A 56,403-nucleotide genomic window follows, 5' to 3' on the forward strand; every position below is an offset into this window, starting at 1 on the left:
GACCCGCTCGGTTTCACCGCTCCACGACAGCAGACGGGGTGGACGGCCCGGGCGGCGGGCGTCCCGGACGAATCCGCGCCGGAGCAACTGTGGACCGGGGTCGTGCTCTTCGCCGCCCTGGTGACCGGCGCGGCGTTGATGGTGCGCCGGTTCCGCCAGCGCCCCCGCTGAGCGCGCGGCGGCCACTACGGCCCGCGCCGCAGCGCACACCTCCGGCGGCAGGCCTGATTGCCCGGTGGGTGGGGTAGAACCGTTCGCATGAGCACGCCGGCCGCACGTACCGTCGACACCACCCGGCACCCGTCCTGGCGGCGCCGCCGCCTCGACCCGGACCACTCGTTGGGTCTGCGGCTGACCCTGGCGGCGACGGCCGCGTTCCTGGTGCTGGTGCCGTTCGCCCTGCTCGCGCTGCTGGTGCTCGGGGCGTGGGCGCCGCTGCACCGGCTGGACACGGCGATCACCGACGCGCTGCACGGCCACGCGGTGGACCACCCGGCGTGGGTCACGCTGATGCAGGTCTGGAGTGCGGTGTTCGCGCCCATGCCGCTGCGGGTCGTGGCCCTGCTCGTGGTGATCTGGTTGCTGCGCCGTCAGGCCCGCCGGCTGGCCCTCTGGGTGACCACCACCATGGTGGTCGGCGGGTTGATGGGTCCACTGCTCAAGTTGCTCGTCGGCCGGGACCGGCCGGAACTGCTCGACCCGGTGGCGCGGGCCGCCGGCTATTCGTTCCCGTCCGGGCACGCGCTGAACGCCACCCTGGCCGCCGGGGTGCTGCTGCTGGTGTTCCTGCCCTACGTCGGGAGCTGGGCCGCGCGGGTCACCCTCTGGGTCGCCGCGCTGCTGCTCACTGTGGTGACCGGGCTGAGCAGAGTCGCGCTCGGTGTGCACTTCGCCAGCGACGTGCTCGGCGGGTGGCTGCTCGGCGTGGCGGTGGTCGCGGCGACCACCGCCGCGTTCACCAGTTGGCGTGCGCACACCGGCCTGCGACCGGTCCGGCCGGCCCGCGACGGAGTCGCGCCCGAGGTCGAGCGGCACCCCGACGCGACCTGAGGCGTGCCGACGACGCCGAACGGGTACTGGCCCGCTCATGCCCGACACCCTGGTCCAGATCGTCCGGCGGGTGCTCCTGCCGGTGTCCCTCCTGTTCGGCGTCATGGTGCTGCTCGGAGTGCTGGTCACCCGGGTGCTCGCCCGAACCTGGCCGTTCACCGTCGAGGACGCGGTGAACCGGGAGTTCGCCGGTGACCGCACCGGCGGCTGGAACAACGTCTCGCTCGTGTTCAGCACGCTGGCCAGCACCCAGATGATCGTCGTGGTCACCGTGCTGGTGGCGCTGGCGCTGCGGCTCTGGCTGAAGCGCTGGCGGGAGCCCCTGTTCCTGTGCGCGGCGGTCACCGCCCAGGCCCTCGTGTTCCTGCTGACCACGATGGTGATCGACAGGCAGCGGCCGGCGGTGGAGCACATGGACGTCTCGCCGCCCACGTCGAGCTTCCCCTCGGGGCACACCTCGGCGGCGGTGGCGCTCTACGTCGGCATCGCCGTGCTGATGGCTCTGCGGGCGCGCAGCACCGCAGCGAAGGTGGCCTGGTGGACGCTGCTGGTGATGGTGCCGGTTGGTGTGGCGCTGACCCGCATGTACCGGGGGATGCACCACCCGAGCGACGTGGCGGCGTCCTTCCTCAACGGTGGCACCTGCGTCGCGATCATGGCTCGGGCGGTCCTGGACCGGGGGCTGCGCTGGGGCCGGGCGAAGCTGCCGGTCGCCGCGCCGGCCCGCACCTGATCCGGCGCGACGCTCAGGTGCACTCGCCGGTGGCGACGGCCCGGTTGCGCTCGGCGCCGGCCAGCGCCACCGGCCGGGCCTCGGCGGCGGTCACCGCGAACCCGGTGTTGGGATCGTCCACCGCCGCCGCGAAGATCACGCCGAGCACCAGACCGTTGGCGGAGAGCAGCGGCCCACCGGAGTTGCCGCTGCGCACCAGAGCCCGGATCGTGTAGATCTCCCGGGTCACCTTCGAGGAGGAGTAGATGTCCGGGCCGTTGATCCGGTCGACGTCGCGGACCCGCGCCGACTGCGCGTTGTACGGGCCGTCGAGCGGGAACCCGAGCACGATGGCGTCGGAGCCGCTGCCCGCGTTGCCGGCGGCGAACCGCAGCGACGGGCCGGGCAGCCCCGGCACCAGCAGCACGGCAAGGTCCCGGTCCGGGTCGTAGACCACTACCTGACCGTCGTACCGCTCGCCGTCCAGTTCCACCGACACCGAGCGGGTGCCGGCGACCACGTGCGCGTTGGTCATGACCCGGTCGTCGGCGTACACGAAGCCGGAGCCCTCGATGCGGCGCGAGCAGCTGGGCGCGGAGCCGAGCACCTTGACCACCGACCGCTTGCCGTTGACGACCACCTGCGAGCCGGCCAACGCCGGGTCGGGCGGCTCGACCTGGCGCGACCGGGTGGGCGCGAGACCACCGAAGACGTCCGGGAAACCGTCGGTGTCGACGGTGTCCTCCAGAGCGGTGGAGAGCCGGTGGGCCTCCTCCGGCAGCACCCCGTTCACCACGGTGATCAGCGCGCTGCTGCGCACCGAGGCGGCGAGCCACGGCACCGACGACGACCCGAGCGGCACGGCGACCAGCCAGGCCAGCAGGAGCACCGCGAACAGGGAGACGAACGCCCCGCCGATGTCGTCGATCCGCCGACCCACGTCGCTGGTGATCGTCTTGCGAAGGTGCGAGCCGAGCCAGCCGGCGAGCGCCTGCCCGATCACGGCCAGCCCGAAGATCGCCACCAGTGAGATCAGCACCCGGGTGCCGGCGTCGACGAACTGCCTGGCGAACAGCGGCCCTAGTTGCAGGCCGAGCAGCAGCCCCAGGAAGAAGCCGGTCAGTGACGTGATGCCGATGACGAAACCCTGGCGGTATCCGCTGATCGCGAACACGAGCATGAGCAGCAACAGGACGAGATCCACGACGGACACGGGGTCCAGCGTACGGGCAGCGCGCCCGCTGGATGACCACCGCTTGCGGAAGGTGACCGCGGGGTCAGCGTAGGGCGGTCTCGTCGACCTCTTCGGTGCCGGCCGACGGCGCGGGAGTCGCCCCCGTGGGCGGCAGGTCGACCAGCCGACCGGGCGACCACGGGCGGGCCCAGCCACCCATCTCGAGCAGGGTCGCCAGCACCCCGGCGGTGAAGCCCCAGACGAGCATGCCGCGTGCCGAGAAGGCCGGCCCCACCCAGCCGCTGGGGTGGCGGACCCGCAGCCGGTTGGCCGGGTCGACCAGCTCGCGGACCGGCAGTCGCGCCACGTGCGCCACCTCGGCGGGCTCCCGGGGATGCACCGGGTGCGGGTCGTGCCACCAGGCCAGCACCGGGGTGACCACGAAGTCGCTGACCGGGATCCACAGCTTCGGCAGCTCGGCCAGCACGGTGACGCTGGCCGGGTCGAGGCCGACCTCCTCGTTCGCCTCGCGGAGCGCGGTGGCGCGGACGTCGGCGTCCTCCGGGTCGGCCGCGCCGCCGGGGAAGGCCGGCTGACCGGCGTGGTTGCGCAGGGTGGCGGCCCGTTGCAGGACCAGCACGTCGGGGCCGACGTCGGGCTGCTCGCCGAGCAGCACCAGCACGGCGCTCTCCCGGCCGCCCTGGGCGGGGGTGGTCAGCCGGGTGAAGTCCTCGGCGCGGGCGGTGCCCAGCCGGGTCAGCAGCGGGTCGATCCACTCGGGCGGTCGGCGGGTCATGCCGGCACCGTCAGGCCGAGGTGCTGGCGGACCAGCTTGGCGAGCTTGGCGTCGTCGAGAGCCCCGGTGGCGTCGATGTGCCGGACCTGACCGTCGGCGGCGACGAAGAGGGTCAGCGGAATGGCGTTGCGCTTCAGTTCACGCTGCAGCGCCTCGCCCTGGTCCACAAGCATCGGGAACCGGACGCCGAAGTCCTCACCGATGGACTGGGCGCCGCTGCGGCTGTCCCGGCTGTTGACTCCGACCACCTGGAGTTGGCCTTCGGCTCGCTCGCTGAGGCGTTGGAAGGCGGGCAGCTCCTTGCGGCACGGCGGGCACCACGAGGCCCACACGTTGATCACCGCGGGCCCGGCCACGTCCCGCAGCGCGATGGGGGCGCCGCCGGTGAAGCAGGACAGTGTCAGCTCCGGCAGCGTCTGCCCGTCGGCGGCGGGGCCGGGCGTGCCGGGGGCGGTCGACGTGGGGGTCGCCGCGCCGGAGTCGGGCGACGCGGTCGTGGGCGCGGCGCTCAGTGTGGCGCAGTCCCGGAACGGGGACGGACGCTCGGCGGCGGCGGGACGGGGGGCCGGGTCGTCGTCGGCCGTGCTGCTGGTGCAGCCGGCGAGGGCCAGCAGCAGCGGCAGGATCACGAGGGCGGGCCGCCGGTTCACGGCACCTCCGCGGCGACCGCCTGCGCGGGCACCAGCTCCGGATCGACCCCGGCGGCCACCGCGAGGTCACGCGCCCGGGGGCCCTTGAGCAGCTTGGCGGCGGCGGCCGGCTCGGTCGGGCCGGTGCCGTACGAGGGGCAGAGCTTCGCGAGCGTGCACGCCCCACAGGCGGGCTTGCGGGCGTGGCAGACCCGTCGCCCGTGGAAGATGATCCGGTGCGAAAGCATGGTCCAGTCGCGCTTCGGGTACAGCGCGCCGATCGCGTGCTCGATCTTGACCGGGTCGGTCTCGGTGGTCAGCCGCCACCGGTGCACCAGCCGCTGGAAGTGCGTGTCGACAGTGATGCCCGGGACGTCGAAGGCGTTGCCGAGGATGACGTTGGCGGTCTTGCGGCCGATCCCGGGGAGCGTCACCAGGTCGACGAGCCGGCCGGGAACCCGACCGTCGTACCGGTCGAGGAGGGCCTGCCCGAGCTTGAGCAGTGAGTCGGTCTTGTTGCGGTAGAAGCCGGTGGGCCGGATCAGCTCCTCCATCTCGCCCCGGTCGGCCCCGGCGTACGCGGCGGCGGTCGGGTAGCGGGCGAAGAGCTTCGGGGTGACCTCGTTGACCTTCTTGTCGGTGCACTGCGCCGAGAGGATGGTGGCGACGGCCAGCTCCAGGGCGCTGGAGTGGTCCAGCTCACAGTGCGCGTCGGGGTGCGTCTCGGCCAGCACCCGGCCGATCCTGCGGGCACGACGTGTGCGCCCGAGATCGGTCTCGCTGGCACCGGGAGGGCTACTGGTCACGACGGTCAGCCTACGTCGCGCCCCGGACGTTCCTCCGCGGGTCAACCGCCCGTCGGCGCGGTGATCTTTCCCTGCCCGTCGAGCCGGGCGCCGCTCTTCGGGAAGTCGCCGCGGCTCAGTTCGGTGACCAGGCCCAGGCCGCGGTCGTCCGGGTCCATCGTCGGCTTTCCGGCGGCGTTCATGTACGTCGAGGTGAACGAGCCGCCGGCCCAGCTGCCGTCGGGCTTGAGCGACACCTTCAGCACTCCGCCCCAGCCCAGCCGCCCGGTGTTGCTCAGCGAGTTGCCGCCACCGGCGAAGTTGCCCAGGCTGTACGCGATCAGGCGACCCTGGTAGAACTCCATCCCCCGCAGCACGTGCGGGCCGTGCCCGACGATCAGGTCGGCCCCGGCGTCGATCATGGCGTGCGAGAACTTCACCGGGTCGCCCCGGTTCTCGCCCAGGAACATCTCGGTGCCCGGCTTCACCCGGGTCTTGTCCGCTCCCTCGCCGCCCATGTGCACCTGCACGACGACCAGGTCGGCCATGGTGGCGGCCTTGGCGACCACCGTCTTCGCCTTGGCGATGTCGACAAGGCTGTTGGACCAGACGTACGACGAGAAGCCCACCACGGCGACCTTGACGCCCTTGACGTCGACCACGGTGATCTCGTCGGGGGCGCCGGTGTGCTCCAGGTCGTACTTCTCCAGCGCCTTCTGCGTGTTGTCGTAGCCCTTCGGGCCGTAGTCGTACCCGTGGTTGTTGGCCTGGTTGAGCACCTTGAAGCCGGCGTCGCGCAGGTGCGCGGCGTACTCCGGTGGGGCCCGGAACTGGAAGCAGCGGGTGGAGTTGGCCCCGCACTTGCCGGCGCCGGTGTCCACCGTCAGCGGCTCCTCCAGGTTGCCCATCACCAGGTCGGCCTTGAGCGCCTGCGCGACCGAGTCGAAGAAGCCCTTGCCGCCACCGGCGGGGAGCCGGCTCGGCGCGTTGCCCATGATGATGTCGCCGGTGGCGGAGAGCGAGATGGCGCCACCCCCGCTGGACGCCGAGGCGCCGCCGCTCGCCTTCGGGCCGGACGTGGTCACCGGCGCTCCGGTGCCACCGCCACCGGCGCCGGGCTGCCACGTGGGGTCCTCCCCACTGTCGGCACAGCCGGCGACGAGCAGGGCGGCCAGCAGCGCCGCGAGGCCGAGGGCGACGCGGCGGAACGGGCGGGGCGCGAGGGGGGCGGAAGCGTACATCGTCCGCGACCCTACCGGCCCTTCAACGCGCCGACGAGGGCCGATCGGTCGGAAGTTCAGCCGGTCAGCCGGTCTGACCAGGGCACGACCGGCCGGTCGCCGCCCGCGCGCACCGCGGCATGGACGGCTCGGGCCAGCGGGGCGCCCCAGGTGGAGCGCGGCCCGCCGTACGCGGCCTCCGGCCCGTCCACCGGGCAGAGCACGGTGACCGCGTCGGTGGGGGTGCCGGTGCCCGGCAACCCCAGCTCGGCGATCGCCTGGGTCTTCGCCTCGGTGGCGGTGGCGACGGCGTTGATCAGCGCCGAGTCGGCGAGCCGGGCCGGCACGTACACCACGATGTTGACCGTGCCCACCCGCTGGGTGAGCGCCGCCGGTTCCGGCGCGGCGGCGGGCACCGGGGTGCCGAGCCCGACCGTCGCCCAGGCCCGCACCCCGGTGTCGGCCCGGGCGACGACCTCGGCCACGTCGACGCCGGTCAGCAGGCCCACCCCGGGCCCGTCGAGGGCCAGGCCCGCGGCGAGCGCGGTCAGGTGGGCGGCGGGGTCGTCCCGGTCGTACGACATCGACACGGTCGCGTTCAGCACCCAGTGCCGGACGCCTACGCCACCGCCGAGCGGGCCGCTGCTGACCGCCCGCAGGGGCCCGTCGGCCCGCCAGACGAGCAGCGGAATGTGCCGCCCGTTCTCGGCGCGGCTGGTCAGAGTCGGGTCCCTCAGCACGTCGGGCAGGTTACGCCCACCGATCAAGATTCCAGGGGCGACCTCTGATTCGTGCTCACGTGCGCCTAGACTTGGCGGCGCGCGAGGGGATCAGCGGACGGCGGCCCCGGCCGACGGACGGCACGCGCAACCGGAGGTGCGCGATGGATGAGGTACTGGCCCGCAGCGGGATCTTCCAGGGTGTCGACCCGGAAGCTGCCGAGGCGCTCGCCAAGGAGATGGAGACGATCGAGGTCCGCAAGGGCGAGATCGTCTTCAATGAGGGCGAGCCCGGCGACAGCCTCTATATCCTGCTGTCCGGGAAGATCAAGGTCGGCCGCCGGGCGGCGGACGGCCGGCAGAACCTGATCGCGGTGATGGGGCCGTCGGACATGGTCGGTGAGCTGTCGCTCTTCGACCCGGGTCCGCGTACGGCTACCGCCACCGCGGTGACCGACACCCGGCTGGTGCGGCTGCGCAAGCAGGCGCTGCGGCCGTGGCTCAACAACCGCCCGGAGATCGCCGAACAGCTGCTCCGGGTGCTCGCCCGGCGGCTGCGCCGGACCAACGACTCGCTCGCCGACCTGATCTTCACGGACGTGCCGGGCCGGGTCGCGAAGAACCTGCTCCAGATGGCCGGCCGGTTCGGCACGCGCGACGGCGGCGTGCTGCGCGTGACCCACGACCTCACCCAGGAGGAGATCGCCCAGCTCGTCGGCGCCTCCCGGGAGACGGTCAACAAGGCGCTTGCCGACTTCGCCTCGCGCGGTTGGCTGCGGCTGGACGGCAAGAGCATCATCATCCTGGACCCGGAGCGCCTCGCCCGCCGCGCCCGCGTCTGAGTGGTACGTCCCGTCCCCGCCTGCCGTCACCGACGGCAGGCGGGGACGTTTCGTCTGCCCGGCGTTTTCGTCTGCTCGGCGTTTTCGTCTGCTGCGCGCAGAATCGCTGGTGTTCGCGTCCCGCAGCGGTGAGGGTGGGGCAATGCCGAGCCGCGTGGCCGTCCTCTCCGACATCCATGGCGTACTGCCCGCGCTGGAGGCCGTCCTGGCCGAGCCGGACGTCGCCGCCGCCGATCTGATCGTGCTGACCGGTGACATCGCGGCGGGGCCGCAGCCGGTCGAGGTGCTGGATCTGCTCGCCGATCTGGGTGACCGCGTCTGCTGGGTGGGTGGCAACTGCGAACGGGAGCTGGTCGAGGCGCGGGCCGGCAAGCCAGCGTCGATCGAGGTGTCGAACTGGGCGGCCGGGCAACTCCGCGACGATCAGGTGGCCCGGCTCGCCGCGCTGCCGGCGACCGTGACATGGGAGATCGACGGCCTCGGCCCGACGTTGTTCTGCCACGCGACGCCCCGCGACGACGAGGAGGTGGTGCTCGTCGACTCCCGGGTGGCACGCTGGGCGGAGGTGTTCGCGGGCCTGCCGGCCGAGGTCACGACGGTGGTCTGCGGCCACACCCACATGCCGTTCGCCCGATTGGTCGACCGGCGCCTGGTGGTCAACCCGGGCAGCATCGGCATGCCGTACGGGGGCGCGGGCGCGTGGTGGGCGCTGCTCGGGCCGGGCGTCCAACTGCGCCGCACCGCCTTCGACGTGGACGCGGCCTGCGCCCGGGTGGCAGCGGAGTCGACCTACCCCGACGCCACCGCCTGGGCCGACGAATACCTGCGCTCCCAGCACAGCGACGCCGACGCCCTCGCCGTCTTCGGCCCCCGCGACGGCCGCTGAGCCCCACGTCCGGCAGCGGACCGGTCAGGGACGGCAGGATAGGGCCGTGCCGAAGAACCCGCCCGAGTCCGTGCAGCAACCTCACCCGCCGAGCGGTTCCGGCCCGATCCGAGTGTCAGCGGGACTCGTGCTCCTCGTCGGCCCGCCGGCCTCCGGCAAGACCAGCTTCCTGCGGGCACTGATCGCGCTCGGCCAGATCGACGAGGATGCCGTGGTCTCCAGCGACGAGATCCGTGCGGGGTTCTTCAGCACCTCACCCAGAGACGTGGACTCCGACGCGGCGGACGCTCGGATCTTCGAGGAACGCGACCGCAGGATCGTCGCCCGGCTAGCCGCCGGGCGCAGCGCGGTCGCGGAGTCAACGAACGTCACGCCGCAGGCGCGCGCTCGACTCATCGCGATCGCCAGACGCTTCGACGCCCCGGTGACCATGCTGCGATTCAATCCGGACGTCGCCGACCTTCTCCACCAGTACACCGAGCGAGGCCGCACCGACGTCACCGCCGCAGACGTCCGCGCTTACGCCACTGTCATGGCCCGGCACGCCGGCGCCGACCAACTGCATTTCGAGGGCGCGGACGCCGTCCACGACGTCCCCGGACGCCGGGAGGGCACCACGCCCGCCGAGGCCGCGGCCCACTTCTCATTCGCCTGGCACCTCACGCCTCCAGCCTCGCCTTCCCCCGGCCCCCACGAACGTCCGCAGAGCAGCACCAGCTGCCTGTAGACCAACGCCGCACCGTCCCGACGCCGCACCGCCCGCGCCTTCGGCGCGGAAAAAGTCAGTCTTGACTGTTTGTTTCTCAGGCCGCAGGCTGTTCCCGTGCCCACCGCATCGACGCGTGTCCCTCAGCAGGAACGCAGCCGCGCCACCCAGGCCCGGCTGCTGGAGGCGACCGTCGAGTGCCTGATCGAGCACGGCTGGTCCGGCACCACGACCACTGTCGTGGCCGCGCGAGCCGGTGTGTCGCGCGGGGCGCAGCTGCACCACTACCCCACGAAGGCGGCGCTGGTCACGGCCGCCGTCGCCCATCTGGCCGAGCGCCGGGCCGACGAGTTGCGCACCGAGGCCGAGGCGCTGCCGGCTGGCCCGCAGCGGTTGGACCGGGTCGTCGACCTGCTCGCCATGGCGTTCACCGGGCCGCTGTTCGTGGCCGCGCTGGAGCTCTGGGTCGCCGCCCGCACCGATCGGGAACTACGGAACGCCCTGGTGCCGCTGGAGGCGACTGTCGGGCGGGAGATGCACCGACTCACCGTCGCCCTGCTCGGTGTCGACGAGCGTCGACCCGGTGTCCGCGAAGCGGTGCAGGCCACGCTCGATCTGCTCCGTGGGCTCGGGGTGGCCAACCTGCTCAGCGACGACTCCGCCCGCCGGGCCGCCCTGTTGACCACCTGGAAGCGCCAGCTCGCCACCCTGCTCACGCCCTGACCGCCGGCCGCACCGGCCACCACCGACCGGAGGCACCATGGTCGACCTCAGCGACCTGCTCACGGACCTGGCCGACGAGTCCGCCCAGCTGGACGCCCTGGTGGCGCCCCTGCCCCTGACCGACTGGGCGAGGCCTACCCCCGCGCCGGGCTGGAGCATCGGGCATCAGATCGCCCACCTCGCCTGGACCGACCACGTCGCGCTGTTGGCCGCTACCGATCCCGAGGCGTTCTACGCAACCGTCACCGCCGCGCCGGACGTGACCCGACTCGTCGACGTCGGCGCCGAGGAATTCCTCGTCCCGCCGGCCGAGTTGCTCGCCCGCTGGCGGGCCGGGCGCACCGCGCTCGCCGACGCACTGGCGGCCGTTCCGGCCGGCGGCAAACTGCCCTGGTACGGCACCCGCATGTCGGCCACCTCGATGGCCACCGCCCGGATCATGGAGACCTGGGCACACGGCGCGGACGTGGCCGACGCACTCGACGTGGTCCGTCCCGACAGCGACCGACTCCGGCACGTGGCGCACCTGGGTGTGCGTACCCTCGGGCACGGCTTCGCCGCGCACGGCAGGGAGGCACCGACGGCGCCGGTCCGGGTCGAGTTGGTCGGGCCGGGCGGGCAGGCGTGGAGCTGGGGTCCGGCGGACGCCGCCGACCGGGTTACCGGCCCGGCTCGGGACTTCTGCCTGCTGGTCACCCAGCGCCGACACCGCGCGGACCTCGCGCTGGTCGCCACCGGGCCGGTCGCCGACGAGTGGCTCGACGTGGCGCAGGCCTTCGCCGGGCCGCCGGGTGACGGCCGGCAGCCGGCCGGCGGGATCGGGGTACGGGCATGATCCGCATCGGCAACGCCTCCGGCTTCTACGGCGACCGGTTCACCGCCTGGCGGGAGATGCTCGACGGCGGCGAGCTGGACGTGCTGACCGGTGACTACCTGGCCGAGCTGACCATGCTGATCCTCGGTCGGGACCGGCTGCGCGACCCCGATCTCGGCTACGCGAAGACGTTCCTGCGCCAGCTGGAGACGTGCCTGGGTACGGCCCTGGACCGCGGGGTGCGGATCGTGACGAACGCCGGCGGGCTGAACCCGGCCGGTCTGGCCGCCGCCATCGAGAAGCTCGCCAACCGTCTGGGCCTGTCGGCACAGGTGGGGTACGTCGAAGGCGACGCGATCCAGCGGCCCGACGCGCTCACCGCGAACGCCTACCTGGGCGCGTTCGGGATCGCCGCCTGTCTCGACGCCGGTGCCGACGTGGTGGTCACCGGCCGGGTCACCGACGCGTCGCTTGTGGTCGGCCCGGCCGTCGCCCGGTACGGGTGGGGCCGCGACGACCTCGACGAGCTGGCCGGGGCGACAGTCGCCGGGCACCTCCTGGAGTGCGGCGCCCAGGTCACCGGGGGCAACTTCAGCTTCTTCACCGAACTGCCCGACGGCGGGCACCGCCCCGGCTTCCCGATCGCCGAGGTGCACGCCGACGGTTCGTCCGTGGTCACCAAGCATCCGGGCACCGGCGGCGCGGTCACCGTGGAGACCGTCACCGCCCAACTGCTCTACGAGATCGGCGGGCCGGCCTACCTGGGGCCGGACGTGGTCACCCGGCTGGACTCGGTGACGTTGCGTCCCGACGGGCCGGACCGGGTCCGGGTCTCCCGGGTTCGGGGCACCCCGCCGCCGGCGACGCTGAAGGTGGGCGTCAACAACCTCGGCGGCTTCCGGAACTCGATGACGTTCGTCCTCTGCGGGCTGAACATCGAGGCGAAGGCGGCCCTGGTCCGGGGGCAGGTCGAGGAGGCGGTGGGCAAGGACGGGCTGGAGTTCACGCTGGCCCGGACCGACCACCCGGACGCCGCCGACACCGAGGTGGCCAGCGCCCTGCTGCACGTACACCTGCGCGACGGCGACAAGGCGCGGGCCGGGCGGGCGTTCTCGGCCGCCGCTGTGGAGCTGGCCCTGGCCTCGTACCCGGGCTGCACGTTGACCACCCTCCCGGGCGACGCGACACCGTACGGCGTCTTCACCGCCGACACCGTGCCGCAGGACGCGGTCGCGCACGTCGCGGTGCTGCCCGGTGGCCAGCGGGCGCCGATCGCTCCTCCTGTTCGCGTCGCCCCCGTCGCGGAGGACGAGCCCGCATCCGGCGGCGACGCGGCGGTCGACGGCCCGACCCGGCGCGGTCCGCTCGGCGAGGTGGTCGGCGCGCGCTCGGGCGACAAGGGCGGGGACGCCAACCTCGGTGTCTGGGCGCGGTCGGAGGCCGGGTACGCGTGGCTGCGCGCCTGGTTGACGGTCGAGCGGCTCGCCGAGCTGCTGCCGGAGACGGCGTCGCTGTCGGTGCGGCGCTACGAGCTGCCGAACCTGCGCGCGGTCAACTTCGTGATCGAGGGCCTGCTCGGGGCCGGGGTCGCCGCTTCCATCCGGTTCGATCCGCAGGCCAAGGCCCTCGGCGAACTGCTGCGCGCCCGGATCGTCGACCTTCCCGCCGGAGTGCACCCATGAGCATCGTGGACACTCCCGAACGGCGGCAACTGCGCGAGCTGACCCGCGCGTTCGTGACCCGGGAGGTGCTGCCGCACCTGGACGACTGGGAGCGGGCCGGCGAGGTGCCCCGCGCCCTGCACGCGACCGCCGCGAAGCTCGGCCTGCTCGGCATCGGCTTTCCCGAGTCGGTCGGTGGCAGCGGCGGCGACCTGCTCGACTCGATCATCGTGACCGAGGAGGTGATCCGCTCCGGCGGCTCGTCCGGCCTGGTCGCGGCCCTGTTCACGCACGGCATCGCGTTGCCGCACATGGTCGCCGCGGCCGGCGCCCGCACCGGCGGGTCGCTGGGCGGCCGGCTCGGCGGCGCACCGCCGCCCGCCGACGACGGCCTCATCGAGCGGTACGTCCGGCCCACCCTCGCCGGCACGATGATCGGCGCGCTGGCGATCACCGAGCCGGACGGCGGCTCCGACGTGGCCGGCATCCGCACGACAGCCCGGCGCGACGGCGACCACTACGTGGTGAACGGGTCGAAGACGTACATCACCAGTGGACATCGGGCCGACTTCGTGACCACTGCGGTGTGCACCGACTTCCCCGGCAGCGGGGAGCTGACCCTGCTCGTCATCGACAAGGGGTCGCCCGGGTTCACCGTGGGGCGCCGGCTGGAGAAGCTGGGCTGGCACTGCTCGGACACCGCCGAGCTGTCCTTCGCGGACGTGCGGGTGCCGGTGGCCAACCGGATCGGCGCGGAGAACACCGGCTTCCTGGCGATCATGCAGCACTTCGCCGCCGAGCGACTGTCGCTGGCGACCCAGGCGTACGCGACAGCGCAGCGCTGCGTCGAGCTGGCGGTGCGCTGGTGCCGGGACCGGGAGACCTTCGGGCGTCCGCTTGCCAGCCGGCAGTTGGTCCGGCACCGACTGGCCGAGATGCACACCCGCGCCGAGGCGGCCCGGTCGTACGTGCACGAGGTGGCCGTCCGGGTGGCCGCGGGCGAGCCGGTGGTGACCGAGGTGGCGATGGCGAAGAACGTCGCGGTGGCCGCCTGCGACCAGGTCGTCGACCAAGCGTTGCAACTGCACGGTGGCTTCGGCTACCTGCGTGACGCCGAGGTGGAGCGGCACTACCGCGATGCCCGGATCCTCGGCATCGGCGGCGGCACCACCGAGATCATGAACGAGATCATCGCGAAGGGTATGGGCCTGTGAGCACCCTGAACAGCGCGATCGACCCGGCGGCACCGGGGTACGTGGCGAACCGGGCGGCGTTGCGGGAGCGGCTGGCCGAGCTGGACGCCGCGCTGGACCAGGCCCGGGCGGGCGGCGGCGAGAAGTACGTGGCCCGGCACCACAAGCGCGGCAAGCTGCTCCCCCGGGAGCGGATCGAGCTGCTGGTGGACGCGGACAGCCCGTTCCTGGAGTTGTCGCCGGTCGCCGCGTACGGCACCGACTTCCCGGTCGGGGCCAGCGTGGTCACCGGCATCGGGGTGGTCGAGGGCGTGGAGTGCCTGATCGTCGCCAACGACCCGACGGTACGTGGCGGCGCGGTCAACCCGTGGTCCCTCGCCAAGACCCGGCGGGCCGGTGAGATCGCCCTGGCCAACCGGCTGCCGATGGTCAACCTCGTCGAGTCGGCCGGGGCGGACCTGCCCACCCAGGCGGAGATCTTCATTCCCGGTGGTCGGGTGTTCCGTGACCTCACTCGACTCTCGGCGGCCGGCATCCCCACGGTGAGCGTGGTCTTCGGCAACGCCACGGCCGGTGGCGCGTACGTGCCGGGGATGTCCGACCACGTGATCATGATCAGGGACCGGTCACAGGTCTACCTGGCCGGGCCGCCGCTGGTGAAGATGGCGACCGGCGAGGTCACCGACGACGAGTCGCTGGGCGGCGCGGCGATGCACGCCGCCACGTCCGGGCTCGCCGACTACCTGGCCGCCGACGAGCGGGACGGCATCCGGCTGGCCCGGCAGTGCGTCCGCCGGTTGAACTGGCGCAAGCAGGGTCCGGCGCCGCGTACGGCGGTGCCGCAGCCGCCGAAGTACGACCCGGAGGAGCTGCTCGGCATCGTCAGCTCCGATCTGAAGGTGCCGTTCGACCCGCGCGAGGTGCTGGCCCGGATCCTGGACGGCAGCGACTTCGACGAGTTCAAGCCGGCGTACGGGGACGCGCTGGTCACCGGCTGGGGCGAGCTGCACGGGTACCCGGTGGGGGTGCTGGCGAACGCCCGGGGCGTGCTGTTCAGCGCGGAGGCGCAGAAGGCGGCCCAGTTCATCCAGCTCGCGAACGCGTCCGACACCCCGTTGGTCTTCCTGCAGAACACCACCGGCTACATGGTCGGCACCGAGTACGAGCAGCGCGGCATCATCAAGCACGGCGCACTGATGATCAATGCGGTGTCCAACTCGACGGTGCCGCACCTGACGGTCAACCTGGGCGCCTCGTACGGGGCCGGCAACTACGGCATGTGCGGCCGGGCGTACGAGCCGAGGTTCCTGTTCACCTGGCCGAACGCCAAGTCGGCGGTGATGGGCCCGGCGCAGCTCGCCGGGGTGTTGTCGATCGTGGCCCGGCAGGCGGCCGCCGCCCGGGGGCGTGACTACGACGAGGAGTCGGACGCGGCGATGCGGATGATGGTCGAGCAGCAGATCGAGTCGCAGTCCGGCGCGCTGTTCCTCTCCGGTCGGCTCTACGACGACGGGGTGATCGACCCCCGGGACACCCGTACCGTCCTCGGGCTCTGCCTCTCGGCGATCCACAACGGACCGGTGAAGGGCGCCGACGGTTTCGGCGTCTTCCGGATGTAGCCCGTGAGCGCGAGGAACGCAGCGAAGCGGAGTCCCGCAGTCGCGAACGAGAGGCAGGCTCAGCGCCGATGATTCGGAAATTGCTCGTGGCCAACCGCGGGGAGATCGCCCGTCGGGTCTTCGCGACCTGCCGGGCGCTCGGCGTGCAGACCGTCGCCGTGCACTCCGACGCGGACGCCGACGCGCCGTTCGTGGCCGAGGCCGACCAGGCGGTGCGGTTGCCCGGTGACACGCCTGTCGAGACGTACCTGCGGGTCGAGAGGATCCTGGACGCGGCCCGGCGCAGCGGCGCGGACGCCGTCCACCCGGGTTACGGCTTTCTGGCCGAGAACGCCGAGTTCGCGGCGGCGGTGGCCGACGCGGGGCTGACCTGGGTCGGGCCGCCGGCCAAGGTGATCGCCGCGATGGGCGACAAGCTCGCGGCGAAGGCCCTGCTCGCCGAGGCGGGCGTGCCGATGCTGCCGAGCTGGACCGACACCGGCGAGGTCACGGACTTCCCGGTGCTGGTGAAGGCGTCCGCCGGTGGCGGCGGACGGGGCATGCGGGTCGTCCGGGACGCCGCCGGGCTTTCCGAGGCCGTCGCCTCCGCGCGCCGCGAGGCGGCTGCCGCGTTCGGTGACGGCACGGTCTTCATCGAGCGGTACGTCGAGCGCGGCCGGCACGTCGAGGTGCAGATCTTCGGCGACACCCACGGGACGGTGGTAGCTCTCGGCGAGCGGGACTGCTCGATCCAGCGGCGGCACCAGAAGATCGTCGAGGAGACTCCGGCGGTCGTCGATCCGGAGCTGCGGGCCCGCCTGCACGAGGCGGCGGTGGCGGCCGGCCGTGCCGTCGACTACGTGGGCGCGGGCACCGTGGAGTTCCTGCTCGCGCCGACCGGGGAGTTCTTCTTCCTGGAGATGAACACCCGTCTCCAGGTCGAGCACCCGGTCACCGAGGCGGTCACCGGGCTGGACCTGGTCCGGTGGCAACTGCTCGTCGCCGAGGGCGAGCCGCTGCCGCTCGGGACCACCCCGCCGGTCGACGGCCACGCGATCGAGGTTCGCCTCTGCGCCGAGGACCCGGCCCAGGGTTTCCGCCCGGCCACCGGCACCCTGCACCGGTTCGCCGTCCCCGGCGCGTCTGGCGGGTTCGCGCCCACGAAGGGGCTGCGACTCGACTCCGGCGTGGTGGACGGCTCGACGGTAGGCGTGCACTACGACTCGATGCTGGCCAAGGTGGTCGCCTGGGCGCCGACCCGCGCCGAGGCCGCGCGCGCCCTCGCCGGCGCGTTGGCCCGCGCCGAGATCCACGGCGTCACCACCAACCGGGACCTGCTGGTCCGGGTGCTGCGCAGCCCGGAGTTCGGTGCGGCACGAATCGACACCGGCTTCCTCGACAGGCATCCGGAGGTGTTCGCGCCCCTGCTCCCCGCCGACCGGCTCCCGCTGGCCGCCCTCGCGGCGGCGCTCGCCTCGGCCGCCGCGCGTCGCGCCGACGCCCGGGTGCTGGCCGGCCTGCCGTCGGGGTGGCGCAACGTGCCGGCCGTCGCGCAGGTCAGCCGCTTCACCGGCCCGGACGGCGAGATCGAGGTCCGCTACCGACTGGACCGCACGGGCGGGCTCGCCGAGTGGTCCGCCGCCCACAGCGCCGCCGACTCCACCGACCGCAGCGCCGCCGGCCCTGACGCTGAACGGTCTGTCGCGCTGGTCGAGGCCGCCCCGGCCCGGGTGGTGCTCGACGTCGACGGGGTGCGGCAGGCGTTCCGCGTACACCGTGCGGGGTCGGAGGTCTTCGTGGACGGCCCGGACGGGGCGGCGAGCCTCGTCGAGCTGCCGCGTCTCCCGCTGCCCACCGCGGCGGTGGCGGCCGGGTCGCTGCTCGCGCCGCTGCCCGGCGCGGTGACCCGGGTGCACGTCCAGGTCGGCCAGCGGGTCACGGCCGGCGATCCACTGCTCACGCTGGAAGCGATGAAGCTGGAACATCAGGTGCTGGCCCCGACCGACGGCGTGGTCACCGAGCTGCCGGTGCCGGCCGGCGGTCAGGTGCGGACGGGCGCGGTGCTGGCCGTCATCGACGGCTCCCCCGCAGCCGGCGACCCGACGCCGTCGAATCCCGAGGAGGACCCCCGATGACCTTCGACCTCACCCCCGAGCAGGACCAGTTGCGCGACGCCGTGCGGGCGCTCGGCCGCCGGTACGGCCACGGCTACTTCGTCGAGAAGGCGAAGGCCGGTGAGCACACCACCGAGCTGTGGGCGGAGGCCGGACGGCTCGGCTATCTGGGGGTCAACATCCCCACCGAGTACGGCGGCGGGGGCGGCGGCATCACCGAGCTGGCCATCGTCTGCGAGGAGTTGGCGGCGGCGGGGTGCCCGCTGCTGCTGCTGGTGGTCTCCCCCGCCATCGCGGCGACGGTGCTCGCCCGGCACGGCACCGAGGAGCAGCGCAAACGGCACCTGCCCGGCCTCGCGGACGGCTCGGCGAAGATCGTCTTCGCGATCACCGAGCCGGAGGCCGGTTCGAACTTCCACCGCCTCGGCACGGTGGCCCGCCGCGACGGCGACGACTGGGTGCTGAACGGCCGCAAGTGCTACATCTCCGGGGTCGACGAGGCCGGTCACGTGCTGGTGGTGGCGCGTGTCGCCGTCAATGACGGCCCAGCTGGTTCAGCGGATACGTCTCCGCAGAAGCTCAAGCCGGCGCTGTTCCTGGTGCCGACCGACGCGGCCGGGCTGACCCGGTCCAAGCTGGACATGGAGATCGTGTCTCCGGAGAACCAGTTCCTGCTCTACCTGGACGACGTGCGGGTGCCCGCCGACGCACTGCTCGGTGAGTCGCTGGACGCCGGGCTGCCGGCGCTCTTCGCCGGGCTCAACCCGGAGCGCATCACGGTGGCGGCGATGGGCGCGGGCACCGGCCGGTACGCCATCGAGCGGGCCAGCGGGTACACCGCCACCCGCAAGGTGTGGGGTGGCCGCAGCATCGGTTCGCACCAGGGGGTGTCGCATCCCCTCGCGCACGCGGCGGTGCAGGTGGAACTGGCCCGCCTCATGATCCAGAAGGCGGCCACCCTGTACGACGCCGGCCGTGACCTGGAGGCCGGGGTGGCCGGCAACATGGCCAAGTACGCGGCCGGGGAAGCCGCCGCGCTCGCCGTGGACACCGCCGTCCAGGCCCTCGGCGGGGCGGGCATGACCACCGAGTACGGGGTGGCCACCCTGCTCGGCGCGGTCCGGGCCGGCCGGATCGCCCCGGTCAGCCGGGAGATGATCCTCAACTTCGTCGCCCAGCACGTCCTCGGCCAGGACAAGTCCTACTGAGGCCGCCGACCGTCCGGCCCGGCCTGCCCGGCCCGGTGATCGACACCGGTTTCCTTGAACCCGGGGTGTCCAAGGCCCATCGATGCCCCGACTTCATGGAACCGGTGTCGATCACCTGCGGTCTGTTCCCTGGCTACGCCCGCTGCGGGCGCGAATGCTCGCGGTGGTGCAGGATCGCCACGGCCACCGCGAAGAGCACGACGGGTGCCAACACCAACGTCGACCACTGCGCCCCGGTGAGCGCGTCGGGGACACCGTCGTGGCTGGAGTGCTCCAGGAACGTCCCGGTGGTCTTGAGCCCCACCCGGGTGAGCAGCAGCGTGACGCCCACCGGGACGACGAGCGCGAGCAGGCGCAGCCGGAGCACCGTCGGCGTCGACAGGATGACGAGGGCGAAGAGCAGGTATCCCGCGGTCAGCAGGATCGCCTCGACCCGGCCGACACCGACCGTGAAGATCCACGTGCCGTAGATGGGCGACGTAGAGTCGTCGGCGCCGGTCAGCATGGCGACGCTCGGAGCACCGACGCTTACCACCGTCGCCGCCGCGAGTGTGCCGAGCCGCCAGCGGGCGAGGACAGCCGTGGCGGAACGGGAAGCGCGGACGGCGAGTGCCAGCGGGACCATCGCGGCGAGCACGGCGGGCCAGAGGTTGCGGACAGTCGAATACTGCCCGTATGCCTCGGCGACCCGAACCACCTCGTACGCCGCACCGCCGACGGCGATCGCAGCCGCCGCCCGCCCCCGCCCGAGTGCGGCGAACACCGCGACGACGAGCCAGAGCGCCGCCAGGGGACCACCCGGCCAGAGGACGAACGGCTCACCGATCCCGTCCGGATAGCTCTGCGCGTACATGCTGAGGTGCAGAACCGGAACGCGCGCGGCGTGCACGAACAACAGCAGCGCGGCGATCAGGCCCAGCACCTGCGCCGCGTCCCGCCACGCCTCGACCGAGAACCGGGCGCCGACCTGGCGTACGTGCGCCCGAACCGCCCCACCGAGCAGGGCGGACACGTCTCGGGCCAGGGGTCTGCGCTGGCCCGGCGCGGCGTCGTCAAGCAACACCCCGATCATCTCGTCCTCGTACTGCCGGCGGTACGCGCGCGGATAGCAGCCCAGCAGCAACCGGTAGACCTGGTGCAACGTCACGCGGCACCGCCTTCGACGATGAGGCCGGCACGGCGCAGCCGCACGCTCGCCGCGTCGGCGTTGCTGCGCAGGCGCGCCGACTCCTCGGCCAGGCGTTGCACGCCGGCGGCGGTCAGTCGGTAGTACCGCCGCAACCTGGACTGCACCTGCTCCTCGCGTTCAACGTCGATGAGGCCCTCGGTACGCAGCCGGTCCAGCGCCGCGTAGAGGGTGCCGGCGCGCAGGTCGACGCGCCCGTCGGAGATCCGGCGGACCTCGTCGAGGACGGCGTATCCGTGCCGTGGGGCCTCGACGAGCGCGGTGAGGATCAGATAGGTCGATTCGTGCAGGGAAGCCTTCGCCATCGCCGCAGTATATACAGTCAGAATGTATATGCGGAACGGCCGCCCTCGCGGGATCAGTGGGGGATTCGGCAGGCGGCGTCGATGCGGTGGACCGGGCGGACGCGGCGGCCCATCCCCTCCAGCAGCGAGTCCTCGATGTGGAAGTCGTGGATCCGCAGCCGGTGCCGGGGCAGCTCCTCCTCGGTCGGGCAGAGCACCTGCGCGCGGACGAGGTCGACCGGTACGTATCGGACCCCACCCCGTTCCTGCAGGATCACCATGTTGACGTCGTCGGTGGTCACCACGTGCCCCCGGACGTCCTCGGTCGGGCCGTTCTCGGCGCCCACCGTGGTCACGGTGAGCGGGAGCACCGGGGTGCTGATCACCGGCAGCGCGGCCCAGACCAGCATGGCCAGCACCGCCACCTCGGTCAGCGACGCCAGCGGCCGAATCACCATCCCCGGCAGCGGTCCCGCGATGAACAGGGCCAGCAGCGGAGGCACCACGATGAGCACCAGCACCAGGCGCTCACTGCCCTGCTCCACCGCGTCGCGCAGGGTGGGCAGCATCAGCCAGCCATACCCGGCGAGCAGCGCGGCGATCGCCGACAACCGGGGTAGGACCCACTCGTGCAGGCGGTCCGGACGGAGCTGGAACGCGGCAGCGAACGCCGGCAGCAGCAGCGGCAGGTAGAGCAGCGGCCAGGTGAGCAGGGCGAGCAGGAAACTCGCCACCACGACCCAGGCCGGGGTGAGGTCCGCCCAACGGGCGAAGAGCGGGCGGCGAAGAGTGCCCGGCGGCAACCGGTCCACGCTCACGGCCAGCACCGCGCCGAGCGCGAAGACGGCGACCAGCCCGGTGGAGAGCAGCCGGGCCGCGGTGGTCAGAAACCCGGCGAGCAGGTTGACCGGGCCGACGTTCGCGACCAGCAGCAGCGTGGTCTGGAGCTCCCCGCCCGCCTCCACGCCGAGTCGCAGCACCGAGAAGATCGCCGGCACGCCCACGACGGCCGTCCAGAACGACTGGCTGGCCCGCGCCCGCCGCTCCGCCGGGTCCCACCGCACCGGCACCTGCTCGACGTCGGCGACCGGTACCGCCGGCTCGGCGCGCGGCACCCCGGTCGGCCACCCGGCAGCGTCCACCTCGACGTGGTCGGTCGGCACGGACGCGCGGGGCGGGGGCACCGGGCCGTCGGCGCTCGCGTCACCGGTGGCGGTCGGCGCGGTGCTCACCGCCGGGGCGCCTTGTCGTCGAAGTCGACAAGCTTCGGCACCTCCAGTGGCTGGGGCTGGCTCTTCTCGGCGCGCAGCCACGGGCCCAGCGTCCGGTTGTACGCCGTCAGCCACGGGCTGGCCTGCCCGTCGCGGCCCTGCTGGTAGCTCTTCTGCAGGAAGTAGGCCACCAGGTCACGCAGCGCCGGATCACCGATCGGCACGCCGATGCCCAGCAACTCGCTCGTGCCGAAGGGCAGGTCGACGATCTCGAACTCCTTGGGGTACGTGGCCAGGAAGCCCGCGAGGATCGTCTCGTCCGAGCTGACCGCGTCGTACCGGCCGGCCCGGATGCCGGCCACGCAGTCCCACACGTCCTTCACCACCAGCGCCTTGACCTGGCGCTTCTCCAGCTCGCCCTCGGTGGTGGAGCCCCCGGTGGTGCAGACCTTGTAGGCCGGGTCGCGCAGGTCCTCGAGGGTGCGGATCTTGTCCTTCAGCCGGACCGGCACCAGCACCTCCTGGGTGGTGACGAAGTACGGCCCGGCGAAGCTGACCAGCTTCTTGCGCTCCTCGGTCATCGAGAAACTGGACACCACCAGGTCGACGGTGCCGCCCTGCAGGTACGGGATCCGGTCCTCGGTGGCCGCCGACACGAACTCCAACTGCTGCTCGCCCTCGTAGCCGAGGGAAGCGGCGATGTACCGACCGATCTCGACGTCGAAGCCGACGTGCTGGCCGTTGCGGAGGTCACCCATCAACGGCTCGTTGGTGGCGACGCCGATGCGCAGCTTCGACTGCCCGTAGATGTGCGACTCGCGCATCTTCTCCTGCACCGTCGGCAGGTCCGGCTCCTTGCGACTGTCACAGCCGGCGGCGGCGGCCAGGGTGAGGGTCAGCGCGACCGCAAGCGTCGTCGCGACCGAGCGGAGCCGGGACTGGGAACTAAATACGTTCATGGGCGACCTCGCTGACGGAGCAGCCTGCGGAACACCGAGAGTAGCGAGTCCGGTCCACTGTGTGTGCACGCCCACTCGGCCCTTTCGATCAACGCCGATCGGCGCGGCGGATCGCCTCTGCGGTTGACAGCGGGCCCGACCACGACATGCTGGAGGGGTGAGACGACTGTCCAGGATCGATGCGCGGATGGTGGCGGCGGTCGCCGCGTCGGGAGCCGTCGCGCTGCTGGCCCTGCTTGTCGTTCTGCGCCGGCAGGACCTTCTCGGTGTGGTCCTCGCACTGCTCTGCGTGCTGCTGGCCATGGTCGCCGCGGTCGCCGTGTCCGCCGCCCGCCAGCGTGCCGAACCGGAGCCGCCGGACCAACCGCACGCCACCGCGCCGCCGGACCTGATGCCGTACGGGATCGACGCGGACACGCTCGACGCCCTGGACAGCAGGGACGCGTTGCGGGCGGTGCGGGACCGGGGACGGGCGCGCGGCGGGTTCAGCGACCGGTGAGAGTGGGCGCGGTGAGCGCGTCGACGCCCCGCCCCGCCAGGCACCGGTAGACCCGGTCGACATTGCCGTCCACCGGCGGCAACACCTCCAGGTGCCAGCCGACCGGCTCGGTGATCTCCGTGGTCACCCGGAACGTCGTGGCGCTGCACACCTGCCGTACCGGCTCGGCGGCGATCACCTCGTCGTAGTCCGCGCCGACGAGCGGCACCGGCAGGATGCCCTCGGCGTACGTCTCCCAGGTGTGCCGGCCGTCGCAGGGGACCCTTGCCGCCTCGGCGCGGGCACCCCGGATGCGCACCGGGCCGAAGCACTCCAGCTCGGGCAGGCACCGGGCCCCGCTGGGCAGCGCTGTCGGTGCGCCGGCGCCGGACGCGCAGCCGGGCAGCGGCCCGGTCGCCGGCGCCGCGACCTGAGTCACCGAGGGGGACGGGTCGGGCGGCGGGCCACTGCTCGCCACCCAGGCGCCGGTGGTGGCCGACGCGGCGAGCGCCAGCACCCCCGCACCGCCGAAAAACCAGCGCCGCCGCCAGCGCCGGCCGCCGGGAACGCTGGGGCGGGTGTCCTCGACCGCGGGGCGGGGCACCGGCTGACCGGTGCCGTACAGGCCGGACCGGCTGGGGCCGCCACTGACCGGAGAGCCACCGACCGGGGCGCCGCTGATCGGGGCACCGCCGGTCGGAACGCCGCTCACCGGGGCGGCCGGCGATCCGAACGGCAGGTTGGCGAGCAGGTCGTGCAGTTCGAGGGCGGAGGGCCGCTCGGCCGGGTCGTTGGCCATGCCGAGGCGCAGCACGTCGATCAGCTCGTCCGGTACGCCCGGCAGGCCGGGAAGCGGCTGGTTGAACATCTCCAGCACGGTCACCAGGCTGGGATTGCGCTCCGACTGCCACCGGGGCGGCCGGCCGTGCATCACCGCGTAGAGGGTGGCGCAGAGCGCGTAGACGTCGACGGCCGGGGACGGCGGGCTGTGGCTGAACATCTCCGGCGGCGCGTACGCCGGGGTGAGCACCTCCAGGGTGACCGAGGCGTCTCGCGCCTCGGCCAGCACGGCGAGCCCGAAGTCGGCAAGCACCGCCGAGTTGAAGTGCGAGTAGAGGATGTTCGCGGGTTTCACGTCGCGATGCAGCACCCCGGCCCCGTGCGAGTGCGCCAACGCGTCCGCGATCTTGATGCCGAGATCGCGGGCCTCCACCGGGCCGAGCGGCGAGCTGCGCATCCGCTCGGCGTACGACCCGTCACAGAGTTCCATGATCAGGTACGGGTGCTGGTCGACGGTGACGCCGACGTCGAAGAGGTCCACCACGTGCGGGTGCGACGACATCCGGCCGGCGGCCCGCGCCTCGCGCAGGAACCGGGCCTGGTCGCGCTCGCTGTCCAGCGTCCGGTTCTCCACCTTGACGGCGACCTCGCGGCCGACCGAGATCTGGGTGGCCTGGTAGACGGTGGCGTAACCGCCACGGGCAAAGACCCGCAAATCAGTCAGACCGGGCACGATCGGCACCGGCAAGCCGCCGGTCGGGGTGTCGGTCACCGGTCGAAAATACCCAACCCTGCCGGCGGCTCAGCGCGCCGCGTCCGCCGGAGCGGCACCGGCCGCGCCGGGTGCCTCTCCGGTGCCTCCCGATCGGCCGGCATCGGCCGACGTGGAGGCGGAGGAAGCGGAGGCCGAATCAGCGGGAGCGGAAGCAGCGGACGCGGGAGCGGGAGCCGAGGCGGGAGCAACGGTGGCGGACGCGGGAGCCGAGGCAGCGAGAGGTGCGGCCCGGCGGCTGTTGTCCACGCGCAGGCCGATCGCTGTCGCCACGGCGCCCAGGCCTTCCCAGGCGGCCACGCCGAAGAACCGGTCGGGGGCGATGTCGGCAAGCACGGCGATGCTGAACACGGTGAAGGTGACCAGCCGGAAGACCACCGTGAACCGGTAGAACGCCCGCCACTCGGTGACCGTGGCGAGCAGGTAGTAGACGCCCATGTTGAACGACGCCATCGAGGACGCCAGCACGAACGTGCCGGTGTAGTCACCAGCGCCACGCGTCGCCGGCACCTCGAACCCGAGCATGCGTAGCTGCGCCTCCGGCCAGAGCAACCCGAGCGCGCCCATCACCAGCGCCAGTACGCCGAAGACCGCGATGGTCCAGCCCGCGACGGAACGCGGCAGCTTCATGATGGCCTCCCCAGGCACGGCGACGGTCACCACTGTGGACCACCGCGCGGTGGTGACACGCTAGCCCCTCACCCCGACCACCACATCCCCAGAACCGCCAAAACCCCCCACCCCCACCCCCACCGCGTTGATCATGAAGTTATTGCCACCGACACCGGCGTGTCGGCGCAATAACTTCATGATCAACGGGTCGAGGGGCCCGGGGGCCCGGGGGCGAGAAAGGGGGGCGGGCTTCAGGACGGGGTCAGGCGGGTTTGGAGGGCTTTGGCCGCTGCTCGTTCACTGCGTTGTTCGGTGGCGTACGCGAGGCGGACCGCCTCGTCGGCGCAGGAGCGGGCCTCGGCCGAGTGGCCGCAGGCCGCCAGCGCCTCGGCGAGCACGCTCGCCGCGATCACCTGACTGCGCACGTCCTCGGCGGGCGCGGTGACCGCCCGTCGGGCCCAGTCCAGCGCCTGCTCCCGCTGACCGTGGGCGAGCAGCGCCGACGCGTACCGGGCCATGGTCTGGCGGCGGGAGAAGAGCAGCGACGGCGCGTGGGCGGCGGCCGTCGCCACCGGGGCGAGCAGCCCGACCGCGGTAGCCGGGTCACCGGCGGCCAGCCGGGCGGTGGCCAGCAGCACCCGGGGCGCGACCTGCGCAGGCGCCTGCGGGTTGTGCGGTTCGACTGTCGTCAGCACCGCTCGGGCGGCCCGCTCGGCGGTCTCGTGGTCGCCCATGTCGAGCGCCACGAAGCCGCGCAGCGTGCCTGCCATACCGGTGAGCAGCGGGTGTGAGGTCTGCTCGGCGTACACCAGGGCGTCGGTGAGCAGGTCGGCCGCGTGCTCGGGCTCGCCCAGCCCGCGCGCCACGACGGCCCGGACGACAAGCGCGAAACCGCGCCCCCAGTCGTCGGACGCGGCGGCGAACTCGCGGTACGCCCGACGGGCCTCCCGGTCCGCCTCGGCCAACTCGCCCAGCTCGGCGGTGGCGAACGCCGCGACCGCGCGTAGCGTGCCCACCGCCCACGCCTCGCCGACCCGCTCGCCGAAGGGCAGGAAGACCTGCGCCATCCGGCACGCCTCCCGCAGCCGGCCGGCGAGCAGCCGGGCGAACGCGGTGGTGCCCCGCAGCCAGGCCCGCCCGTACGGGTCCTTGAGTTCGGCGAAGAGCCGGGCGGCCCGGCCGAGGACCGCGTCGGTGCCGGCGAAGTCACCCCGGGTGGTGGTCACCCAGGCCAGGTTCTGCAGCGACCAGGCCTGCCCACGCCGATCCTGCGCGCTGAGGCTGACCTGGTAGGCGGCGGCCAGCCGGCTGCTCGCCTGGCTGAGCCGACCGGCCACGAAGTCGCCCATGCCGAGCCGACGCATGGCGGACGCGCGCAGCGTGGGCAGCCCGCCGGCCTTGGCCACCTGCAACGCCTCCTGCCAGGCGGCCTCCGCCCGGCCCTGGTCGCCGAGGGTCTGCTGGGCCTGCCCGGCGAGCAGCAGGGCGCTGGCCCGGGTGGTGTCGTCCCCGGCGTTCGCGGCGATCTTCTCGGCGAAGGCGAGCGCGTCGACGACCCGACCGATCTGCAGCAGCGCACGGGCGTGCACCACCCGGTCGATAGCCGGTATCCCGTCGCGGGCCAGCTCGCTGGCGCGCTCGGCGTACTCGATGGCGAGCGTGGGTTCCCCGGCGGACAGCGACCGGCGGGCGGCCCGGCCGAGCGCGGCGATCCCGAGCGGGACCACGGCGCGGGCCGGCGCGTCCGGTCGTAGTTTCACCGCGTCGGCGAGCGTGGCGGCCCGCTGGACGTGCGTGGCGACGAAGTCGTCGCGTGCCTCCTCGGTGAACCCGCCCACGGCGACGGCCGTGGCCCCGTCGACGGGCGCCGCCCAACGGGCCAGCGCGGCGTGCCGCTCGGCCAGTTCGGCCTTGCTCACCCCGGCGTACGCGGCCTCCCGCATCAGCGGGGTGGCGAACGCGTAACCGGCGCGGGTGCGATGCAGCATGCGGCGTTGCAGCAGCTCCTCGACGGCCCGGTCGAACTCCACGGCGACCACCGCCGACGGCCTGCCGTCGCGGCCGGCCCGCTGCTCACGCAGCGCCTCCAGGGCGCCGGTCGGCACCGTGTCACCGACCACCGCAGCGTCCCGCAGGACGGAACGGGCGTCCGGTGGCAGCGCGTCGATGCGGGCGGCGAGGACGGCCGCGAGGTCCCGGGAGAGCAGCCGGCTGCCCAGGGAACCGGGCACGAGGCGCCAGCCGGCAGGCGTGCCCGGGTCTCGGTCGGCGGACGCCTGCCGCTCCGCGGTCAGCGCGCCGCGTTCGATCAGCAGGGTGACCAGCTCGGCCAGGTAGAACGGGTTGCCCTGGGCGGTGGCGAGCAGCCGGTCCGCGTCGGCCGCCGGCAGCTTTCCCCCGCCGAGGTAGCTGGTGAGCAGCCGGGCGGCGTCGGCACCCCGCAGCGGCGGCAGGGAGTGCACCTCGGCGTCCGCGACGCGGGTCAGCGTGCCGGCGGTGCGGACCAGCTCGGGGCGGCCGAGCAGCAGCACCAGCACCGGGCCGGTGAGTCGGGACAGGGTCAGCCCGAGCGCGCGGATGGTCTCGGGGGTGGCGTCGTGCAGGTCGTCCACCACGATCACCAGCGGCGCCTCCGAGGCGAGCCCGCTGAGCAGGTCCGCGACGGCGTTCGGCACCGCCTCGGCATCGGCGGGCGGGGCGGCCGCGCTGCCCCACTCACCGTTGTCGGGGCCGGCGTGCACGGGCAGTTCGGCGTAGCCGAGCAGGGCGAGCAGTTGGTCGGTGGCGATCGGGGGCGTCTCGCCGGCGGAGCGGGCGAGACGCTGACCGAGCCGGCGCAGCCGCTCGTCCACGGCCGGCCGGGTCAGCGCGGTCGCCGCGTCGCTGGGCAGACCGACCGCGGCACGGACCAGGTCGGCCAGCGGCGCGAGCCGGCGCCGCTCACCGAAGGCGGCGCAGCGCACCGAGAGCACCCGGGCACCGGTGTGCGCGGCGTACCGGCCGGCGCCCACGTCGTACCCGGCGGCGAGGCGCTCGACCTCGGCGGCGAACCGGGACTTGCCGATGCCCGCCTCGGCGGTCATCAGCAGCACCCGCGGGTCACCCTGGTCGATCACCTCGGCGAGTCGACCGGCGACCCGGCCGATCTCGGTCTCCCGGCCCACGTAGGGCGCCTCGTCGCCGAGACCCGAGCGGGTGCCCGGCGCGTCCAGCAGGCCCAGCAGCTCGTACGCCTCGACCGGCTCACGCTTGCCCTTGAGCCGCAGCGGCCGCAGCGCCCGCCAGGAGGCGACGTGCCGGGTGGCGGCGGCGGTACGCGCGCCGGCGTAGATGGCACCGACCGCAGCAGCGTCGGAGAAGCGCGCGGCGGTGTTCACCGTGTCGCCGATGACCGTGTATTCGATCGCGGCCTGGATGCCCGCGATGACGTCGCCGGTGTTCAGGCCGACCCGCAGGCCGAGCGGCGCGCCGCCGCCCCGCTCGTCGTCGAGCACCCGGCGGACGGCCCGTTGCATGGACAGGGCGGCCCGGACGGCCCGTTCGGCGTCGTCCTCGTGCGCCACCGGCGCCCCGAAGACCGCCATGATCCCGTCACCGGTCAGCTTGTCGACGTGCCCGCCGAAGGTCTTCACCGCGCCGGCCAGGGCCGCGAGCACCCGGTCGGTGACGGCTCCGACCCGTTCCGGGTCGAGGTCCTCCGACCAGGAGGTGAATTCGGAGAGGTCCCCGAAGAGCACTGTGACGACCCGGCGCTCGGCCGCCGGCAACGTGGCGGCGGCCGGCAGCGCGGAACCGCAGTTGTGGCAGAACCGTGCGCCGGGGACAGCGACAGTTCCGCACACCGGGCAGGTCACATGTGCTCCAACCCACTGACCCCCGGCGCAGATTCCCCGGTGTCGACGCCCAGATACTCCAACTGGGCACGGACCGACCATTCCGCCGCCCACCAGAGTGAGCGGTCCACGTCGGCATAGACGGCCGCGACCACGGCCGCGGGTGTCCGCGCCCCGGCGGCGACCGCCGCCCGGACCTGGTCGAGCCGGGCCCGGCGGTGGGCGAGGTAGAAGGTGGCGGCCGCGGCGCAGTCGGCAAGCGCCGGGCCGTGGCCGGGCAGCGCCGGAATTCCGGAGTACGCGGACAGCAGCTCCAGGCTGCTCAGGTAGTCGCCGAGGTGCCCGTCGGGGTGGGCCACCACGGTGGTGCCCCGGCCGAGGATGGTGTCACCGGTGAGCACCGCCCGCTCGCCGCCGTGCTCGACCAGGAAGCAGACCGAGTCGGCGGTGTGCCCCGGCGTGTCCAGCAGTCGGATGTCCAGGCCGAAGCCGTCCAGGTGCGCATCGGTCAGGGGCGTACCGCCGACGGCGTGCGCCGGGTCGACGGCGAGCACGTGCGCCCCGCCGAGCAGCTCGCTGAGCCGGGCGGCGCCCTCGGTGTGGTCGGCGTGGCCGTGCGTGATCAGGATCAGCCCGATCGGGCCGTGCGCGGCGATCGCCGTCAGGTGCCCCTCGTCGGCCGGCCCGGGGTCGACGACCACCGCCGGCTCACCCGGCGCCGCGCGCAGCAGCCAGGTGTTGGTGCCGTCGAGGGTCATCGGGCCGGGGTTCGGCGCCCGCAGCAGCGTCACCCAGCTCGGCAACCTGTCGGCAGGCGCCGCAGTCGCCCCCGTCACGTGCCCGTTCATGGCTGCGATCGTACGACCCCGCCCGCCACGGCCCGCGATCATGCACGTCCAGCCCCTGATTCGTCCCCGTTCAGGGCTTTCCTCCGGGCCGGCGGCGCACGATCGCGGGACGTGGCGATGCGGTCAGGCGACCTCGACGATCAGTTCGATCTCCACCGGGGCGTCCAGGGGCAGTTCGGCCACCCCGACGGCGCTGCGGGCGTGGCGGCCGGCCTCGCCGAAGACGGTGCCGAACAGGTCGGAGGCACCGTTGATCACGGCGGGCTGACCGATGAACCCGGGGGCCGAGGCCACGAACCCGGTCAGCTTGACCACCTTGACCACGTTCTCCAGGCCGACGAGCGAGTCGACGGCCGCCAGCGCGTTGAGCGCACACCGCTGGGCCAGGTCCTTCGCCTGCTCGGCGGAGATGCCGGCGCCGACCTTGCCGGTCGCCAGCAGCTTGCCCTCGGCGATCGGCAGCTGGCCGGAGACGTACACGTGCTGCCCGGACTGCACGGCCGGCACGTAGCTGGCCACCGGCGGCACCACGTCGGGCAGTTCGAGGCCCAGCTCGGCGAGCTTCGCGTGGGGACCGTTACTCATCGCGTCACCCCTTCGGTCGCGACTGCGGGGCTCCGCTGCGCTGCACTCCTCGCGCTCACGCCTTGGGCCGCTTCAGGTACGCCACCAGCTGGTCCGGGTTGGGGCCGGGGACCACGGCGACGAGCTCCCACCCGTCCTCACCCCAGTTGTCGAGGATCTGCTTGGTCGCGTGGACCAGCAGAGGGACCGTGGAGTATTCCCACTTCTGCATCGCTGGAGGGCTCCCTCGTGGTGCGGACTTCGTCGGGCACAGCCTACGGTCCGCTGGCCGGACGAGGCGCGGGACGCTGCTCGGGCGCGGCCGGCAGCTCTCCGCAGGGCCCCTCGTGCTCGTACCCCTGGGGGCAGCGCGACCGGTCGGGCAGCAGCAGGTCGCAGAAGACCCGGTGGCGGTTGTTCTGGTCGTCGGCGTTGGACACGGTGGTCTCGCCGGCGTCCAGCTCCGGCAGGAAGCCCAGCGACTCCGCGACCCGACCGGCAAGCGCGGTCGCCGAGGCCAGGTCGGGAACCCGGATCGGCAGGTGGATGACGAACCCGGGCTCGTCGTCGTCCCGCAGCCGCTCGACGGGCCGGGTCGACACCCGGATCACCTCCGGGGGCTCCGGAACCCGACGGTACGAACGCTCGTTGATGGGCAGGCTGCCGAACGGCCCGCCGGCCACTTCTCCCACTGACCCGGACCGGCGTTGCCTGTCGTTTGTCGGAAACTGGGTGCGAGGGATGTTGTCCGCGTCGCGCATGAACTGCCTCCGGTCGTACCTCTCGGATCACGCTTCCGGCTCGGACCATTCATCCGTTCCGGCCCCCCGCACCGGACGAAGGTAGGTCCCCGGAGGCGGTCTCGCCAACAGGACGCGCACGATCAGTCACCGAGAGTCACATATGTGACAGATGGCGGGTAGGAATCCCGACTGCGAGTCTTTCCGCCGTCGGGATGATGCGCCCGGTGCCACGCACTGTGCGGTAGGGGCGACACCGAACGGACTGTCGGCCGCTACCCTTCCGGTCGGACGGTCGCACAGCGCCCGGCCGCCCGCTCGATCTCGCTCGGCGCCAGGGGTGGCGGCCGGGCGCCGCACCCCCGGGGGAACGAGATGACCCAACCGCCCAGCGGCGACCAGGCCGGCCCGCGCGCTCTTCCGTCGGCGTCCCCGGATCCCGCAGGTCAGCCCGGCACGCCGGCCATCCCCGGCCAGCCCGGTCCGACGGCCTCCGGCCAGCCCGGTCCGACGGCCTCCGGCCAGCCCGGTCCGACGGCCTCCGGCCAGCCCGGTCCGACGGCCTCCGGCCAGCCGGTCCCCGGGCAGTCCGAGCCGACGACCTCCCCGGTGGAGTCCGACGCGCCGACCGTCCAGGAGCGGCCCGGCTCGACGACCGCCACCCAACCCGGCCCGGCCGCCCAGCCCGCCCTTCCGGGCCCGGCCGTCCCGTCCGGCCCGCCGGCCGCTTCCACCCCCGCCGCCCCGTACGGCCCGCCCACCGCTTCCGGCCCCGCCGCACAGCCTGGTCAGCTCGCCCTTCCCGGGCAGCCCGCGCCGGGGACGCTCCCCGCGCAGCCGGGCGTGCCGACCCAGCCGGGTGCGCCCGCCGGCGTCCCGCAGACCGAAGACCCGGCCGGCACGCCTGCGGCTCCCGGCGCCCCGGGCACCATCCCGCCACCGCCGCCCGGCTACCCGCCGTACCCGGGCACCGTCGAGCCGAAGAAGAAGCGCGGCCTGCTGATCGCGGCCATCGCGCTGGTCGTGATCATGGTGCTCTGCGTGGGCGCCGGCGTCGTGGCGTTCCTGACCCTGCGCAACGCCGAGTCCGGCGAGGGCGCGAAGGAGCCGGCGGTCGCCGTCGACGAGTTCCTCACCGCCGTCTACAAGGACCGGGACGCGAAGAAGGCCGCCAATCACGTCTGCGCCGCCTCCCGGGACGACAAGAAGATCGCGGCGAAGGTGGCCGAGGTGCAGAAGTATGCGTCCGAGTACCAGAACCCCCGGTTCAAGTGGACCACCCCGAAGGTCGACAACCAGACCGGCGACCGGGCCACCGTCTCCACCCACATCACGATGACCACCGCCGACGAGAAGGTGGCCGACCAGGACCTGCGCTTCACTGTGGTGCAGAAGACGGGTTGGTGGGTCTGCGAGGTCGCCTGACCCGCAAGCCTGGATAGGCTCGACGGGTGCGTGCAGCTGAGCGGCCGTCCGACCCGGCCGGTACCGGATGGTCGGCCCGCCTCCACGTGGTGACCGGCAAGGGAGGCACCGGCAAGACCAGCGTCGCGGCGGCGCTGGCCCTGGCGCTGGCCGCCGGTGGCCGGCGCACCCTGCTGGTGGAGGTCGAGGGCCGGCAGGGCATCGCCCAGCTCTTCGGCATCGAACCGCTGCCGTACGAGGAGCGACACCTCGCCGACGCGCCGGACGGCGGAGAGGTGCGCGCGCTCGCGGTGGACGCCGAGGAGGCGTTGCTCGAGTACCTGGACATGTTCTACAAGCTGGGTGCGGCGGGCCGGGCCCTGCGCAAGCTCGGCGCCATCGACTTCGCCACGACCATCGCCCCGGGTCTGCGTGACGTGCTGCTCACCGGCAAGGTGAAGGAGGCCACCACCCGCACCTCGGGGCAGCGGCGCGCGTACGACGCGGTGGTGCTGGACGCGCCGCCCACCGGTCGGATCGGCCGCTTCCTCAACGTCACGGCCGAGACGGCGCGGCTCGCCAAGGTCGGCCCGATCAAGACCCAGAGCGAGGGGGTCTCCGCGCTGCTGCGCTCCCCGATGACTGCCGTCCACGTGGTCACGCTGCTGGAGGAGATGCCGGTGCAGGAGACGGTGGACGCCATCGCCGACCTGACCTCGCTCGGCTTCGGCATCGGGAAGGTGATCGTCAACGGCGCCCGACCCGCGCTGCCCGCCGGCCCGGCGGTCACCGCCGCGGAACTCCAGCGCGGCCTGGTCGCCGCCGGGCTGCCGGCCGATCGGGACATCGTGGCCGGATTGCACGACGAGGCGCGGGACCAGCTCATCCGGCGCGAACTGGAGGATTCGCTCCGCGCCGACCTGGTGGAGTTGGGGCTGCCGATGATCGAGCTGCCGTTGCTGCCCGACGGGGTGGACCGGGCGGGCCTGTCGACACTGGCCCGGGCCCTCGTCAGCGCCGATTGACTCACACCTGAGCTCAGCACGGGCGCATGGACCGACGCGGCCCGATACGCTCGATTGGTGCCTTCCGAAGACGCGGCGCCGCAGCTGGACGTCGACCAGATCCTCGCCGACCCCGGCGTGCGGATCGTCGTGTGCTGCGGTGCCGGCGGGGTGGGTAAGACGACCACGGCCGCGGCGCTGGCGCTGCGGGCCGCCGAGCAGCACGGCCGGCGCACGGTGGTGCTCACCATCGACCCGGCCCGCCGGCTGGCCCAGTCACTGGGCCTGACCGAGCTGGACAACACACCCCGTCAGGTCAAGGGGATCGACGTCGAGGCCAGCGGCGGTGAGCTGCACGCCATGATGCTGGACATGAAGCGCACCTTCGACGACGTGGTGCTCCAGCACACCGACCCGACGAAGGCCGCGGAGATCTTCGCGAACCCGTTCTACCAGGCCATGAGTTCGACGTTCGCCGGCACGCAGGAATACATGGCGATGGAGAAGCTGGGCCAGCTGCACGCCCGGGGCGAGTGGGACCTGATCGTGGTGGACACTCCGCCCTCCCGCTCGGCGCTTGATTTCCTTGACGCGCCGGCCCGACTGTCCCGGTTCCTCGACGGCCGGATGCTGCGCCTGCTGCTGGCACCTGCGCGCAGCGGCGGGCGGAGCATGTTCAACCTGGTCACGGCCTCGTTCGGGATGTTCTCGAAGGTGGTCCAGAAGGTGCTCGGCGCACAGTTGCTCACCGACCTGTCCGGCTTCGTGGCCGCGCTCGACTCGATGTTCGGGGGCTTCCGGCAGCGGGCCGAGCAGACGTACCGCATCCTGCAGGCGCGGGAGACGGCCTTCGTGCTTGTCGCGGCGCCGGAGCCGGACGCGGTCCGGGAGGCCGCCTACTTCGCGAGCCGGCTGCGGGAGGAGAAGATGCCGCTGGCCGGCCTGGTCCTCAACCGGGTGCACCGGCCGGTGGTTCCGCAGCTGGACGCCGAGCAGAGTGGGGCCGCCGCGGAGCGGCTGGCCGAGCTGGGTGGGCACGAGGCCACCGCCGACGTGCTGCGGGCGCACGCGGCGCTGGCCCGTCAGGCGGTACGCGAGCAGCAGGTCGCCGCGCGGTTCACCGAGGCGTTCCCGGCGGTGCCGGCGGTGTCGGTGACGGCGCAACCCGCCGACGTGCACGACGTCGACGGGCTGCGGACGATCGGCGCGGCGATCAGCCGGTCGTGACCGGCGTCAGGTGGCCGCGCTGACGAGGATCTTGTCCTTGCCAGCCTTGTCCTTGCTGTTCTTCTTCATCGCTGCCTCGAACATCTTGCGCCAGCTCGTCACCTGGGGGTGACGACGCAGCAACGCCCGGCGTTCGCGTTCGGTCATACCGCCCCACACACCGAACTCGATCCGGTTGTCCAGCGCGTCGGCCAGGCACTCGTACCGAACTGGGCAGCTCCGGCAGATCCGCTTCGCCACGTTCTGTTCGGCGCCCTGTACGAACAACGCGTCCGGGTCCCCGTTCTGACACGCCGCCAGCGACGGCCAGTCAGTGATCATGCCCATGTGTACTCGTCCCCCCTTGCAGTACCTACCGACCTCGTTGCACGGCAGCCGGCAATTTCCCCCCGATCGCCCGGCCCGCCTTCCCCAAGGCGGCGCGGACGACATGTGGCGCTGTCGCCGCCATCATCATGCTCTGTAGTCGACTGATTACGCAACGTTGTCGGCGAAATCCATCATTCCGGACACTCCCGGCTTCCCGGGCTCTCGACCGCCGGTTACCCCGCCGAGGTCGGCGAAAACGCTGCGGGGCCTCCGCCGAACGGTGAAGACTCACGCCGGGTCACACGCAACCTCGTACCGGGGGTCATGCGTTTAGCACAACGAGGGCAGCGCGCGCAGGAAATGGGGAAAGAACTCCCAGGCGCCCCTCGTTCCCTACTCGCGTACCATGCCGAGGTGACCTGGATGCGGAAACGTGACCACAATGTGCTGACCAACGCCGCATCGCTGCTCATATGTGGCCTGTTGGCCGGCGTGGTGGTCGCTGCGGCGGCCTTCCCCGCGGTGGCGATGTCCGGCTTGGCCGCGAAGGCCGGCGCAGAGACATTTGGCAACCTGCCGACGGAGCTGACGGTGGCCCGCGCGCCACAGATCAGCTACCTGCTGGCGTCGGACGGCAAGACGCCGCTGGCGACGATGTACGACGAGAACCGCCGCGACGTGAAGCTCGCGGACATCTCGCCCTACATGATCAAGGCCATCATCGCGGCCGAGGACCACGACTTCTACAAGCACAACGGCGTCGACATCAACGGCGTCGCCCGTGCGTTCGTCAACAACCAGAGCGAGGGCTCCGGCCGGCAGGGCGCCTCGACGCTGACCATGCAGTACGTCCGGCTGGCCATCGCCTACTCGGCCACGCACCCGGCCGACGTGGTCGCGGCGACCGAGGACACCAGCGCCCGCAAGCTCCGCGAGATGCGGCTGGCCCTGCAGGTCGACAAGGAGTTCTCCAAGGACGAGATCCTGACCCGCTACCTCAACCTCGCCTCGTTCGGCAACGGCGCGTACGGCATCTACGCCGCCAGCCAGGTCTACTTCGGTAAGCCGCCGAGCAAGCTGAAGATCGAGGAAGCCGCGCTGCTGGCCGGCATGGTGAAGGCCCCGACGACCAACGACCCGACCACCAAGAGCGGCTACCCGCTCGCGTTGGACCGGCGCAACTACGTCATCCAGAACATGGTCGACACCAAGGCCATCACCCAGCAGGAGGCCGACGCCGCCAAGGCGGTCAAGCTGAAGCCGCAGGACAAGCGCACCCCGAACGGCTGCGTCGCCACGAACGTCAACGAGTGGGGCTTCTTCTGCGACTACTTCTACCGCTGGTGGATGCAGCAGGAGACGTTCGGCTCGACCTCGTACGACCGTGAGCGCCGGCTGAAGAGCGGCGGCTACACCGTAGTGACCTCGATCGACATCCAGGCACAGAAGGGCGCCGACAAGGCAGTCCGTAAGGCCAAGAGCGTGAACAGCAAGGAAGCCGCGATGGTCGCCGTGGTGGAGCCGGGCACCGGCCGGGTGCGGGCCCTCGCCGTCAACAGGCAGTTCAAGCTGGACGACCCGAAGCACCCGACGAACAAGATCTCCAGCGATCCGGCGAAGAGCCGGCGGGGCATCAAGGGCAACTACCCGGCGACTGTCAACCCGCTGCTCACCGGCGGCGACGGCATCGCCGGCTACCAGGCCGGCTCGACCTTCAAGATCTTCACCATCGTCGCCGCGCTGGAGAAGGGCATCCCGCTCAGCTACTCGTTCAACGCGCCGCAGCAGTTCAAGTCGGAATACGTCATCGACAGCAGCAGCCCGGCGGCCTGCCCCGGCACCCACTTCTACTGCCCGACCAACTCCGGTCAGAAGGCCGGTGGCGTACAGAACATGTGGAGCGCCTTCTCCCAGTCGATCAACACCTACTTCGTGCCGCTGCAGCAGCAGGTCGGCGCCGAGAACGTGGTCGACGTCGCCAAGCGGGCCGGCATCCAGTTCCGGGCCAGCAACGACGCCACGTTCGCCGCCACCAAGGACGCGGCCCACCAGTGGGGAGCCTTCACCCTTGGCGTCTCCTCCACCACCCCGCTGGACCTGGCAAACGCGTACGCGACCCTCGCGGCGGACGGCAAGTACTGCGAGCCGATCCCGGTGCAGGAGATCCGCGACCCGGACGGCAAGAAGCTGGACATCGCCAACCCGCGCTGCGAGAAGCGGTTCAGCACCGACGTCGCCCGCGCCGCCGTGGACGCCGCCCGCTGCCCGGTCGGCGACAACTCCAAGACCAGCAAGTGCGGCAGCAGCCGTACCGCCGGTGTGGTGCGGGGCATCGTCGACGCGCCGGTGGCCGGCAAGTCCGGCACCACCGACTCGGAGAAGACCGCCGCCCTGGTCGCGATGACCAAGCAGTACGCGGTGGCCGGCATCATGGCCGACCCGGACTGGCCGCAGACGAACGTCAAGATGAAGCACGCCGAGAAGGACGGCATCAACCCGCCGGTGTACGAGACGCTGCGGGACGCCATGAAGGGCAAGCCGCGGATCAACTTCGAGCCCCCGGGCCAGAAGATCTCCGAGGGTGACCAGCGCAGCATCCCCGACGTGAAGTGCCAGCCGGTGGACACCGCGAAGTCCCGGATCAAGGGCGCGGGCTTCGAGCCGATCGTCTCCGAGACGAAGGTGGCCTCCACCTGCCCGGCGGGCACCGCCGCCGGCACCAGCCCGGACGGGCGCACCATCAAGGGCGGCATCGTCACCATCCAGATCAGCACCGGCGGTGGCGCTCCGGCGGGCACCGGCAAGCCGGCCCCGCCCGGTGGCACGCCCGGTAGACCCGGCAACGGCCGACCGAACGGCTGAGTCGAAGAGCACACAGAACGGGCGGGCACCCACTGCGGGTGCCCGCCCGTTTCGTGTGTCCGGGCCGGCGCTGCCGACTTGTCCCTGAACCGCTGCGGGCGGCAGGGCCGGCGGGTCAGAGGCCGAGCTGTCGGCGTACCTCGGCGGCGACCCGGCCACCCTCGGCCTGGCCGGCAACCGCGGCCTGGGCCGCCTTCATGGCCGGGCCCATCTGGGCCTTGCCGGTGAAGCCGCCCGCGGCGAGCGCCCCCGCGACCAGCTCGGTCAACTCGGCGTCGGAGAGCTGCCTCGGCAGGTAGCGGTCCAGCACCTCACCCTCGGCGGTCTCCTTCGCGGCCTGCTCGGCACGGCCCGCGTCGGCGAAGGCGGTGGCCGCCTCCCGGCGCTTCTTGGCCTCCTTGGTCAACACCGCGAGCACCTCGTCGTCGGTGAGCTCGCGCTTGGCCTTGCCGGCCACCTCGGCGGTGCCGACGGCGGCCAGGGCCATCCGCAGCGTGGAGGTGGTCAACTCGTCGCGCGCCTTGAGGGCGGAACGCATGTCGGCGGTGAGGCGGTCCTTCAGCGTGCTCATGGACGGTCAAACTACCCTGAACGCCATGCGAAAGCGCACACTATTCCGTCTCGCCGCCGGAACCGCCGCGGTCGGCGCGACCACGCTCGCGTACGCGTCGCTCGTCGAGCGCAACATGTTCACCCTGCGGCGGTACGACGTGCCGGTGCTGCCGGCCGATGCGGAGCCGCTGCGCGTGCTGCACCTGTCGGACCTGCACATGATGCCCGACCAGGCGCGCAAGCAGCGCTGGGTGGCGTCGCTGGCCGCCCTCGATCCGGACCTGGTCGTGGTGACCGGCGACAACATGGCGCACCCGGGCGCGGTGCCGGGCGTGCTGCGGGCGCTGCAACCGCTGCTCGACTACCCGGGCGCGTTCGTGTTCGGCTCCAACGACTACACCGGGCCGGTGTTGAAGAACCCGTTCACCTACTTCCTGCCCGACCGGGAGTACACCGAGGGCGTCGACCTGCCCTACGAGGAACTGCGCCAGGTGTTCACCGGCGCCGGCTGGGCGGACCTCAACAACGCCCGGACCACCCTCAAGGCGGGCGGCCGGCAACTCGACCTGGTCGGCGTGGACGACCCCCACATCGACCGGGACGACTACCCGGCGGTGGCCGGCGCGGTCTCGTCCTCCGCCGACCTGTCCATCGCGCTGACGCACTCCCCCGAGCCACGGGTGCTCGACCAGATGGCCGCCGACGGCTTCGGCCTGCTGCTGGCCGGGCACACCCACGGCGGGCAGGTCTGCGTCCCGGGGTACGGGGCGCTGGTGACCAACTGCGGCCTGCCCCGCTCGATGGCGCGCGGGCTGCACCGGTGGCCGGGGTCGGACTCCTGGCTGCACGTCTCCGCCGGCCTCGGCACCCACCCGACCGCGCCGATCCGCTTCGCCTGTCCTCCGGAGGCAAGCATCCTGACCCTCATCCCCCGCTGACCCATGCCCGGCGGGGGTCGGGCGGCGGGGTACCGAGTTTGACCATCGGGGCGGGTGGGCTACTATTTGTCGGCACGCCTCGGGGTGTGGCGCAGCTTGGTAGCGCGCTTCGTTCGGGACGAAGAGGTCGTCGGTTCGAATCCGGCCACCCCGACCAGAGGTAAGAGGGCACATCCGATCCATGGATGTGCCCTCTGGTGCTTTCCGCGCTCGTCTGCGCGTGCTGCGCCCTGTCTTGCCCAGCCGCCACACGATCGGCCAGCAACAAGGGCGTGTGCCGTAGTTCACCAGCCGTCTCGGGGAGCGGCACGCGAGGTCGAACGCGGCCGTGAGATCGACGGGCGCGCCTAGGATGGTCGCCATGTCTGCGCCTGTCGAGGATGTGCCGGGGTGGGAGTCTCTCTCGCCGGAGCTGCGGGAGCGGTTCCGGGCAGCCGACCTGCCTGCCGCGTTGCTCAAACTGGACGACAGCGCCAACTTTCTCCTCGGGCCGGCCCTGACCGAGCAGGACGTGCCGCCGCTGGGCCAGCTTCTGCGGTTCGGGTACGGCACAGGGTTGTTCGAGGGGGAATTCTGCCTGTCCCTCGCCACGGGTGCGGTCCACCTGATCCGCCCGGATCTTCCGCCGAACTTCGTGAACTCGACCCTGGACCAGTTCGGCCAGTCGGCGCGGTTGACGTTGCGGTACGAGCGGGATCTGACCGAGGGTGACGTCGATACGTACACGGACGCGGCCGAGCAGATCCGGGCGGGCATCGCGCGGATCGATCCGGCGGCCGATGAGACCGACACCTATTGGGACAGCCTGTACTACGAGCTGGCCGCCGGGACGTATACCAATTTCGAGTGACATGCCGGAAAAGGCGTCGGGGCCGACCACGTTAATATCGACCGTCTAGGATCGCTTCCGTCCGTGACATTCACCGTCACGTTTGTGGTTGCCCGAATTTGGAGTAGGGCTTCCAGAGCCGATCACTCGCACCGGATGGGAATCCCACGATAGTGGGATTCCGTGTTGTGCGAGCGGAAAGGACGACGGATTTAATGGAGAGAAACACCAGGGCCGCCCGCTGGGGGCGACTGGCGGCGGTCCTGCTCCTGCTCTGCTCGATGGTCGGCCCGCTGCCCGCCGCCCCGGCATTCGCCGGGCCGACCGTCACCGCATTGCCGGCAGTCGATAGTGGTTGCCCGCCGGCCACCGCCGATGGTCAGGTCGTCTACGGATGCAACGAATTGAGCCGCCACCTACAGCGGGCTCGCCTGTGGCTGCAGCAGAACAAGCCACCCGGCACCGACGACAAGCTCTTCAAGAACGCCGGCTCCTCCAACTACGCCATCGCGAGACTGGCCGACGGCAAGTACATCATCGGGTACAGCGACAACCTCAAGCACTCCGAGGAACGCCTTCTCGACCAGATGAACGGCAAGTCCCAGCGGATCACCTTCGATCCGGCCACCGGCCGCGTCTCGTACCAGGCGCCCAGGGCCTCGGGCATCGCCGAGGGGTTCTCCGAGTTGGAACCGTGCGACAACAAGTGCGGCCCGAAACTCAGGAGCGCCGGCGTTCGCGACAAGTTCACCTGGTCCTGGCAGTGGAACGGCCGCGACGGCGACACCAAAGACGACGTCAAGGCAATCCGGGACCAGTCCAACAACTCGAAGACCGGGCACAAGACCCTGGCCCTGAGGCAGTTGAAGGCCAACAACGGCCCGGGCCGGATCGACAACCCGGCGAACGCACAGAGCGGCATCGGCAAAGCGGTCCAGCGTCAGGCCGGCCCTGGTCGGCCCGGTGGTATCGACTTCTCCTCGGTGCAGTTGCGGTACGTGTCCGACGGCACCTCCGGCAACACGTACTCGTTCAAGGCGCCGACCACACCCGGCAAGCCGTCCACCGACGGGACCGGGGCGATCTACGACGCCTACACGGCACTCAACGTGTGGATGACCGTTCAGCCGTCGAAGTTCTGGGTGAACCTCAACCCCGACGAGCCGAACCGGATCATCGATGCTGACCTGGCCCAGACCGACGTCGGCCGTGTGCTGCTGGAGTCCGACCTGACGCTCAAGGAGTCGGGCACCAAACTGATCGATCCCAACTCAGTGGTGGGCAAGCGGTTCTGGGACAGGATGCGGGCCGCCGGCCTCAGCAAGTTCTGCAAGCGGGACTGGATCGTCCCGAAGCAGGCCACGGTCCGCGAATCAGGCTCGGAGCTCTACATCCTGGAAGCGCCGCTCGAGGTGAAGAGCGAGGGCGCCGACTTCCAGATGCCCGGGAGTGAGTTCACGTGCCCGGGTGACTCCAAGGCGGCGACCGACATCTACCGTGCGGTGGTCGTCCCGGAACTCACCCGCCTCGTGAACGAGTCGCCGGAATACACCGACCTACGTCGGGTCTACATCAGCCGGGTCGCCGCCGAGTGGTACCGGAACCGGTTGGCGAAGGCCGGCACGGCCGAGGACTTCGGGATCGACAGCAACGACGTGGACACGCTTGAGTCCGTCGTGCCGTGGGACCCGAAAGCCCTCTACAACAAATACCTGAAGCAGTTGAACAGCGTCATCTACACGACGCCGGACGGATTCGTGGTCACGGCCGGTGGGGTGGACTTCACCCAGCCGGTGAAGGTGGACAAGGTCACCGACACCAACTTCGAGCAGCAGTACCCGGCCCTGCCGGCCGTCGTGCAGAAGTCGCTGGCGGAGGTGACCAGGACGACGGACGCCAAGGACGCCTTCAACGGTGGCGCCGACCTGGTGCCGGCCGTGATCACGCCCCCGGCCAGCCCGTCGCCGGGTGGCACCGCCAACGGTGGTGACCCGGATGGCGGGGGTGGCGGGGGTGGCGGCCTGCCGGTCACCGGTGCCCCGCTCTACGGGATCGTCGGGGCGGGTGTCGTGCTGATCGTGGTCGGTCTCCTGGCGCTGTGGCGCACCCGACGGGTGCGCTGGGTGGCCAGCCGCTGATCGCGACGGTTTCCTGAGGAAGGCCAGGTGGGAGAAGATCCCACCTGGCCTTCCCGCTGTCGACCTGGTGCCGGCTTCGCGCGGGCGGCTGCGCGTGGCGTACCACCGCACCGGGTCGGCACAGGATGCCGAGGGCGTGGCGTAGAAAGATCATCGATCCTTTCGACCAGCTACCAAGCCAGCCGAAAGGCGGTTGCCGCCCCTCACCATCCAGGGTTTGATGCGCCTGATCATCCGTTCAGTAGCCGGATGGCACACGGGGAGGAACTTCCACTGTGATCAGATCCAGGCGGCGCCGCGCTGCCCTCAGCGCCCTCGCGTTGACGATGGGCGTCAGCGGGCTCAGTCTCATTTCCACCACGAGCGCGGCCCTCGCGGCACCGCAGCCCGAGAGAACGCCGACCGTTGCGGTGGGCTGGACCGACTCGGCGACGCCGAAGAAGGCGTACCCGTCGGAAGACGGCACCCCCCTTCCGCTCGGCACCTGGCAGGACGACGCGGGCAAGAGCCACACCTCGCGGGTGTACGTCACCTTCGACCTCTCCGCGTACGAGGGCAAGAAGATCTACTCCGGCAAGGTCTTCGTCGACGAGGACAGCGTCGCCGACTGCGGTAAGCGGGCCGTCGAGATCTGGCGCACGAAGCCGGTGACCACGACGCCCACCTGGAATCGGTCGCCCAGCCCGATCGTCAAGGTCGCCGAGGACCTGACGCCCACGCAACTCTGCCCCCGTTCCATCACCCTCGACGTGAGCGCGGCGGTGCAGGATGCGGTGGCACACCGGCAGCGCAACATCACCTTTGAGATCCGGGTGCCGGAGCAGTTCGAGAGCGACGCCTCCTACGGTCGACGACTCAACGCCTACCGTGGCGTGCGCATGACCACCCAATACAACTCGGTGCCGCAGATCGACAACGCCCACCTCTACAACGGTGGCCTCCCCTGCACCCAACTGGCGCCCTATCCGCGCATCGGCGGGTTCGCCAGCGTGTTGCAGGCGGTCGGCTCTGACGCGGACGGCAACGACGAGTGGGCCGTCCGGACCGAGGTCGCCATCTGGCCGAAGGCCGCGCCGGAAGCCCGGCAGGTGTTCACCGGCGAGCACGGCATCTCCGGCCGGGCCAACACCGTCAACCTGCCCGACGGCTTCCTCACCGACGGCGAGTCGTACGTCTGGCAGGCCCGGGCGACCGACGGCACCGACACCTCGGCGTGGTCGAAGAAGTGCTTCTTCACCCACGACCGCACCGCGCCCGGCGCACCCACCGTCACCTCGGCCAACTACCCGGCGGACGGCACCGGCGAACAGGCGCCGGCGGGTGTTCCCGGGACCTTCACCTTCTCCGGTAACGGCAACAAGGACGTCGTCGGTTTCGAGTACTCCTGGCGCGGTCTGGGCGTCCGCGGCTGCGCGGCCACCGGCGAATACGGTCAACTGGAGTGCCGGAACCCGCTCGACCTGCCGGGAGCGGTCCGGGCGAACACCCCGGGCGGTTCGGCGACCGTGACGATCAATCCGACCGGTTTCGGAACGCAGACCCTTACCGTCCGCTCCATCGATGCCGCCGGCAACGTCTCCGGGACCGTCGAGTACCGCACCTTCCTGCCGTGGACCGCTCCCGAGGTGCGGGAAGAGAACGGTCCGCCGCAGTGGGGGCAGGAAGTGGTGCTGAGGTTCGTTCCGGCTCCCGGTGTCACAGGCGTCCGTGAGTACGAGATCACCCTGGACGGTCGGGCCCCCGAGACGCGGTCCGCGCAGGAGGACGGGACGGCCTACTTCAGCTTCGTCTCCACGAACCCGGACGGGCCCCAACTCACGGTACGCAGCCACAGCGACAACGGATTCGTGTCACCGGAGGCGCACTGGTACGGGTACTACAGCCCCGGCCCCGGGGTGAAGTCCGACGTCTACTACTCGCCCGACGGCTCGGCGGTTGGCGGGGTGGGTGTCGAGGGCACCTTCACCTTCTCCCCGCCGGTGGGTTGGACGGACACCAAGGCCTACCGCTACAGCTTCGACGACGCCGAGCCGACCGAGGTAGCGGCCGACGAGAACGGTCGGGCCACGATCACCTGGACGCCGACGGCCAGCGGGTACGTGACGCTTACCGTCTACGGCGTCCACGCCGACGGCTCGGTCGGATACGACGCCAACTGGTACTCGTTCGAGGTGGCGGCCTCCGCCTCCTGACCTGCCGAAACGAGGGCGGCCACACACGGTGTGGCCGCCCTTGGCCGTCAGTCCTGCCGTTCGGTGCGCTCGATCTCGGTGAACGCGGCGGCCAGGTAGTCGTCAAACGGCACGTTTGTCGTCGCCAACAGGTCGGCCACCAGCAGTGGAGCATGCCGCGCCAGCGCCGACGCGTCCGGCGGGGACTCGTCGCCCTCGGGGTCGTAGACACCGAGCGCGCCGGCCAGGAGAACGAGCACGACGTGCGGGTCCACGTCCGAACGCCATCGCGTCGCGCCCTGCACGCAGCGGGTCAGCACCTGGCGGATGTCGTCGCCGGTCAGCCCATCCGGGTGGCTCTCCTCCAGCAGCAACCGGACCACCCCGCCGAGCACCAGGCCGCAGCGTTCGTCGACCGCCAGACCAACAACCGCCTCGTCGTACGCCTGACCGTCGCGGGCCTGGGCGGCAGTGACGGCCGCCGTGGCGGTCACCGCGATGGCGCGGGCGGTAGCGGGCAGGTGTCGCCAGGTGCCGGTCATCGGGCCAGCATCGCAGACCCGGCGGACCACTGGATCATCGTGGGGTTGGTCACCTGGCGGTCCGGGGCGCAGCGGCATCCCTGCAAAACGGTTCGCCTGTCGTCACACCCACCGCACAGAATGCCGAACATGTTGCGTCGAGCCCTGCCCCGTCGTCCGGAAGCCCGTTGGATCCTCCTCGGCACCCTGCTGTCGGCGATCGGGCGGGGCCTGACCCTGCCGTTCCTCTTCATCTACCTGACCGACGTGCGGGGGCTCACCGACACCCGCGCCGGTCTGGTGATCGGCTGGTACGGCGTCGTCACCCTGGCGCTGTCGCCGCTGGGTGGGACGCTCATCGACCGGTTCGGCGCACGCCGGGTGGTGTTGCCGTGCCTGTTGATCGAGGCGGTGGGCACCGGTTCGCTGTCGCTGGTCCACTCGACCGGCTCGGCCCTGCTCGTGATGACTGTTGTCGCCGTCGGCAGCTCGGCGGTCTGGTCCGGGCAGAACACCATCCTCGCCTCACTTACCGACGACGGTGAGCGGCAACGGGTGTTCGGTCTGAACTTCGCGCTGCTCAACCTCGGCATCGGCATCGGCGGCATGACCTCCGGCGCGATCGTCGACACGGCACGACCCGGGACCTTCCAGACGGTCTACCTGCTGGACGCCATCAGCTACCTGATGCCGGCCCTGATCCTGTTGACCCTGCCCGGCGTCGGCCACCGACTGGGCCACCGCTCAGCCGGCGACGGGTCGTCGAGCGGCGGCTACCTGACCGTGCTCCGGGACCGTCCGTTCCGCCGGCTCGTGATCTTCGGCCTGGTCCTCACCACGTGCGGGTACGCCCAGGTCGAGGTCGGCTTCGCCGCGTACGCCGTGCGGGTGGCCGAGGTGAACCCCCGGGTGGTGGCCTGGGCGCTCGCGGCCAACACGGTGATGATCGTGCTCGCCCAACTGCTGGTGATCCGACGGATCGAGGGGCGCAGCCGCACCGGAGCGCTCGCCGTGGTCGGGGCGGTGTTCGCCGTCGCATGGCTCGTCCTCGGCGTCGCCGGCGTGGTCAGCACCGAGAATGCGCTGGTGGCCGCCCTGTGCGTGGTGGCCTGCTCGGCGATCTTCGGCCTCGGCGAGACGCTGCTGTCGCCGGTGATGCCGGCGCTTACCAACGCGCTGGCCACCGACGAGCTGCGTGGCCGGTACAACGCCATGAGTTCGATGATCTTCGGAATCAGTGGTGTGATCGGTCCGGTGACCGCCGGCCCGCTCCTCGGCGCGGCCAACGGCATGGTCTGGGTCGCGGTGGTGGTAGGCGGCTCCCTGGTGGCCTCGCTCATCGCGCTCTCCCTGCGCCGGCTGCTCAGCGCCGAGCAGGACGGCCTGGCAACCGCCATTCCGGCGCCCCCCACGCCCGCGCCCACGGTCGCCTGACCCCGCACCCCGCGCGGGGCCGGGGCAGCGCGGGCGGGCGGTGGCGGGGACGGGTCGGGCCCCGGAGCGGGTGCTCCGGGGCCCGATCGTCGGGGTACGCCGTCAGGCGGCGGGGACCTCGGCGGTGGTACGGATGCGGTCGAGCGCCGGGGCGGAGACCGGCGACTGCGCGGTCAGGTACGCCACGAACGCGTCCAGGTCGATCTGGCCGGTGACCTGGTTGGTTCCGGCGGTGAGGGCGCTGAAGCCGTCGCCGCCACCGGACAGGAAGTTGTTCACCGTCACCCGGTAGGTGGCGGCGGTGTCGACGACGGTGCCGCCGATGGTGAGGCTGCCCCGGACCACCCGGGTGCCGGAGCACGGATCGGCCACGGTGCCGGTGGCACCGTTCGGGTCGACGACGTAGCCCACGGTGGACGACGGGTACAGCGTCTTGCCGGTGACGAACTGCTGCTCCAGAACGCAGTAGAGCTGCGCGCCGGTGAGGTCCAACGTCACCAGGTTGTTGGCGAACGGCTGCACCGTGAACGCCTCCTCGTAGGTGACCGGGCCGGCGTCCAGGTCAGCCCGGACCCCGCCCGGGTTCATGAAGGCGGCGACCGCGTTCTGCTCGTCGTCGGTGGCGGCGAGCTGCGCGTCAGCGATCACGTTGCCCAGCGGAGACTCCCCCAGCGTCGTACCGAAGAGGGTTTCCTGGGTCTTGGTGAGCGCCTGGCTGGTCACGCCGACCTGTCGTTCGGCGACCGGGCCGAGCACCGTCTTGTACCGGTTGATCAGCTCGGTCTGCTTCGGGTCCTTGGCCACGTCCCGGGTGACCACCACGTTGTTCGCGGCGGCGGAGAGCACGTCACCGGTCCGACGGTCGATCTTCAGGTCGATGTCGGTGACCAGGCGGCCGAACGAGCTGGCGCTGGTGACCAGCTTGCCGTTGATGTTGCAGTTGTACGCCTGGTGGGTGTGGCCGCTGACCACCACGTCGATCGACGGGTCCATCCGGTTGGCGATGTCCACGATCGGCCCGGTCATGCCGACGCAGTCGTTGATGCCACCGGTCGTCGCCTGCGCGCCGCCCTCGTGCAGCAGCACGACGATCGTCTGCACGCCCTTGCGGCGCAGCTCGCGGGCGTACCGGTTGGCGGTCTCGGCCTCGTCGGTGAAGGTGAGGCCCGCGACGCCCTGCTGGCTGACGATCTGCGGGGTGCCCTCCAGGGTCATCCCGATGAAGCCGACCTTGACGCCCTGCACCTTGTGGATCGCGTACGGCGCCATGAGCGGCCTGCCGGTCGCGGTCTTGAAGGCGTTCGCGGACAGGTACTGGAAGCCGGCGCCCCGGTACGGGGTGCCGTCGGCACAGCCGTCCACCGGGTGGCAGCCACCGTTCTGGATCCGCAGCAGCTCGGCGGCGCCCTCGTCGAACTCGTGGTTGCCGACGCTGGCGTAGTCCAGCCCGGCCATGCTCAGCGCCTCGATGGTCGGCTCGTCGTGGAACGCGGCGGAGAGCAGCGGGGATGCGCCGATCAGGTCACCGGCGGCGACCGTGATGGTGTTCTTCTTCTTGGCGGCGGCGCGCAGCTCGGCCAGGTGGGTCGCGAGGTATTCGACGCCGCCCGCGGTCTGCCCGGCGATGGTGCCGCTGCTTCCGCTCGGCGGTTCGAGGTTGCCGTGGAAGTCGTTGAGTGCCAGCAGGGTGACGTCGACCGGCTTCGGTCGCGCGTCGGCCTGCTCGGGGGTGGTGGCGACCGCGCCGAGCGCTGCCACCGCGAGCGCGGTCAGGCCGACAGCGGCCCGACGCATCCCGGGTATGGACATGGAACTCCTCGTGAGAATCGGCGCGTGCGGTGCCCGGCCTGTGGGTCGACCGGGCCGCCGACCGACGCCGTCGGAAGGGTCGGTCGCGAATGGCGGCGGTTGGGAATCGCCGCCCGCCTCGACAGCCTCTCATCCGGACGCCGGTCGGTCGAGCCGGGCGGCGGATCGATGCCGTCGATGCAGGCAGCGGGCCAGAGCTGCGGATACGCCACTGCGGGCGCACGGGCCGACGTGACCGGTGGTCGATGGCGGACTGCCGGACAAAGTCGGACCCGTGGTCTAGAAAGGACCCGATGGCAGGCGGCGCGGATGGAGGCGGCATCGTGAGCGGAACGGCCCCGACGGTGGAGCAGGTGCGATCGGCGGACGGCACGCCTGTCGCGTACGAGCGGTCCGGCGCCGGGCCGGCGATCATCCTGGTGGGCGGCGCGTTCAACGACCGCGGCACGACCCGAGCGTTGGGTGACGCGCTGGCGCCGGATTTCACCGCCGTCGGCTACGACCGTCGGGGGCGGGGCCAGAGCGGGGACACGGCGCCGTACGCGGTCGATCGGGAGATCGAGGATCTGGCGGCCGTGGTCGACGCGGTCGGTGGCAGCGCCGCCCTCTACGGGATCTCGTCCGGTGCGATCCTGGCCGCCCTCGCGGCCGCGCAGGGCGTGCCGCTGACCGGGCTGATCCTGTTCGAGCCGCCCTTCCAGGTGGGCCCGCATGTCGGCATCCGGGAGGACATCTCCGCGCGACTCTCCGAGCGGATCGCCGCCGACGACCGGGACGGCGCGGTGGAGATGTTCCTCGTCGACTCGGTGGGCCTGCCGGCCGAGGCGGTCGCCGGGATGCGGGCGCAGCCGATGTGGGGTTCGCTGACCGCTATCGCGCACACCCTGCCGTACGACGCGTTGGTGAGCGCGGGTGGTTCATTCCCGGTCGACCGGCTGGGGACGATCACCACCCCGACGCTCACGGTGGACAGCACCGGCAGTCCACAGTGGCTGCGCGACGCGAGCCGCGCCGCCGCCGACGCGGTTCCCGGTGGCCGGTCCATCAGCCTCGACGGCGGCTACCACGAGGTGCCGCCCGCCACGCTCGCCCCCGCGCTACGCGAGTTCCTGCTCGGCTGACGACCCCTGCACGCATCCACGGTCAGTCGGCGCTGAGCGCGTCGGCGACCAGGGTCGTGACGGCGTCGGGCGGCCAGCCGTCGGCGACTCCGGGGCGCTGCGCCAGGTAGTCGGCGATCCGCTCGGCGGGCCAGCCGTGTGACTCGCGCAGCCCTCGGGCGATCATGCCCAGGTAGGCAGGTGCCGGTGGCCGGCACCGCACTGCCGACGCCGGCTCGGGGGCGGTGAAGGTGAGCAGCGGGACGCCGGCGCGACGACCGGGGCAGATCAGGGTCTCGTAGCGGCCCGGGCCGAGCGTCGCCCGCCCGTCGGCGACCGCTGCGTCGATTGCCGCGCCGGTCGCCGGGACGAGGTCGGCGGTGTCGCCCGTCGGGCGGTACATCTCCTGGGCGGCGATGTCGGTGAACTGCTCGATGGTGACCAGGTAGGCCCGTGCGGCGGCCTCGCCCGGCAGCTGCGGGTCGTAGAACGCCATTCCGCCGGTCCACGCGCGGGACTCGCCCGCGAAGTAGATCCCGCCCGGCAGCCACACCGGCGCCGACCGGCTCGGTGGGCGGGGGTCGCGGCAACCCGGGTACGTCCGCCGGCCGCCGGGCGGGCAGCCGCCGCCGATGTACCAGGCCAGCCGGGCGGCGTGCATGTTCGAGCCGTACGCCACGTACCAGACGGTGTCGGGCATGGGCGGTGCGCTCAGAAGCCGCAGGTCTGGCCGGCCGAGTGGCTGATCTGCACGACGTGGGTCACGCAGCCGCCGGGCTCGACCCGGTGCAGCAGGAAGGCGGTCGGCTCGGCGACCCAGCCGATCAGGTCGTCCTCGGCCATCGTGAGCGTGGACTGTTTCCACGTGCTGGGCGCCACGGTGAGCACCGTGCCCGCGTACCCCGTGGTGACCGTGCGGTGCAGGTGCCCGGCGGCGACCCGCACGACGTGCCGGTGCCGGCCGATCACCTCGGCCAGCGCGGGCCCGTCGGCGAGCCGGATGGTGTCCGCCGTCGGGATGCCGACGGCGACCGGCGGGTGGTGCAGGAAGACCATGGCGGGCACGTCGGGTCGACCGGAGAGGACGCCGTCGAGCCAACCGAGCTGCTCCTCGCCCAGGTTGCCGCCGCCGCTGCCGGGGGTGAGCGAGTCGAGCACGACGACTGTCGCCGCCTCGTGGTCGACGTGGTAGTAGGCGGAGAATCCGCCGCCGAGCCAGGGCGTGCCACCGAACGCGTCGAGCAGGGACTCCCGGTCGTCGTGGTTGCCGGCGACCAGGTACACCGGCAGCGGGAACCGGCCGATCAGGTCGCGCAGCGCCGCGTACTCGTCGGGTCGGCCGTGGTCGACCAGGTCGCCGGTGATGACCACGCAGTCGGGGCGCGGGCGGAGGGCCAGCACCCGGCCGAGCGCCCGGTGCAGCCCGGCGGCCGGCTCGGCGGCGAGCAGGCCGGTGGTCACGTGCGGATCACTGAGCTGGGCGATGAGCATGGGGGCTCGCCTCCTCGGCGCCGGGAACTCCACGCTATCGCCCGCCGCCTTTTCCCACAGCCTCCGTCCACAGCCTGTGGATAGCACATGTGTACGAAGCTCAGACGACCTCCGTCAGCGTGAGTACCCTTGATCGCGCCGACCCCTCCCCTACCTGGAACGACGTGCGAGTGGATCATCAGCGAGTCATCCGTGACGTCACCGTCCGCCTGTCGATGGCGTCGAGCGCGCCGGAGGCCTGCCGGCGGACGGTCGCCGCGCTGTCCCGCCACACCCCGGCCACCATCTCGGTGCTGCTCGAAGCCCACGACCGGCTGCGCTGCGTGGCGGCGACCGGCGCGTGGCAGGTCTTCGCGACCGTCCCGGCGCGCACCGGGATCGTCGGCCGGGTGTACGCCACAGGCGTCGCGGCGGTGGTCCCCGACGTCACAGTCGATACCGACTACCTCCCGGTACGCCCGGACGTGACCGCCGAGCTGTGCGTGCCGGTGCGCGACCCGGCGGGACGGGTGATCGGCGTACTGGACCTGCAGTGGAGTGAGCCGGTCGACCTGGAGCCGTGGCGGGAGACCGCGCAGCGGCTGGCGGACCGACTCGGCACGCGGATCGCCGCGCTGGGCGGCCCTCCGTCGGAGAGCCGCAGCGAGAAGCTGCTTCGGCACGCCGCCGCGCTCTCCGCCGCGTCGACCGAGGAGGGTGTGATCAGCGCGGCGGCCTCCGCCGCCCGGGAGGTGTCCACCCTCTCCACCGCGGTGCTGCTGATCGGCGACCCGCAGGGTGCCCGGCTCGGGCCGTCACCGCTGGCCGGGTGCGAGTTGGAGACCCGCATCCGGACGGAGTTGGCCGAGGCCGGGCCGGAGGCGCTCGGCCGGATGATCGACCGGGCGCACCGGTACGGCGCCGGGTACACGCTGGGCGAAACGGGGCACCCGCCGACCGAGGACTACCGTCCGCTGACCCGGGCCGGGGTACGCACGCTGATCGCCGTTCCGGTCGGGCCGCCGGACACCGGCGGGGCGCTGCTCGTCGCCGACGAGCGGGCGCTGCGGCCGGACCCGACGACTGTCAGCCTGATGGAGCTGCTCGCCGGGCAGGCGTGGACCAGCCTGGACCGGCTGCGTACGCTCGCCCGGCTGCGGGAGCAGGCCAGCTCGGACCCGCTGACGGGGCTGCGGCACACCGGCCCGTTCGGGCAGCGGATCGCGGCGGCCACCCCGGGGCGTACGGCTCTGCTGGCGATCGACGTGGACGGCTTCAAGACCGTCAACGACACGTACGGCCATCAGGCCGGTGACCAGGTGCTTGTCGGGCTGGCCCGGGCGCTGGAGGGGGCGTTGCGCCACGGCGACGAGCTGTACCGGATCGGTGGCGACGAGTTCGTCGCGGTGATCGAGGTGACCCGTCCGGAGGAGGCGGTCCGGATCGCCGAGCGGCTGGCCGAGGCGGCGCGACGGACCGGTCGCACGATCAGCGTGGGCGTCGCGCTGCCCCGCCCCGGCGAATCCCCCGACCGCACTCTCCGCCGCGCCGACCAGGCCCTCTACGCCGTGAAACGCCAGGGCAGAGACGGCGTCCACCTGGCCGCGGCGTGACCCTCCCCGCCGACCCCGCGTTCTGGGTTGTGCGAGCGCAGAAGCGGCAAGATCGCCGCAACGACGGGTCAGGCGGTGCGGAGTTCCTTGGCCAGGAGTTCGGCGATCTGGGCCGTGTTGAGGGCCGCGCCCTTGCGGAGGTTGTCGCCGGTGACGAAGAAGTCGAGGGCGCGCGGGTCGTCCAGGGCGCGGCGGATCCGGCCGACCCACGACGGGTCGGTGCCGACCGCGTCGATCGGCATCGGGAACTCACCGGCGGCGGGGTCGTCGACCAGGATCACGCCGGGGGCGTTGCGCAGCGCCTCGCGGGCCCCCTCGGCGTCGACCTCGGTGGCGAAGACCGCGTGCACGGCCACCGAGTGGCCGGTCACCACGGGCACGCGCACGCAGGTCGCGCTGACCTTGAGGTCGGGCAGGCCGAGGATCTTCCGCGACTCGTTGCGGATCTTCATCTCCTCGGACGACCAGCCACCGTCGGCCGGCGAGCCCGCCCAGGGCACCACGTTGAGCGCCAGCGGCGCCGGGAACGGGCCGAGGTCGTCGCCGACCGCCTGCCGGACGTCGCCGGTACGCGAGCCGAGCGCGCGATCCCCGGCGACCTTGGTGAGCTGGTCGTGCAGGATGTCCACGCCGGCCTGGCCGGCGCCGGAGACCGCCTGGTAGGAGGCGAGCACCAGCTCCCGCAGGCCGTATTCGCGGTGCAGGGGCGCGACCGCGACGATCATCGCGAGGGTGGTGCAGTTGGCGTTCGCGATGATGCCCCGGGGCCGGTTGCGGACCTGCTCGGGATTGATCTCCGGGACGACAAGCGGAACGTCCCGGTCCATCCGGAAGGCGCCGGAGTTGTCCACGGCGATCGCACCACGGGCGACGGCGATGGGCGCCCACTCGGCGGAGACCTCGTCGGGCACGTCGAACATCGCCACGTCGACCCCGTCGAACGCCTCCGGGGTCAGCGCCTGGACGACGACGTCCTCGCCCCGGCAGCGCACCCGCTTCCCTACCGAACGCTCGGAGGCCAGGAGCCGGATCTCACCCCAGACGTTGCGACGCCCGCTGAGCAGTTCACACATCACGGTGCCGACGGCACCTGTCGCTCCGACCACGGCGAGGGTGGGCAGCGCCGTCATCGGCGCTACCTACCCGTCCCGGCGTAGACCACGGCTTCGGTGTCGCCGCCCAGCTCGAACGCGTCGTGGATGGCGCGGACCGCGGCGTCGAGGTCGGTGTCCCGGCAGACGACGGAGACGCGGATCTCGGAGGTGGAGATCATCTCGATGTTGACCCCGGCGGCGCCGAGCGCGGCGAAGAAGCCGGCGGCCACGCCGGGGTGCGAGCGCATGCCGGCGCCGATCAGGGAGACCTTGCCGACGTGGTCGTCGTACAGCAGGCCCTTGAACTTGACCGGTTCCTGGATCTTGCTGAGCGCGGCCATCGCGGTCGGGCCGTCGGCCTTGGGCAGCGTGAACGAGATGTCCGTGCGGCCGGTGCCCTCGGTGGAGACGTTCTGCACGATCATGTCGATGTTGATCTCGGCGCCGGCGACGGTGTCGAAGATGGCCGCGGCGGCACCCGGCTCGTCGGGCACCCCGACGATCGTGATCTTGGCCTCGCTGCGGTCGTGCGCGACCCCGGTGATCAGTGCCTGCTCCACGGAAAGGTCCTCCATCGATCCGGTGACCATCGTGCCGGTGTTGGTCGAGTATGACGAACGGACGTGGATCGGCAACCCCGCCCGCCGGGCGTACTCCACGCTACGCAGGTGCAGCACCTTCGCGCCGCACGCGGCCAGCTCCAGCATCTCCTCGTAGGTGATGTCGCGGATGTGCCGGGCGTTGGGAACGATCCGGGGGTCGGCGGTGAAGACGCCGTCCACGTCGGTGTAGATCTCGCAGACGTCGGCGTGCAGCGCGGCGGCGAGCGCCACGGCGGTGGTGTCCGAGCCGCCGCGGCCCAGCGTGGTGACGTCCTTGGTGTCCTGCGAGACGCCCTGGAAGCCGGCCACGATGACCACCGAACCCTCGTCGAGCGCGCCCTTGAGCCGCCCCGGGGTGACGTCGATGATCCGCGCCCGGCCGTGCACCGAGGTGGTGATCACACCGGCCTGCGAGCCGGTGAACGAACGGGCCTCGTACCCCAGGTTGTGGATGGCCATGGCCAGCAGGGCCATGGAGATCCGCTCCCCGGCGGTGAGCAGCATGTCCAGCTCGCGGCCCGGCGGCAGCGGGCTGACCTGGTTGGCCAGGTCGAGCAGCTCGTCGGTGGTGTCCCCCATCGCGGAGACCACCACCACCACGTCGTCGCCGGCCTTGCGGGCGGCGACGATGCGCTCGGCCACCCGCTTGATCCGCTCGGCGTTGGCGACGGAGGACCCGCCGTACTTCTGCACCACGAGTGCCACGACGGTGCACTCCCTCCCAGCGACCCTGAGCGTGCCGACGCCGCCGGAACCGGGGCCGGCGGCGCGTGTCAGACCCCATGAGGGTATCCGGCGGGTCACGGCGGCGGGTCGGGTGATCCCACCATCCGGCCCGCGCGGCCGTCCCGGCAACGCGCGTGGCCAGGTCCGCGAGTTCGGGTGGTACGCCGAAAGTCCGCACCCGACACGCCGGGGGCCGACGGCTGCCGCCGCTGCCCGCGCCCGGCCCGGACCCACCAGAATGGGCCGGTGCCCGTCCTCTTCCGCTCGGCCGGCCGCGTGCTCGGGCCGCTCGTGTTCGCCCTGCCGGCAGTCCTGGTCTCCTGCACCACCGAACGGCCTCCACCTCCGCCGCCGGCCGATCCCGGGCCGGTCGAGGTGGACGCCACCCGGGACGAGCTGGCCGCGCTGGCCGCCGCCGCGCAGGATCGCCACCTGGTGGCGCGGTACGTGTTCGCCAGGTCCGGCCAACCGGACCGCAGCATCGTGTTCACGAGCGCGAACGACGGCAGTTGGCGGGTCGACGTGCCGGGCGGGGCGCTGGGTGGGACCGCCGACATCTCGCTGGCCGCCAACGGCGACGGGCTGTTCCAGTGCGCCCTGCCCTCGACCGGCCACCCGGAGCCGGCGCGCTGCGTACGCCTCGGCGAGCGCGACGACGCGATCCCGCGCCGGCTGGACCCCCGGATCCAGCATCCGCTCACCGACTGGCTGGACGTGCTGACCGACAGGCGCGCGCCGCTCGCGGTGGCCCTGGCCGCCACGCCCAAGGGCCTGAGCGGGACCTGCTACTCGGTCGACTCCACCTCCGCCTCGCTGAACGCGCCGGTGGACGTCGGCATCTACTGCTACGACACCGACGGCACGCCGACCGGCGTCCGGACCGAGGCCGGCACGCTGCGGTTGGCGGCCCCGCCCGGCCCGGCGCCCGCCACCGTGCAGCTCGCCGGACCGGTGGTGGCGGACGCGGACCCCCTGGACACCGCGGCCCCTCCGACGCCCGATCCGACACTCAGCCCGAGCGCGGGAACGTCCTGATCTCCATCCCGTTACGGGTGGGCTTGCCCACATTTGCCCCCGCCCAACCTGGGTGATGAATCGCCCATACGGGACGATCCTCGGCATGGCTGACCTGACTCCGCTGCTCGCCTTCCGCTGGAGCCCTCGGGCCTTCGACCCGAGCGCCACCCTGACCTCGGACGAGGCGGCCTCGCTGCTGGAGGCCGCCCGGTGGGCGCCGTCGGCGGACAACGGGCAGCCCTGGCGGTTCGCCCTCGGCCACCGGGACGACCAGAACTGGAAACGGATCCTGATCAGCCTTCCCGCCGACGACCAGGGCTGGGCCCGGAACGCCGCCACCCTGGTGGTCGGCGCGCACACCGGAGGCGACGCCGAGCGGGCCGCGTACGACCTCGGTCAGGCGATGGCCCACCTGACCCTGCAGGCCACCGCGCTCGGCCTGCACGTCCGCCAACTCGTCCGCTTCGACCGAGCCGGCCTCGCCAC

General features: G+C 72.2%; 51 protein-coding genes, 1 tRNA gene and 1 pseudogene (2 of these 53 cut by a window edge). 28 read left to right on the forward strand and 25 right to left on the reverse strand.

Features of this window, described 5'->3' with window-relative positions; translation table 11 throughout:
- From mycP to MILUP08_RS32985, 3 genes are all read left to right on the forward strand, one after another.
- Window positions 1-171, forward strand: partial view of a type VII secretion-associated serine protease mycosin gene (gene mycP / locus MILUP08_RS32975; protein WP_007466143.1) — the 3' end only. It extends 1,161 nt beyond the left edge of the window; 171 of the gene's 1,332 nt are visible here — the last part of the coding sequence; its start codon lies off the left edge, out of view; the stop codon is at window positions 169-171.
- A gap of 87 nt (window positions 172-258) precedes the next feature.
- Complete coding sequence (locus MILUP08_RS32980; protein ID WP_007466144.1) at window positions 259-1,050, forward strand: phosphatase PAP2 family protein; 792 nt, start codon at window positions 259-261, stop codon at window positions 1,048-1,050.
- 37 nt (window positions 1,051-1,087) lie between these two features.
- Entirely contained in the window at window positions 1,088-1,783 is a 696-nt protein-coding gene (locus MILUP08_RS32985) for a phosphatase PAP2 family protein (protein ID WP_007466146.1), read from the forward strand.
- A gap of 13 nt (window positions 1,784-1,796) precedes the next feature.
- Here the strand turns inward: MILUP08_RS32985 and MILUP08_RS32990 are convergent, their stop codons facing one another.
- The 6 genes from MILUP08_RS32990 to MILUP08_RS33015 all read right to left on the reverse strand — a co-directional run bounded on the left by MILUP08_RS32990 (window position 1,797) and on the right by MILUP08_RS33015 (window position 7,106).
- Window positions 1,797-2,975, reverse strand: coding sequence for a MarP family serine protease (locus MILUP08_RS32990; RefSeq protein WP_007466148.1), 1,179 nt, complete (start codon window positions 2,973-2,975; stop codon window positions 1,797-1,799).
- A 64-nt stretch (window positions 2,976-3,039) separates the two neighbouring features.
- Entirely contained in the window at window positions 3,040-3,732 is a 693-nt protein-coding gene (locus MILUP08_RS32995; RefSeq protein WP_007466150.1) for an NUDIX hydrolase, read from the reverse strand.
- Window positions 3,729-4,382 carry a TlpA family protein disulfide reductase gene (locus MILUP08_RS33000; protein WP_007466152.1) on the reverse strand — a complete coding sequence of 218 codons (654 nt, stop codon included), beginning with the start codon at window positions 4,380-4,382 and terminating at the stop codon, window positions 3,729-3,731. Before MILUP08_RS33000 ends, MILUP08_RS32995 begins: the two co-directional genes overlap by 4 nt.
- A complete protein-coding gene (nth, locus tag MILUP08_RS33005) occupies window positions 4,379-5,167 on the reverse strand; it encodes an endonuclease III (RefSeq protein WP_039907070.1) in 789 nt (262 codons plus the stop codon). The genes MILUP08_RS33000 and nth overlap by 4 nt, the downstream gene beginning before the upstream one ends.
- Before the next feature lie 41 nt (window positions 5,168-5,208).
- A complete protein-coding gene (locus MILUP08_RS33010) occupies window positions 5,209-6,387 on the reverse strand; it encodes a CapA family protein (RefSeq protein ID WP_007466156.1) in 1,179 nt (392 codons plus the stop codon).
- Between the two features lie 56 nt (window positions 6,388-6,443).
- Window positions 6,444-7,106 carry an adenosylcobinamide amidohydrolase gene (locus MILUP08_RS33015; protein ID WP_039909124.1) on the reverse strand — a complete coding sequence of 221 codons (663 nt, stop codon included), beginning with the start codon at window positions 7,104-7,106 and terminating at the stop codon, window positions 6,444-6,446.
- Between the two features lie 143 nt (window positions 7,107-7,249).
- Between MILUP08_RS33015 and MILUP08_RS33020 the strand changes: the two genes are divergently transcribed.
- From MILUP08_RS33020 to MILUP08_RS33065, 10 genes are all read left to right on the forward strand, one after another.
- Window positions 7,250-7,927 (forward strand): Crp/Fnr family transcriptional regulator, encoded by a 678-nt coding sequence (locus tag MILUP08_RS33020; RefSeq protein ID WP_007466162.1) that lies wholly within the window; start codon window positions 7,250-7,252, stop codon window positions 7,925-7,927.
- Between the two features lie 142 nt (window positions 7,928-8,069).
- A complete protein-coding gene (locus MILUP08_RS33025) occupies window positions 8,070-8,813 on the forward strand; it encodes a metallophosphoesterase family protein (protein ID WP_007466163.1) in 744 nt (247 codons plus the stop codon).
- A gap of 112 nt (window positions 8,814-8,925) precedes the next feature.
- Entirely contained in the window at window positions 8,926-9,540 is a 615-nt protein-coding gene (locus MILUP08_RS33030; RefSeq protein ID WP_083916099.1) for an ATP-binding protein, read from the forward strand.
- A gap of 96 nt (window positions 9,541-9,636) precedes the next feature.
- Entirely contained in the window at window positions 9,637-10,242 is a 606-nt protein-coding gene (locus MILUP08_RS33035) for a TetR/AcrR family transcriptional regulator (RefSeq protein ID WP_007466165.1), read from the forward strand.
- Window positions 10,243-10,279: 37 nt separating this feature from the next.
- The gene (locus MILUP08_RS33040) at window positions 10,280-11,077 is read left to right on the forward strand and encodes a TIGR03084 family metal-binding protein (RefSeq protein ID WP_007466166.1); all 798 of its coding nucleotides are present in this window, start codon (window positions 10,280-10,282) and stop codon (window positions 11,075-11,077) included.
- Window positions 11,074-12,738 (forward strand): acyclic terpene utilization AtuA family protein, encoded by a 1,665-nt coding sequence (locus MILUP08_RS33045; RefSeq protein WP_007466167.1) that lies wholly within the window; start codon window positions 11,074-11,076, stop codon window positions 12,736-12,738. Before MILUP08_RS33040 ends, MILUP08_RS33045 begins: the two co-directional genes overlap by 4 nt.
- A complete protein-coding gene (locus MILUP08_RS33050) occupies window positions 12,735-13,931 on the forward strand; it encodes an acyl-CoA dehydrogenase family protein (RefSeq protein ID WP_007466168.1) in 1,197 nt (398 codons plus the stop codon). The genes MILUP08_RS33045 and MILUP08_RS33050 overlap by 4 nt, the downstream gene beginning before the upstream one ends.
- Window positions 13,928-15,529, forward strand: coding sequence for an acyl-CoA carboxylase subunit beta (locus MILUP08_RS33055; protein ID WP_007466169.1), 1,602 nt, complete (start codon window positions 13,928-13,930; stop codon window positions 15,527-15,529). The genes MILUP08_RS33050 and MILUP08_RS33055 overlap by 4 nt, the downstream gene beginning before the upstream one ends.
- Window positions 15,530-15,597: 68 nt before the next feature.
- Window positions 15,598-17,643: an acetyl/propionyl/methylcrotonyl-CoA carboxylase subunit alpha gene (locus MILUP08_RS33060; protein ID WP_007466171.1), complete on the forward strand. Its 2,046-nt coding sequence runs from the start codon at window positions 15,598-15,600 to the stop codon at window positions 17,641-17,643.
- Window positions 17,640-18,830: an acyl-CoA dehydrogenase family protein gene (locus MILUP08_RS33065; protein WP_007466173.1), complete on the forward strand. Its 1,191-nt coding sequence runs from the start codon at window positions 17,640-17,642 to the stop codon at window positions 18,828-18,830. Before MILUP08_RS33060 ends, MILUP08_RS33065 begins: the two co-directional genes overlap by 4 nt.
- Before the next feature lie 133 nt (window positions 18,831-18,963).
- Here MILUP08_RS33065 and MILUP08_RS33070 read toward each other — a convergent pair whose 3' ends face one another.
- From MILUP08_RS33070 to MILUP08_RS33085, 4 genes are read right to left on the reverse strand one after another with little or no spacing between them, the layout of a single operon-like run.
- Entirely contained in the window at window positions 18,964-19,977 is a 1,014-nt protein-coding gene (locus MILUP08_RS33070; protein WP_007466175.1) for a hypothetical protein, read from the reverse strand.
- Entirely contained in the window at window positions 19,974-20,321 is a 348-nt protein-coding gene (locus MILUP08_RS33075) for a PadR family transcriptional regulator (RefSeq protein WP_007466177.1), read from the reverse strand. The genes MILUP08_RS33070 and MILUP08_RS33075 overlap by 4 nt, the downstream gene beginning before the upstream one ends.
- Window positions 20,322-20,374: 53 nt before the next feature.
- Window positions 20,375-21,532 (reverse strand): hypothetical protein, encoded by a 1,158-nt coding sequence (locus MILUP08_RS33080; protein ID WP_007466179.1) that lies wholly within the window; start codon window positions 21,530-21,532, stop codon window positions 20,375-20,377.
- Window positions 21,529-22,470, reverse strand: coding sequence for a transporter substrate-binding domain-containing protein (locus MILUP08_RS33085; protein WP_007466182.1), 942 nt, complete (start codon window positions 22,468-22,470; stop codon window positions 21,529-21,531). The genes MILUP08_RS33080 and MILUP08_RS33085 overlap by 4 nt, the downstream gene beginning before the upstream one ends.
- Window positions 22,471-22,627: 157 nt before the next feature.
- Here MILUP08_RS33085 and MILUP08_RS33090 point away from each other — a divergent pair, with 157 nt between their 5' ends.
- The gene (locus MILUP08_RS33090) at window positions 22,628-22,969 is read left to right on the forward strand and encodes a hypothetical protein (RefSeq protein WP_144057053.1); all 342 of its coding nucleotides are present in this window, start codon (window positions 22,628-22,630) and stop codon (window positions 22,967-22,969) included.
- Here MILUP08_RS33090 and MILUP08_RS33095 read toward each other — a convergent pair.
- The 7 genes and pseudogenes from MILUP08_RS33095 to MILUP08_RS33120 form a co-directional block, all read right to left on the reverse strand.
- The gene (locus MILUP08_RS33095) at window positions 22,956-24,500 is read right to left on the reverse strand and encodes a serine/threonine-protein kinase (RefSeq protein ID WP_007466186.1); all 1,545 of its coding nucleotides are present in this window, start codon (window positions 24,498-24,500) and stop codon (window positions 22,956-22,958) included. The genes MILUP08_RS33090 and MILUP08_RS33095 overlap by 14 nt on opposite strands.
- Before the next feature lie 177 nt (window positions 24,501-24,677).
- A pseudogene (locus MILUP08_RS33100) lies at window positions 24,678-25,130 on the reverse strand (hypothetical protein); the annotation flags it as partial.
- Between the two features lie 233 nt (window positions 25,131-25,363).
- A complete protein-coding gene (locus MILUP08_RS33105) occupies window positions 25,364-28,966 on the reverse strand; it encodes an adenylate/guanylate cyclase domain-containing protein (RefSeq protein ID WP_007466192.1) in 3,603 nt (1,200 codons plus the stop codon).
- On the reverse strand, window positions 28,963-29,793 hold the full coding sequence (locus tag MILUP08_RS33110) for an MBL fold metallo-hydrolase (RefSeq protein ID WP_039907076.1): 831 nt from the start codon (window positions 29,791-29,793) through the stop codon (window positions 28,963-28,965). The genes MILUP08_RS33105 and MILUP08_RS33110 overlap by 4 nt, the downstream gene beginning before the upstream one ends.
- 123 nt (window positions 29,794-29,916) lie before the next feature.
- Complete coding sequence (locus MILUP08_RS33115; RefSeq protein WP_007466196.1) at window positions 29,917-30,378, reverse strand: RidA family protein; 462 nt, start codon at window positions 30,376-30,378, stop codon at window positions 29,917-29,919.
- Between the two features lie 55 nt (window positions 30,379-30,433).
- Window positions 30,434-30,589 carry a Sp36 family protein gene (locus MILUP08_RS36220; RefSeq protein ID WP_007466198.1) on the reverse strand — a complete coding sequence of 52 codons (156 nt, stop codon included), beginning with the start codon at window positions 30,587-30,589 and terminating at the stop codon, window positions 30,434-30,436.
- Window positions 30,590-30,632: 43 nt separating this feature from the next.
- Entirely contained in the window at window positions 30,633-31,118 is a 486-nt protein-coding gene (locus MILUP08_RS33120; protein WP_007466200.1) for a hypothetical protein, read from the reverse strand.
- Window positions 31,119-31,940: 822 nt separating this feature from the next.
- Between MILUP08_RS33120 and MILUP08_RS33130 the strand changes: the two genes are divergently transcribed.
- From MILUP08_RS33130 to bagB, 3 genes are read left to right on the forward strand one after another with little or no spacing between them, the layout of a single operon-like run.
- Entirely contained in the window at window positions 31,941-32,522 is a 582-nt protein-coding gene (locus tag MILUP08_RS33130) for an Rv0361 family membrane protein (protein ID WP_051066103.1), read from the forward strand.
- A 26-nt stretch (window positions 32,523-32,548) separates the two neighbouring features.
- Entirely contained in the window at window positions 32,549-33,526 is a 978-nt protein-coding gene (gene bagA / locus MILUP08_RS33135; protein ID WP_007466205.1) for an ATPase BagA, read from the forward strand.
- A 54-nt stretch (window positions 33,527-33,580) separates the two neighbouring features.
- The gene (gene bagB, locus MILUP08_RS33140) at window positions 33,581-34,732 is read left to right on the forward strand and encodes an ArsA family ATPase (protein ID WP_167626077.1); all 1,152 of its coding nucleotides are present in this window, start codon (window positions 33,581-33,583) and stop codon (window positions 34,730-34,732) included.
- Between the two features lie 6 nt (window positions 34,733-34,738).
- Here bagB and MILUP08_RS33145 read toward each other — a convergent pair whose 3' ends face one another.
- Complete coding sequence (locus MILUP08_RS33145) at window positions 34,739-35,059, reverse strand: WhiB family transcriptional regulator (protein ID WP_007466209.1); 321 nt, start codon at window positions 35,057-35,059, stop codon at window positions 34,739-34,741.
- Between the two features lie 405 nt (window positions 35,060-35,464).
- Here MILUP08_RS33145 and MILUP08_RS33150 point away from each other — a divergent pair, with 405 nt between their 5' ends.
- Window positions 35,465-37,903 (forward strand): penicillin-binding protein, encoded by a 2,439-nt coding sequence (locus tag MILUP08_RS33150; RefSeq protein ID WP_007466211.1) that lies wholly within the window; start codon window positions 35,465-35,467, stop codon window positions 37,901-37,903.
- A gap of 115 nt (window positions 37,904-38,018) precedes the next feature.
- On the opposite strand, the gene MILUP08_RS33155 is transcribed toward MILUP08_RS33150, so the two are convergent.
- Window positions 38,019-38,474 carry a GatB/YqeY domain-containing protein gene (locus MILUP08_RS33155; RefSeq protein WP_007466213.1) on the reverse strand — a complete coding sequence of 152 codons (456 nt, stop codon included), beginning with the start codon at window positions 38,472-38,474 and terminating at the stop codon, window positions 38,019-38,021.
- Window positions 38,475-38,499: 25 nt separating this feature from the next.
- On the opposite strand from MILUP08_RS33155, the gene MILUP08_RS33160 reads away from it, so the two are divergent.
- From MILUP08_RS33160 to MILUP08_RS33180, 5 genes are all read left to right on the forward strand, one after another.
- Window positions 38,500-39,393: a metallophosphoesterase gene (locus tag MILUP08_RS33160; protein ID WP_007466215.1), complete on the forward strand. Its 894-nt coding sequence runs from the start codon at window positions 38,500-38,502 to the stop codon at window positions 39,391-39,393.
- 80 nt (window positions 39,394-39,473) lie between these two features.
- Window positions 39,474-39,550, forward strand: a tRNA-Pro gene (locus tag MILUP08_RS33165).
- A 171-nt stretch (window positions 39,551-39,721) separates the two neighbouring features.
- A complete protein-coding gene (locus tag MILUP08_RS33170) occupies window positions 39,722-40,243 on the forward strand; it encodes an SUKH-4 family immunity protein (RefSeq protein ID WP_475029439.1) in 522 nt (173 codons plus the stop codon).
- A gap of 194 nt (window positions 40,244-40,437) precedes the next feature.
- Complete coding sequence (locus MILUP08_RS33175; RefSeq protein ID WP_007466219.1) at window positions 40,438-42,360, forward strand: hypothetical protein; 1,923 nt, start codon at window positions 40,438-40,440, stop codon at window positions 42,358-42,360.
- A gap of 275 nt (window positions 42,361-42,635) precedes the next feature.
- Window positions 42,636-44,552, forward strand: coding sequence for a DNRLRE domain-containing protein (locus MILUP08_RS33180; protein WP_007466221.1), 1,917 nt, complete (start codon window positions 42,636-42,638; stop codon window positions 44,550-44,552).
- A 47-nt stretch (window positions 44,553-44,599) separates the two neighbouring features.
- Here the strand turns inward: MILUP08_RS33180 and MILUP08_RS33185 are convergent, their stop codons facing one another.
- Window positions 44,600-45,073, reverse strand: a complete 474-nt coding sequence (locus MILUP08_RS33185) for a hypothetical protein (protein ID WP_007466223.1) — start codon at window positions 45,071-45,073, stop codon at window positions 44,600-44,602.
- 129 nt (window positions 45,074-45,202) lie between these two features.
- On the opposite strand from MILUP08_RS33185, the gene MILUP08_RS33190 reads away from it, so the two are divergent.
- Window positions 45,203-46,486 carry an MFS transporter gene (locus MILUP08_RS33190; RefSeq protein WP_039909132.1) on the forward strand — a complete coding sequence of 428 codons (1,284 nt, stop codon included), beginning with the start codon at window positions 45,203-45,205 and terminating at the stop codon, window positions 46,484-46,486.
- A gap of 102 nt (window positions 46,487-46,588) precedes the next feature.
- Here MILUP08_RS33190 and MILUP08_RS33195 read toward each other — a convergent pair whose 3' ends face one another.
- Entirely contained in the window at window positions 46,589-48,295 is a 1,707-nt protein-coding gene (locus MILUP08_RS33195; protein ID WP_007466227.1) for a bifunctional metallophosphatase/5'-nucleotidase, read from the reverse strand.
- A gap of 323 nt (window positions 48,296-48,618) precedes the next feature.
- Here MILUP08_RS33195 and MILUP08_RS33200 point away from each other — a divergent pair, with 323 nt between their 5' ends.
- A complete protein-coding gene (locus MILUP08_RS33200) occupies window positions 48,619-49,416 on the forward strand; it encodes an alpha/beta fold hydrolase (protein ID WP_202805243.1) in 798 nt (265 codons plus the stop codon).
- A gap of 22 nt (window positions 49,417-49,438) precedes the next feature.
- Here the strand turns inward: MILUP08_RS33200 and MILUP08_RS33205 are convergent, their stop codons facing one another.
- Entirely contained in the window at window positions 49,439-50,095 is a 657-nt protein-coding gene (locus MILUP08_RS33205; protein ID WP_007466230.1) for a hypothetical protein, read from the reverse strand.
- An 11-nt stretch (window positions 50,096-50,106) separates the two neighbouring features.
- Window positions 50,107-50,886: a phosphodiesterase gene (locus tag MILUP08_RS33210; protein ID WP_007466232.1), complete on the reverse strand. Its 780-nt coding sequence runs from the start codon at window positions 50,884-50,886 to the stop codon at window positions 50,107-50,109.
- 170 nt (window positions 50,887-51,056) lie between these two features.
- Here MILUP08_RS33210 and MILUP08_RS33215 point away from each other — a divergent pair, with 170 nt between their 5' ends.
- The gene (locus MILUP08_RS33215; RefSeq protein ID WP_039907084.1) at window positions 51,057-52,478 is read left to right on the forward strand and encodes a GGDEF domain-containing protein; all 1,422 of its coding nucleotides are present in this window, start codon (window positions 51,057-51,059) and stop codon (window positions 52,476-52,478) included.
- 68 nt (window positions 52,479-52,546) lie between these two features.
- Here the strand turns inward: MILUP08_RS33215 and MILUP08_RS33220 are convergent, their stop codons facing one another.
- A complete protein-coding gene (locus MILUP08_RS33220) occupies window positions 52,547-53,608 on the reverse strand; it encodes an aspartate-semialdehyde dehydrogenase (protein ID WP_007466236.1) in 1,062 nt (353 codons plus the stop codon).
- 5 nt (window positions 53,609-53,613) lie between these two features.
- Window positions 53,614-54,879: an aspartate kinase gene (locus tag MILUP08_RS33225; RefSeq protein WP_007466238.1), complete on the reverse strand. Its 1,266-nt coding sequence runs from the start codon at window positions 54,877-54,879 to the stop codon at window positions 53,614-53,616.
- Between the two features lie 267 nt (window positions 54,880-55,146).
- Here MILUP08_RS33225 and MILUP08_RS33230 point away from each other — a divergent pair, with 267 nt between their 5' ends.
- Both MILUP08_RS33230 and MILUP08_RS33235 read left to right on the forward strand, forming a co-directional pair.
- Window positions 55,147-55,935 carry a hypothetical protein gene (locus tag MILUP08_RS33230; RefSeq protein WP_144057054.1) on the forward strand — a complete coding sequence of 263 codons (789 nt, stop codon included), beginning with the start codon at window positions 55,147-55,149 and terminating at the stop codon, window positions 55,933-55,935.
- 85 nt (window positions 55,936-56,020) lie between these two features.
- Window positions 56,021-56,403: the 5' portion of a nitroreductase family protein gene (locus tag MILUP08_RS33235; RefSeq protein ID WP_039907087.1), read on the forward strand. The gene runs 148 nt beyond the window's last position; only the first 383 of its 531 coding nucleotides appear in the window; its start codon is at window positions 56,021-56,023; the stop codon falls past the right edge of the window.

Origin of the sequence: Micromonospora lupini str. Lupac 08, assembly GCF_000297395.2 — a bacterium.
In the GTDB taxonomy this organism is placed as follows: Bacteria; Actinomycetota; Actinomycetes; order Mycobacteriales; family Micromonosporaceae; genus Micromonospora; species Micromonospora lupini.

What these genes read in the sequence shown, in the direction of transcription:
- MILUP08_RS33150 (WP_007466211.1), top strand. Translation starts at nt 35,465, where the DNA reads ATGCGGAAACGTGACCACAATGTGCTGACCAACGCCGCATCGCTGCTC.
- MILUP08_RS32995 (WP_007466150.1), bottom strand. Translation starts at nt 3,732, where the DNA reads ATGACCCGCCGACCGCCCGAGTGGATCGACCCGCTGCTGACCCGGCTG.
- MILUP08_RS33010 (WP_007466156.1), bottom strand. Translation starts at nt 6,387, where the DNA reads ATGTACGCTTCCGCCCCCCTCGCGCCCCGCCCGTTCCGCCGCGTCGCC.
- MILUP08_RS33045 (WP_007466167.1), top strand. Translation starts at nt 11,074, where the DNA reads ATGATCCGCATCGGCAACGCCTCCGGCTTCTACGGCGACCGGTTCACC.
- MILUP08_RS33060 (WP_007466171.1), top strand. Translation starts at nt 15,598, where the DNA reads ATGATTCGGAAATTGCTCGTGGCCAACCGCGGGGAGATCGCCCGTCGG.
- MILUP08_RS33220 (WP_007466236.1), bottom strand. Translation starts at nt 53,608, where the DNA reads ATGACGGCGCTGCCCACCCTCGCCGTGGTCGGAGCGACAGGTGCCGTC.
- MILUP08_RS33175 (WP_007466219.1), top strand. Translation starts at nt 40,438, where the DNA reads ATGGAGAGAAACACCAGGGCCGCCCGCTGGGGGCGACTGGCGGCGGTC.
- MILUP08_RS33185 (WP_007466223.1), bottom strand. Translation starts at nt 45,073, where the DNA reads ATGACCGGCACCTGGCGACACCTGCCCGCTACCGCCCGCGCCATCGCG.
- MILUP08_RS32985 (WP_007466146.1), top strand. Translation starts at nt 1,088, where the DNA reads ATGCCCGACACCCTGGTCCAGATCGTCCGGCGGGTGCTCCTGCCGGTG.
- MILUP08_RS33115 (WP_007466196.1), bottom strand. Translation starts at nt 30,378, where the DNA reads ATGAGTAACGGTCCCCACGCGAAGCTCGCCGAGCTGGGCCTCGAACTG.
- MILUP08_RS33160 (WP_007466215.1), top strand. Translation starts at nt 38,500, where the DNA reads ATGCGAAAGCGCACACTATTCCGTCTCGCCGCCGGAACCGCCGCGGTC.
- MILUP08_RS33075 (WP_007466177.1), bottom strand. Translation starts at nt 20,321, where the DNA reads ATGGCGAAGGCTTCCCTGCACGAATCGACCTATCTGATCCTCACCGCG.
- MILUP08_RS33210 (WP_007466232.1), bottom strand. Translation starts at nt 50,886, where the DNA reads ATGCTCATCGCCCAGCTCAGTGATCCGCACGTGACCACCGGCCTGCTC.
- MILUP08_RS33155 (WP_007466213.1), bottom strand. Translation starts at nt 38,474, where the DNA reads ATGAGCACGCTGAAGGACCGCCTCACCGCCGACATGCGTTCCGCCCTC.
- MILUP08_RS33050 (WP_007466168.1), top strand. Translation starts at nt 12,735, where the DNA reads ATGAGCATCGTGGACACTCCCGAACGGCGGCAACTGCGCGAGCTGACC.
- MILUP08_RS33085 (WP_007466182.1), bottom strand. Translation starts at nt 22,470, where the DNA reads ATGAACGTATTTAGTTCCCAGTCCCGGCTCCGCTCGGTCGCGACGACG.
- MILUP08_RS33205 (WP_007466230.1), bottom strand. Translation starts at nt 50,095, where the DNA reads ATGCCCGACACCGTCTGGTACGTGGCGTACGGCTCGAACATGCACGCC.
- MILUP08_RS33065 (WP_007466173.1), top strand. Translation starts at nt 17,640, where the DNA reads ATGACCTTCGACCTCACCCCCGAGCAGGACCAGTTGCGCGACGCCGTG.
- MILUP08_RS33145 (WP_007466209.1), bottom strand. Translation starts at nt 35,059, where the DNA reads ATGGGCATGATCACTGACTGGCCGTCGCTGGCGGCGTGTCAGAACGGG.
- MILUP08_RS36220 (WP_007466198.1), bottom strand. Translation starts at nt 30,589, where the DNA reads ATGCAGAAGTGGGAATACTCCACGGTCCCTCTGCTGGTCCACGCGACC.
- MILUP08_RS33190 (WP_039909132.1), top strand. Translation starts at nt 45,203, where the DNA reads ATGTTGCGTCGAGCCCTGCCCCGTCGTCCGGAAGCCCGTTGGATCCTC.
- MILUP08_RS33020 (WP_007466162.1), top strand. Translation starts at nt 7,250, where the DNA reads ATGGATGAGGTACTGGCCCGCAGCGGGATCTTCCAGGGTGTCGACCCG.
- MILUP08_RS33195 (WP_007466227.1), bottom strand. Translation starts at nt 48,295, where the DNA reads ATGTCCATACCCGGGATGCGTCGGGCCGCTGTCGGCCTGACCGCGCTC.
- MILUP08_RS33110 (WP_039907076.1), bottom strand. Translation starts at nt 29,793, where the DNA reads ATGAACGGGCACGTGACGGGGGCGACTGCGGCGCCTGCCGACAGGTTG.
- MILUP08_RS33120 (WP_007466200.1), bottom strand. Translation starts at nt 31,118, where the DNA reads ATGCGCGACGCGGACAACATCCCTCGCACCCAGTTTCCGACAAACGAC.
- MILUP08_RS33025 (WP_007466163.1), top strand. Translation starts at nt 8,070, where the DNA reads ATGCCGAGCCGCGTGGCCGTCCTCTCCGACATCCATGGCGTACTGCCC.
- MILUP08_RS32980 (WP_007466144.1), top strand. Translation starts at nt 259, where the DNA reads ATGAGCACGCCGGCCGCACGTACCGTCGACACCACCCGGCACCCGTCC.
- MILUP08_RS33040 (WP_007466166.1), top strand. Translation starts at nt 10,280, where the DNA reads ATGGTCGACCTCAGCGACCTGCTCACGGACCTGGCCGACGAGTCCGCC.